Raw genomic sequence first — 47088 nt, 5'->3', positions numbered from 1 at the left:
GAAGCTGCGCTTCGCCATCCGCGAAGGCGGCCGCACCGTCGGCGCCGGCGTCGTCGCCAAGATCATCGCGTAATCAGGATGAAACGGAGGCGGGCATAAAAACCCGCTTCCGAACATCGAAGGGAAAGGCCGCCCGCGAGGCGGCCTTTTCTGTTTCGGCCGGATGGCCCGCCAGGCATCGGGGCAAGTCCCAGTCCTCGTTTCGGCCCGCGCCCATGTCCGCGCCCATGTCCATGCCCTGGCCCGGGTCCCGGGCGGACGCCGCAAGTCCGCGGGCGGGGGCTTGGCATCCCCCGGGCGCCGGGCCATCTTCGGCCCGATTCCCGAAATGCCGACATGCGAAAGGAAATGCCCATGGCCAAAGCCATCCACTCGATGATCCGCGTTCTGGACGAGGCGCGCTCGCTCGCCTTCTACGATACCGCCTTCGGGCTGAAACCGGCCGACCGGCTGGATTTCGAGGGTTTCACCCTGATCTATCTATCGAATGCCGAGAGCGGGTTCGAGCTGGAACTGACTGTCAACAAGGGCCGGACCGAACCCTATGACCTGGGCGACGGCTACGGCCATCTCGCGGTCTCGGTCGAGGATCTGGAGGCCGAGCATGCCCGGCTGAGCGAGGCGGGCCTCGGGCCGCGCAAGATCGTGGATTTCCAGAACGACGGCGCGCGGGTGGCGCGGTTTTTCTTCATCGCCGATCCCGACGGCTACCAGATCGAGGTTCTGGCGCGCGGCGGGCGTTATCTCTGAAGCCGGGCCGGGGCGCTTGCGGATTTCGCAGATCCCCTGCCGCGAGACCCTTGACCTTGCCCGCGCCCTGCCGTAACCCGGCGCCACCACAGGGGTATAGCTCAGCTGGTAGAGCGACGGTCTCCAAAACCGTAGGTCGCGGGTTCGAGCCCTGCTGCCCCTGCCAATCCCTCCGACAGCACCAGATGGCGGAACCGGCGGCAACCGGCCGGGACGCGTCATGCGCGGCTTGATCTTTCGCCCGGCCGCGCGTATCTGCATCGGGTTGCAACGAGACATCCAGACCGGAAGACCACAGCCATGGCCGCGAACCCGCTTCAGTTCCTTCAGCAAGTGCGCGGCGAGGTCGCAAAGATCCACTGGCCCGCGCGCCGCGAAGTGCTGCTGACCACGCTGATGGTCTTCATCCTTGCGGCGCTGACGGCGGCCTTCTTCGCGCTGGTCGATTTCGGCATCCGCCAGGCGCTTGAACTGATCATCGGCGCCTGAGGCCGGATTTCTCTTGAACATCGGGGGGCGAGAAGCTATCTGCCCCGGCGAAGCAAGAACGACCGGCGCGCATCGATTCGCTATGCGCGCTGTTTTTTGTTCCTTGAATACAGCGGGGGCGACATGTTCCCGGCGAAGAAGAAGGTGAAGCTGGTCCATGGCAAAGCGCTGGTATTCGGTGAGCGTCCTCTCGAATTTCGAGAAGAAGGTCGCCGAACAGATCAGGACGGCCGTGGAAGACGCGGGCCTGCAAGATGAGATCGACGAGGTTCTCGTGCCCACCGAAGAGGTGATCGAGATCCGTCGCGGCAAGAAGGTGACCTCCGAGCGGCGCTTCATGCCCGGCTATGTGCTGGTGCATATGGAAATGTCCAATCGCGGCTACCACCTGATCTCGTCGATCAATCGCGTGACGGGCTTCCTGGGGCCCCAGGGCAAGCCGATGCCGATGCGCGATGCCGAGGTGAACGCGATGCTGAACCGCAGCGTCGAGGGGGGCGAGGCGCAGCCGCGCAACCTGATCCGCTTCGACATCGGCGAGAAGGTCAAGGTCAACGACGGCCCCTTCGAGGGCTTCGACGGCATGGTCGAGGAAGTGGACGAGGCGCACAGCCGCCTCAAGGTCTCGGTCTCGATCTTCGGGCGGGCGACGCCCGTGGAACTGGAATTCACCCAGGTCTCGAAAGGGGGCTGAGGCGAAGCCGCGCGGGAGGTGCGCGCCCCGGGACAGCCCCGGTGGTGACAAGCCGGACCGCTAAACCGCCCTTCCGCCGGAAGGGCCGAGTGATGAAGGAGTGGGCCAGATGGCCAAGAAGATCATGGGCAGCCTCAAGCTGATGGTGAAGGCCCAGCAGGCGAACCCCTCGCCGCCCGTCGGCCCGGCATTGGGTCAGCGCGGCCTGAACATCATGGCGTTCACCAAGGAATTCAACGCGAAATCCGCCGATTTCGTGCCGGGCACCCCGATTCCGACCGTGATCACCTATTACCAGGACAAGTCGTTCAGCCTTGAGCTGAAGACCCCGCCCGCCTCGTTCCTGATCAAGGAAGCGGCCGGGCTGAAGCCCGTCGGCAAGCGCAACCGCACCAAGGGTTCGGCCAAGCCCGGGCGTGAGCCCGCGGGCTCCATCTCGGTCGCGCAGGTCCGCAAGATCGCCGAGACGAAGATGAAGGATCTGAACGCCAATTCGGTCGAGGCGGCGATGCAGATCATCCTTGGCTCGGCCAAGTCCTGCGGCATCGAAGTGAAGGGCTGAGATCATGGCAAAGCTCGCAAAGCGTGTGAAGAAGGCGCAAGAGGCGTTCTCCGGCAAGGAGAACCTTGTCGTCGAAGAGGCCGTGAAGCTGATCAAGGACGCGGCCTCGGCCAAATTCGACGAAACGCTGGAAATCGCGATGAATCTGGGCGTCGACCCGCGTCACGCCGACCAGATGGTCCGTGGCGTGGTGCAACTGCCCAACGGCACTGGCAAGGTGGTCCGCGTGGCGGTCTTCGCGCGCGGCGCCAAGGCCGATGAGGCCAAGGCCGCCGGTGCGGATATCGTCGGCGCCGAGGACCTGCTGGAAACCATCCAGTCGGGCAAGATCGAATTCGACCGCTGCATCGCCACCCCGGATCTGATGCCGCTGGTCGGCCGCCTGGGCAAGATCCTCGGGCCGCGCAACCTGATGCCGAACCCCAAGGTCGGCACCGTGACCATGGATGTCGCCACCGCCGTCAAGAACGCCAAGGGCGGCGAGGTCCAGTTCAAGGTCGAAAAGGCCGGCGTGATCCATGCCGGGATCGGCAAGGTCTCGTTCGCCGACGAAAAGCTGGCGGAAAACGTCCGCGCCTTCGTCGAGGCGGTGACCCGCGCCAAACCGGCCGGCGCCAAGGGCACCTATGTCAAGAAGGTCTCGCTTTCTTCGACCATGGGGCCGGGCGTGTCGCTGGATCTGGCCTCGACGGCTTCGGCCTGAGGCATCGCGGGCGGGGTGCCGCCCGATGTGGAATTCCCGATCCGCAAGGAAAGGGATGACGGGGCGGTTCGCCGCCCTGTCCTGTCCGAGACGGTGGGGGGCGCGCAAACGCCTTAATATCCTGCCCGAGATGGGAACGACGACCTTTCGCCCCACGGCGATCCTGGCCTGTCTGTCCCGTTACGGACCGAGACGCCCCTTTCCCGGAAGGGGGCGCTGACTAGAGCCGGGGGAGACCCCAAACTTGGAGTGAAACTGTGGATAGAGCCCAGAAAGAGAAATTGGTCGAGGAACTCGGCCAGATCTTCGAAAGCTCTGGCGTCGTCGTGGTTGCCCACTACGAAGGCATGACGGTTGCACAGATGCAGGACCTGCGCGGTAAGATGCGCGAAGTGAACGGGTCCGTTCGCGTTGCCAAGAACACGCTCGCCAAGATCGCCCTTGAAGGCAAGCCCTCTGCGAAGATGGCCGACCTTCTGACGGGCATGACCGTGCTTGCCTATTCGGAAGACCCCGTGGCTGCGGCCAAGGTCTCCGAGGCCTATGCCAAGACGAACGAGAATTTCGTCATCCTCGGCGGGGCCATGGGCGGTGAGGTTCTGGATACTGCCGGTGTCAAAGCCGTGGCCTCCATGCCGTCGCGCGAAGAGCTTATCGCTCAGATCGTGTCGTGCATCGGTGCGCCCGCCTCGAACATCGCTGGTGCCATTGGCGCGCCTGCTCAAAACATCGCGGGCATCCTGTCGACCATCGAGGACAAGGCCGCGGCATAAGCCCGCGACCCGTCCGCATGTCATTCGTAGGGTTGATCCAATCGTCGTTGGAACCCATCTCAACTGAACGGAACTGAAAAAATGGCTGATCTCAAAGCTCTCGCCGAACAAATCGTTGGCCTGACCCTGCTGCAAGCGCAGGAACTGAAGACCATCCTGAAGGATGAATACGGCATCGAGCCCGCCGCTGGCGGCGCTGTGATGGTGGCCGGCCCCGCCGCTGGCGGCGCTGCCGAAGCGGCCGAGGAAAAGACCGAATTCGACGTGGTCCTGACCGAAGCCGGCGCCAACAAGATCAACGTGATCAAGGAAGTGCGCGGCATCACCGGCCTGGGCCTGGTCGAAGCCAAGAACCTGGTGGAAGCCGGCGGCAAGATCAAGGAAGCCGTCTCCAAGGCCGATGCCGAGGAAATCAAGAAGAAGCTCGAAGCGGCTGGCGCCAAGGTCGAGCTGAAGTAATCGCATATGCGGGCCCGCCCGCATCGGTGATTTCGGGCTGGGGGTGGTTTTCCGCCCCCGGCCCATCTCGCGTCTTGAAAGCGGCTTTTCGGTGAAAGCCCCTCTCCAGGTGCGATGAAAGGTTCGGGAGCCGCCTGACGGGACAGGTGGCGGGTATGGAACCTCTCTCCCCTCTCGCCAGTTGGCGCGCGACCGTGGCCCGACGGTTCGCGTGCCGGCGAAAAGATGAAAGGTGACCACGAGCATGGCGCAAGCTTACGTTGGCCAGAAGCGCATTCGCCGTTACTACGGCAAGATCCGCGAAGTCCTTGAAATGCCGAACCTCATCGAGGTTCAGAAAAGCTCATACGACCTGTTCCTGCGCTCTGGCGACAGCGACCGGCCGCAAGACGACGAGGGCATCCAGGGCACGTTCCAGTCCGTCTTCCCGATCAAGGATTTCAACGAGACCGCCGTTCTTGAATTCGTCCGCTACGAGCTGGAAAAGCCGAAGTATGACGTCGACGAATGCATGCAGCGCGACCTGACCTATGCCGCGCCGCTGAAGGTCACCCTGCGCCTGATCGTGTTCGATGTCGACGAATCGACCGGGGCGCGGTCGGTCAAGGACATCAAGGAACAGGATGTCTACATGGGCGACATGCCCCTGATGACGCCCAACGGCACCTTCATCGTCAATGGGACCGAGCGGGTGATCGTCAGCCAGATGCACCGCTCGCCCGGCGTGTTCTTCGACCACGACAAGGGCAAGACCCATTCCTCGGGCAAACTGTTGTTCGCCTGCCGGATCATCCCCTATCGCGGTTCGTGGCTGGATTTCGAATTCGACGCCAAGGATATCGTCTTCGCCCGTATCGACCGTCGCCGCAAGCTGCCGGTGACGACGCTGCTCTATGCGCTCGGCATGGATCAGGACGCGATCATGTCGTCCTATTACGAGACGGTGAACTTCAGCTACCAGAAGAACAAGGGCTGGGTCACCCGCTTCTTCGCCGACCGCGCGCGCGGCACCCGTCCGGCCTATGACCTGGTCGACGCCGCTTCGGGCGAGGTTCTTCTGAAGGCGGGCGAGAAGGCCACGCCGCGCATGGTCAAGAAGTGGATCGACGAAGGCGTGGTCACCGAGCTTCTGGTGCCCTTCGACAATATCGTCGGTCGTTTCGTCGCCCGCGACATCGTCGATGAGGAAACCGGCGCGATCTGGGCCGAGGCCGGCGAGGAGCTGACCTGGGAGCTGGACCGCGACGGCGAGGTCAAGGGCGGTTCGCTCAAGACCCTGCTCGACCAGGGCATCACCGATATCCCGGTTCTCGACATCGACAACGTCAATGTCGGCCCCTACATGCGCAACACCATGGCGGCGGACAAGAACTGGAACCGCGACACCGCGCTGATGGACATCTATCGGGTGATGCGCCCGGGTGAGCCGCCGACCATCGAGGCGGCCAGCGCGCTCTTCGACACGCTGTTCTTCGACAAGGAACGTTACGATCTTTCGGCCGTGGGCCGGGTCAAGATGAACATGCGTCTCGACCTGGACCGTCCCGACACCCAGCGGACGCTGGATCGCGGCGACATCATCAGCTGCATCAAGGCGCTGGTGGAACTGCGCGACGGCAAGGGCGAGATCGACGACATCGACCACCTCGGCAACCGCCGGGTGCGCTCGGTCGGCGAGCTGATGGAGAACCAGTATCGCGTCGGCCTGCTGCGCATGGAACGCGCGATCAAGGAGCGGATGTCCTCGGTCGAGATCGACACGATCATGCCGCAGGACCTGATCAACGCCAAACCGGCGGCGGCGGCGGTGCGGGAATTCTTCGGCTCCTCGCAGCTTTCGCAGTTCATGGACCAAACGAACCCGCTGTCGGAAGTCACCCACAAGCGCCGCCTTTCGGCGCTTGGGCCGGGCGGTCTGACGCGCGAACGCGCGGGCTTCGAGGTGCGCGACGTCCACCCGACCCATTACGGCCGGATGTGCCCGATCGAGACGCCGGAAGGCCAGAACATCGGCCTGATCAACTCCCTCGCGACCTTCGCGCGGGTGAACAAATACGGCTTCATCGAGACCCCCTATCGCAAGGTCATCGACGGCAAGGTCTCCGACGACGTGGTCTATATGTCCGCGACCGAGGAAATGCGCCACACCGTCGCCCAGGCCAATGCGACTCAGAACGCCGAGGGCGAATTCACCGACGAGCTGATTTCGTCGCGCAAGGCGGGCGAGTTCATGCTGAACCCGCCCGATGCCATCGACCTGATCGACGTCTCGCCCAAGCAATTGGTGTCGGTCGCGGCCTCGCTGATCCCGTTCCTGGAAAACGACGACGCCAACCGCGCGCTGATGGGATCGAACATGCAGCGTCAGGCGGTGCCGCTTCTGCAATCGGACGCGCCCTTCGTTGGAACCGGGATCGAGGCCGTGGTGGCCCGCGACTCGGGTGCCGCGATCATGGCGCGGCGCGCGGGCATCATCGACCAGGTCGATGCCCAGCGGATCGTTATCCGCGCCACCGAGATGCTGGAACCGGGTGAGCCGGGCGTCGACATCTACCGCCTGCGCAAGTTCAAGCGGTCGAACCAGTCGTCCTGCATCAACCAGCGTCCGCTGGTGAAGGTGGGCGACACCGTCGTGCGTGGCGAGGTGGTGGCCGACGGCCCCTGCACCGACATGGGCGAACTGGCGCTTGGCCGGAACGTGATCGTGGCCTTCATGCCGTGGAACGGCTACAACTACGAGGACTCGATCCTGATCTCGGAGCGCATCCTGAAGGATGACGTCTTCACCTCAATCCATATCGAGGAATACGAGGTCGCCGCCCGCGACACCAAGCTGGGCCCGGAAGAGATCACCCGCGACATCCCGAACGTCGGCGAGGAGGCGCTTCGCAACCTCGACGAGGCCGGGATCGTCTATATCGGCGCCGAGGTGAACCCGGGCGACATCCTTGTCGGCAAGATCACCCCAAAGGGCGAAAGCCCGATGACGCCGGAGGAAAAGCTCCTGCGCGCCATCTTCGGCGAAAAGGCGTCGGACGTGCGCGACACCTCGCTGCGCCTGCCGCCGGGGGCTTACGGCACCATCGTCGAGGTGCGGGTGTTCAACCGCCACGGTGTCGACAAGGACGAGCGCGCGCTGCAGATCGAGCGGGAAGAGGTCGAACGCCTCGCCCGCGACCGCGACGACGAGCTTGCGATCCTTGAGCGCAACATCTTCGCCCGTCTCAAGGCCCTGCTTCTGGGGCGCGAGGCAGTGAAGGGGCCCAAGGGCGTCAAATCCGGCTCGACCATCGACGATGAACTGCTGGGCACGCTGTCGCGCGGCCAGTGGTGGCAGCTTGCCGTCGCCGAAGAGGCGCAGGCCAAGGAGATCGAGGCGCTGCACGACCAGTATGAGCAGCAGCGCCGCGCGCTGGATCACCGTTTCGACGACAAGGTCGAGAAGGTGCGCCGGGGCGACGACCTGCCTCCGGGCGTGATGAAGATGGTCAAGGTCTTCGTCGCGGTGAAGCGCAAGCTGCAGCCGGGCGACAAGATGGCCGGCCGTCACGGCAACAAGGGCGTCATCTCCAAGGTCGTGCCGGTCGAGGACATGCCCTTCCTGGCCGATGGCACCCATGTCGATCTGGTGCTGAACCCGCTGGGCGTACCGTCGCGGATGAACGTCGGGCAGATCCTTGAAACCCATATGGGCTGGGCCGCGCGCGGTCTGGGCCTGAAGGTGGACGAGGCGCTGGCCGATTACCGCCGCCACGGCGACCTGACCCCGGTCAAGGAAGCCATGCGCCTGGCCTACGGCGACGAGACCTATGACGAGGCCTTCGGCGAGGCCGGTGACGAGGATCTGCTGGAAAGCGCCAATGCGGTTCGCCGCGGCGTGCCGATCGCGACCCCGGTCTTCGACGGCGCCAAGGAAGCCGATGTGAACGATTCGCTGAAACGTGCGGGTTTCGACACCTCGGGCCAGTCCGATGTGTTCGATGGCCGCACCGGCGAGAAGTTCCAGCGCAAGGTCACCGTGGGCGTGAAATACATGCTCAAGCTGCACCACCTTGTCGACGACAAGCTGCATGCGCGCTCGACCGGGCCCTACAGCCTCGTCACGCAGCAGCCTCTGGGCGGCAAGGCGCAGTTCGGCGGCCAGCGTCTTGGGGAGATGGAGGTCTGGGCGCTGGAAGCCTACGGCGCCGCCTATACCCTGCAAGAGATGCTGACGGTGAAGTCGGACGACGTGGCAGGCCGGACCAAGGTCTATGAATCCATCGTCAAGGGCGAGGACAACTTCGAGGCCGGCGTGCCCGAGAGCTTCAACGTTCTCGTGAAGGAAGTCCGCGGCCTCGGCCTGAACATGGAACTCCTGGATGCGGAAGAGGAATGAGCGGTTTCCCAGGAAACCGTTTCGGGGCGGCGCGCGGCCGCCCCATGCCTCTGACCGCAACCTCCTGATTGGGAAGATCAAATGAACCAGGAACTGACGAACAACCCGTTCAACCCTGTTGCGCCGGTCAAGACCTTCGACGAAATCAAGATCTCGCTCGCCAGCCCCGAGCGGATCCTGTCGTGGTCCTATGGCGAGATCAAGAAGCCGGAAACCATCAACTACCGCACCTTCAAGCCCGAGCGCGACGGGTTGTTCTGCGCCCGGATCTTCGGGCCGATCAAGGATTACGAATGCCTTTGCGGCAAATACAAGCGGATGAAATATCGCGGCGTCGTCTGCGAGAAATGCGGCGTTGAAGTCACGCTGCAAAAGGTGCGCCGCGAGCGGATGGGCCATATCGAACTGGCCGCACCCGTCGCGCATATCTGGTTCCTGAAGTCGCTTCCCTCCCGGATCGGCCTCATGCTCGACATGACGCTGCGCGATCTTGAGCGCATCCTCTATTTCGAGAACTACGTCGTCATCGAGCCGGGCCTCACCGACCTGACCTACGGCCAGCTCCTGACCGAGGAGGAATTCCTCGACGCGCAGGACCAGTACGGCTCCGACGCCTTCACGGCGAATATCGGCGCCGAGGCGATCCGTGAGATGCTGGCGGCGATCGACCTTGAACAGACCGCCGAGACCTTGCGCGAGGAACTCAAGGAAGCCACCGGCGAACTGAAGCCCAAGAAGATCATCAAGCGGCTGAAGATCGTCGAGAGCTTCCTCGAATCCGGCAACCGCCCGGAATGGATGATCCTGACCGTGCTGCCGGTGATCCCGCCGGAGCTGCGCCCGCTGGTGCCGCTGGACGGCGGCCGGTTCGCGACCTCGGACCTGAACGACCTCTATCGCCGGGTGATCAACCGCAACAACCGCCTGAAGCGGCTGATCGAGCTGCGCGCGCCCGACATCATCGTGCGCAACGAAAAGCGGATGTTGCAGGAAGCGGTGGACGCGCTGTTCGACAACGGCCGCCGGGGCCGCGTGATCACCGGGACCAACAAGCGCCCGTTGAAATCGCTCTCCGACATGCTCAAGGGCAAGCAGGGCCGGTTCCGCCAGAACCTTCTGGGCAAGCGGGTGGACTTCTCCGGCCGCTCGGTCATCGTGACCGGGCCGGAACTGAAGCTGCACCAGTGCGGCCTGCCGAAGAAGATGGCGCTCGAACTCTTCAAGCCGTTCATCTATTCGCGGCTTGAGGCCAAGGGCCTGTCGTCCACGGTGAAGCAGGCGAAGAAGCTGGTCGAGAAGGAACGCCCGGAGGTCTGGGACATCCTCGACGAGGTGATCCGCGAACACCCGGTGCTGCTGAACCGCGCGCCGACGCTGCACCGCCTCGGTATCCAGGCCTTCGAACCGATCCTGATCGAAGGCAAGGCGATCCAGCTTCACCCGCTGGTCTGCTCGGCCTTCAACGCCGACTTCGACGGCGACCAGATGGCCGTGCACGTCCCCCTCTCGCTGGAAGCCCAGCTTGAGGCGCGCGTCCTGATGATGTCGACGAACAACGTGCTCTCGCCCGCCAATGGCGCGCCGATCATCGTGCCGTCGCAGGACATGGTCCTTGGCCTCTACTATGTCACCATGCAGCGCGAGGGCATGGTGGGCGAGGGCAAGCTTTTCCGCGACATCGACGAGGTGGAACATGCCCTTGCCATCGGCGAGGTGCATCTGCACGCCAAGATCACCGCACGCCTGCGTCAGGTCGATGCCGAGGGCAATATCGTCTGGAAACGGTTCGAGACCACGCCCGGCCGCCTGCGGCTGGGGAACCTTCTGCCGCTGAACGCCAAGGCTCCGTTCGAGCTGGTGAACCGGCTTCTGCGCAAGAAGGACGTGCAGACCGTCATCGACACCGTCTATCGCTACTGCGGCCAGAAGGAATCGGTGATCTTCTGCGACCAGATCATGGGGCTGGGCTTCCGCGAGGCCTTCCGCGCCGGCATTTCCTTCGGCAAGGACGACATGGTCATCGCCGAGAACAAATGGGATCTGGTGAACGAGACCAAGGACCTCGTGGCGGGCTTCGAGCAGCAGTATCTCGACGGCCTGATCACCCAGGGCGAGAAATACAACAAGGTCGTGGATGCCTGGTCGAAGTGCAACGACAAGGTGACCGAATCGATGATGGCCACCATCTCGGCCACCAAATACGACGAGGGCGGCGCCGAGAAGGAGCCGAACTCGGTCTATATGATGGCGCACTCCGGGGCCCGGGGTTCGGTCACCCAGATGAAGCAGTTGGGCGGGATGCGCGGCCTCATGGCCAAGCCGAACGGCGAGATCATCGAGACGCCGATCATCTCGAACTTCAAGGAAGGTCTGACCGTTCTTGAATATTTCAACTCGACCCACGGCGCCCGCAAGGGCCTGTCGGACACCGCGCTCAAGACGGCGAACTCGGGTTACCTGACCCGCCGTCTCGTGGATGTGGCGCAGGATTGCATCATCCGCATCGCTGATTGCGGCACGGATAATGCGATCACCGCCTCGGCCGCGATCAAGGAGGGCCAGGAAACCGCGCCGCTTTCCGAGCGTGTCCTGGGCCGTGTGGCCGCCGATGACGTGCTGGAGCCGGGCACCGACAATGTGATCGTCGAGCGGGGAGAGCTGATCGACGAGCGCAAGGCCGATCTGATCGGCCAGGCGAACGTGCCTTCGGTGCGCATCCGCAGCCCGCTGACCTGCGAGGCCGAGGAAGGCGTCTGCGCCGCCTGCTACGGGCGCGACCTGGCCCGCGGCACCCGCGTCAACATCGGCGAGGCGGTCGGCATCATCGCCGCCCAGTCCATCGGCGAGCCGGGCACCCAGCTTACGATGCGGACCTTCCACATCGGCGGCGTGGCCCAGGGCGGCCAGCAGTCGTTCCTGGAAGCCAGCCAGGAGGGCCGGATCGAGTTCCGCAACGCGAACCTTCTCTCCAACGCCTCGGGCGACCAGGTGGTGATCGGGCGGAACATGTCCATCGCCATCATCGACGATGCCGGGCAAGAGCGGGCGACCCACAAGCTGACCTATGGCGCGCGGCTGCATGTCAAGGACGGCGAAGAGGTCAAGCGCGGCACCAAACTGTTCGAATGGGACCCCTTCAACCTCTTGATCGTGGCCGAAAAGGCCGGGGTCGCGCGGTTCAAGGACCTGGTCTCGGGCATTTCGGTGCGCGAGGATACCGACGATGCCACCGGCATGACGCAGAAGATCGTCTCGGACTGGCGCTCGGCCCCGCGTGGCTCGGACCTCAAGCCCGAGATCATTGTGGTCGATCCGGTCTCGGGCGATCCGGTGCGCGGCGACAGCGGCAATCCGATCACCTATCCGATGTCGGTCGATGCCGTTCTGTCCGTCGAGGACGGGCAGGAACTGCGTCCGGGCGACGTGGTGGCGCGGATCCCGCGCGAAGGCGCCAAGACCAAGGACATCACCGGGGGTCTTCCCCGCGTGGCGGAACTGTTCGAGGCCCGTCGCCCGAAGGACCATGCCATCATCGCCGAGGCCGACGGCTATGTGCGCTTCGGCAAGGACTACAAGAACAAGCGCCGCATCACCGTCGAGCCGGTGGACGAGACGCTGACGCCCGTCGAATACATGATCCCCAAGGGCAAGCACATTCCCGTCCAGGAAGGCGACTTCGTCCAGAAGGGCGAATATATCATGGACGGCAACCCCGCCCCGCACGACATCCTGCGGATCATGGGGATCGAGGCGCTGGCCAGCTACATGATCGAGCAGGTGCAGGAGGTCTATCGCCTGCAGGGCGTGAAGATCAACGACAAGCATATCGAGGTGATCGTGCGGCAGATGCTGCAAAAGCTCGAAGTGCTTGATTCGGGGGATACCACGCTTCTGAAGGGCGAGCAGGTCGAGCGTCAGGAACTGGAAGAAGAGAATGCCAAGGCCCGTGGCCGCGGCCTTCGCGAAGCCAGGGCCGAGCCGGTGCTTCTGGGCATCACCAAGGCGTCGCTGCAGACCCGCAGCTTCATCTCGGCGGCCTCCTTCCAGGAAACCACGCGCGTCCTGACCGAGGCTTCGGTCCAGGGCAAGCGCGACAAGCTGGTCGGTCTGAAGGAGAACGTCATCGTGGGCCGCCTGATCCCGGCGGGCACGGGCGGCGCGACCCGTCAGGTCAAGGCCATCGCCACCGCGCGCGACAATACCGTGATCGAGGCGCGGCGCTCGGAAGCGGATCAGGCGGCGGCGCTGGCCGCACCGCTCGATCTCGACGAGCCGCCGCTTGATGCGGCGGTGGTCGATCCGGTCGAAAGCCGCGACTGAGCCGGGCGCGTCCGCATCGCGAAGAAAAGCCTGAAAGGCCCGCCGGAGAAACCTCCGGCGGGCCTTTCGCTGCCCGTATCGGGGCGAAGAAAGACGGCTCGACTGCACAGAGCCGTGATCTGGGCCGTGCAAGCGCCAGGGCCGCTTGCGCGCAGGGGCGAATTTTTGCGAACGTCACGACGACGGAACAGGTCTCGCGAAGCGTTCATCGCAAGCCGATACGAAGATCAGACATCCCGTCGTGCCGCGCCCGGTTTCGGCCGGGCGCCGGGCGCGTCGGTCAGAACCAATGCCCCGCCCGCGCGAAAAACGCGCCAGCAAGGCCCAGAGGAACCCGATGCCGCAGCCCTTGTTCATACTTCTGCCCGCCCTTTTGGCCGCATTCGCCGCGCCGGGGCCGCTGGCCGGGCCCGCGGCGGCGCAGCAGGCCGCCATGGCGGGCAGCGCGCCGCGTCCGGTGCAGACGGGCTATATGGTCGTCGAAGCGGCCGAGGTGCCGGTGACGCTTTTGTTGACCGGGCGGGCGGTGGCGCAGAACACGACCCGGATCCGGCCCCGCGTGGGGGGCGTGGTGACAGCGATCCTCTACACGCCGGGCACGCTGGTCGCCGAAGGCGCGCCCCTCTTCGCCATCGACCCGACCAGCCATGAGATCGCTTTGGCCTCGGCCGAGGCCGATCTGGCCCAGGCCGAGGCCGAGCTGACCTCGGCCCAGACGGCCTTTGAGCGCGCGGCGCGGCTGCGCGAAGGCGCGACGGCATCGGTCGCGGCCTTTGAACAGGCCGAGGCGGTGCTCCTCAAGGCCCGGGCCGCCCGCGGCTCGGCCGAGGCGGATCTTGCGCTGGCCCGGCTCCAGCTTGAATGGACCACGGTGCGCGCGCCGATCTCGGGCGTGGTCGGCATCGCCGAGGTCTCGATCGGCGATCTCGTCTCGGCCAGCCAGTCCGATGCGCTGGCCGAGATCGTGCAGACCGATCCGGTGCAGATCGACCTGACCGAACCCTATCCGATGCGGCTGCGGATCGACGCGCGCGCGGGCGCGGGCGAGATCACGCTGGATGAAACCCCCACGCTGTCGCTGTTCCTGGGCCCGGGGATCCGCACCGGGAGCGATGCGCGGCTGGTCTCTACGGGCGCCACGGTTTCCTCCACCACCGGCACCCGCCGCCTGCGGTTCGAGATGGCCAATCCCGAGGGGCTGATCGCGCCGGGGATGTTCCTGCATGCCGAATTGACGCTGGGGCGCGAAAGCGCCGTCCTGGTGCCGCAGCGCGCGACCGAGCGTCAGCGCGACGGCAGCCTGACCGCCTGGGTCGCGGTGAATGGCAAGGCCGAGCGCCGCCGCCTGACCGAGACCGGCACCTTCGGCAACGACTGGGTGGTGCGCGCGGGCCTCGATGCGGGCGAATGGCTGCTTCTGGACGGCATATCCACCCTGCGCGACGGCCAGGACGTCTCTCCGGTGCTGGCGACGATCGACGCCGCGGGCGTTGTGCGCGACAGCGGCGCGGCGGCAACCGGACCGGCGTCGAACTGACCCGAGGATGGCGCAGTTCTTCATCTCCCGCCCCGTCTTCGCCTGGGTTCTGGCCATCGTGACCATGCTGGCGGGGGCCTTCGCGCTCTCGCGGCTCGCGATCGAGCAATATCCCGACATCGCCCCCACCCGCATCAACATCACCGCGAATTATCCCGGCGCCTCGGCCGAGGCGACCGAGAATTCGGTGACCACGGTGATCGAGGGGGTGATGACCGGGCTCGACGGGCTCTTGTTCATGGAATCCAGCTCCAGCGCCACCGGGCGGTCGCGGATCTCCTTGACCTTCGACGACCGGATCGACCCCGACAATGCCCAGATCCAGGTGCAGAACCGGCTGCAACTGGTCGAAAGCGGGTTGCCCGAGACCGTGCGCGAACGCGGGCTGGACGTGTCGCGCTCGGGCGAAAGCTCGCTTCTGGTCGGCGCGCTGGTGTCGCGCGACAACCGCTATTCCTCGCTGGAACTGGGCGACCTGACCGAGGCGCTCCTGGAGGATGCGGTCCTGCGCACCGAAGGCGTGGGCACGATCCAGAGCTTTTCCTCGGGCTATGCGATGCGGGTCTGGCTGGATCCGATCCGCATGGCGGAATACCAGATCACCACGGGCGACGTGACCTCGGCGATCTCGGACCAGAATTCCACGGTCTCGGTCGGTTCCCTGGGGGCGCAGCCGGTGGTGCCGGGCCAGCAGTTGACGGTGGCGCTTTCGGCGCAGACCCAGCTTTCCAACGTCGATCAATTCGCGAAGATCATCCTGCGGCTGGAGGAAGAGGGCGGGCAGGTCCTGCTGTCCGACGTGGCCCGGATCGAGGTGGGGCAGGTCAGCTACGGCAATTCGGCGCTGTTCGACGGTGCCAATTCGGCGGGGTTCTCGGTCAACCTGGCCTCGGGCGCCAATGCGGTGGCGACCGCCGAGGCGGTGCGCGCGGTCGTCCATTCCATCGCGCCCGCGCTGCCCGAAGGGGTCGAGGTGGCCTTTCCCTTCGACACCTCGCCCTTCATCGAGGAATCGATCGGCACCGTCTATGCGACGATGTTCGAGGCGGTCGGGCTAGTCTTCCTGGTGATCCTGATCTTCCTGCAAAGCTGGCGCGCGACCATCATTCCGGTGGTGGCGATCCCGGTGGTGTTGCTGGGCACTTTCGGGGTGCTTTCTGTGCTTGGCTATTCGATCAACACGCTGACCATGTTCGCGCTGGTCCTGGCCATCGGCCTTCTGGTCGACGATGCCATCGTCGTGGTCGAGAATGTCGAGCGGGTGATGAACGAAGAGGGGTTGGACGCCCGCGCCGCCACCCGCAAATCGATGGGCCAGATCACGCCCGCGCTGGTGGGGATCGCGCTGGTGCTGTCGGCGGTCTTCCTGCCGATGGCCTTCATGGCGGGCTCGACCGGGGTGATCTATCGCCAGTTCTCGGTCACGATCATCTCGGCGATGATGCTCTCGCTGGCGGTGGCGGTGATCCTCTCGCCGGCGATGAGCGCGGTGCTCCTGCGCGCCCATGCCCATCACGGTGGCGGCAATCTGCTGACGCGCGGCTTCAACCGTTTCATGGCGGCGGTGACACGGGGCTATGGCCGCGTGGTGGGGCTGGCGATGCGGGTGCCGGTGCTGATGCTGGTCGTGCTTGGCGCGATTTCCTGGGGCGCGGTCCTGATGTTCGACCGGCTGCCGTCGTCCTTCGTCCCGCAAGAGGATCAGGGCGTCATCACCGTGAACCTGCGGCTCGCCGAGGGGGCGACCATCGCCCAGACCGCCGCCGTGGCCGAAGAGGTCGCGGCCTGGCTGACCCAGGAACAGGGCGATACCGTGCAATCGGTGATGACCGCGCTTGGCTTCGCCTTTGGCGGCGGCGGGCAGAACAACGCCATGCTGTTCGTGCGGCTGAAACCCTTCGCCGAGCGCCCGGGGCTGAGCGCCTCGGCGCTGCAACAGGCCGGATCGGCTCGGTTCCGGGGCCATCGGGCGGGAAGCATCAATTTCGGCCAGCCCCCGGCGATCCAGGGCCTGGGCCAGAACGCAGGGATTTCCTTCTTCCTGATCGACCAGGGCGGCCTCGGCCAGGCCGCGCTGGAGGAAGGCGCGCAGGCGCTGGTCGCCCTGGCCGAGGCCGAGGGCGCGGCCTCGGGCTTTCGCGGCCATGAGCCGAGCCGCCGTCCCGCCCTGAAGCTTGAGATCGACCAGCAGAAGGCCCGCGCCATGGGCCTGACCGTGGGCGAGGTGAATTCCATGCTTTCGGTGATCTTCTCGGGCCGCCAGGTCGGCGATTTCGAACTGGGCGGGGAATTGCGCCCGGTGGTGGTGCAGGGCACCGCCGAATACCGCATGCAGCCCGAGGAAATCGACATCTGGCACGCCCGCAACAGGCTGGGCGAGATGGTGCCGTTCTCAAGCTTCATCACCCAGGTCTGGACCGAGAATTCGCCCTCGCTCGACCGTTTCGGCGGCACGCGGGCGATCTCGATCTCGGCCAGCCCGGGCGAGGGGTTTTCGACCGGCGAGGCGATGGCGCGGGTCGAGGCGCTGGTGGCGGAACTGCCGGGCGGCTTCGGCGTGGCCTGGACGGGGCTCTCCTATCAGGAAAAGCTGGCGGGCAACCAGGCGCCGATGCTGTTTGCGATGTCGGCGCTGGTGGTGTTCCTGTGCCTGGCCGCGCTTTACGAAAGCTGGTCGGTGCCGCTGGCGGTGATGCTGTCGGTGCCGGTGGGGATCCTGGGCGCGCTGCTGGCCGCCTGGGCCTTCGGCCAGTCGAACGACGTCTATTTCAAGGTGGGCCTGCTGACCACAATCGGGCTTGCGGCAAGGAATGCCATCCTGATCGTGGAGTTCGCCGAGGCGATGCGCAGGCAGGGGATCGGCCTGATCGAGGCCAGCCGCAAGGCCGCCGAAATCCGGCTGCGCCCGATCCTGATGACCTCTTTCGCCTTCGCGCTTGGGGTGCTGCCGCTGGCGCTGGCCTCGGGGGCGGGGGCGGCGACGCAGCATGCCATCGGCATCGGGGTTCTGGGGGGGATCACCGCCTCGACGGTGATCGCGCTGTTCATGGTGCCCGCGCTTTATGTGCTGGTGAAGCGGGTGACGGGGCAGGGTGGCTGATGCAGGGCGGTTGAGCGGCCGCTACCGCCCGGGGGCCGCCGCCGTCGCCGCCGTCCAGGCGGCGACGATCTGGCGCGCGCGGGCGCCGGTTTCGGCGGCGCTCAGCCCCGGGGTGTAAAGCGCGCTGCCGATGCCGAACCCGTCGGCGCTGGCGCCGATCCATTCGGCGAAGTTCGACGGCCCCGCCCCGCCCACGGCATAGACCTGCGTGCCCCCGGGCAGGACGGCGCGGATCGCGGCCAGACCGGCGGGGCCGAGCAGGCTGCCGGGGAACAGCTTCAGCCCGGTCGCCCCGGCCCTGAGCGCGGCGAAGGCCTCGGTCGGCGTCATCACCCCGGGCCAGCTTTCCAGGCCAAGCGCGCGGCTTTGCGCGATCACCGCCGGATCCATGTTGGGCGAGACGACCAGCCACCCGCCCGCCGCCTTCAGCGCATGGACCTCATCCACGGTCAGCACCGTGCCCGCGCCGATCTGCGCGGTCTCGCCGAAGGCCGCGGCCATGGCGGCGATCGATTCGAAGGGATCGGGCGAGTTCAGCGGCACCTCGATCCGGGTGATCCCGGCCTCGATCAGGGCTTGCGCCACGGGCAGCGCCTCGGGCGGGGTCAGGCCGCGCAGGATGGCGATCAGGGGGCGGTGGGTCATGGCCGGGTTCCGGTTGCAAGAAGCGAGGTGAGGCCCGCAAGCGTGCAGGCGGTGGCGTCGAGGCTGCGGGTCTGCGCGCCCTGCGCGGCCAGCGCGGTGGCATAGGCCCGCGCCAGCCCCGAGGATCCGATCAGCGCGACCGGCTGGCCCAGCCAATAGGGCCGGGCGGCGGCAAGCTCCATCCCGATCAGCAGGCCCGAAAGCCGCGCCCGGGCGGTGGCGGGGGCAAGCCCGTGCAAAAGCCCCTCTGCCCGGATCCCGAACAGCCGCGATCCGATCCGCTCGGGGCGCGAGATCGCATCGGATACCGCGGCAAGGAAGGCCTCCTCCCGATGCGGGGCATCGTCGGCGCCCAGCGAATGGCGCAGCACCGACTGGCGCGAGACCAGCTCGAACAGCTCTCCTGTCATATGGGTCTGGAAGCTGACCACCTCGCCCGCGCTGACATGGGCCCATTTCGAATGGGTGCCGGGCAGGCAGACCACGCCGTCGAACCCCGGCTCCAGCATGAGCGCGCCGGCGATCTGGGTCTCTTCGCCGCGCATCACATCGGCGGGGCGGTCCTGGGAAAGGCCGGGCGCGATGCGCAGATCGAGGCGCGGGTCGCGGGTGGGCGCGCGGGTCAGGGCGGCGGGATCCAGCGGCGCGCAGGGGATCGCGCGATAGGCGGCTTCGGTCCAGCCCTGGCGCGCGCCGACCATGCCGCAGGCAAGGGCGGGCAGCGGGCGGGTGCCCAGCCAGCCCCCGATCAGGCGCAGGAGCGCGGGCTCGAACCCGTCGGGCGAAAGCCGCGCCATGCCCTCGTCCGATCCGGCCCGGGCCAGGATCGCGCCGGAAGCCGCGATGGCCCAGACCCGCAGGTTCGAGGTGCCCCAGTCGATCGCGATCCAGTCGGGGTCGATCGGTTCGGGGCTGACCAGGCCCGGGGCGCCTTCGTCCGCGTGCGCATCGGCCGCGCGCGCATCGGCGGGGCGCCCGCCCGGGGGCGTCGTCGCGCTGGCGGATGCCGCCGCCTCGGGTTTCCGGCCGGTTTCGCTTCGCATGATGCCCCTCCTCCCGGGCCAAGGCTTGCCCTGCGCCCGGGGTTGCGTCAAGACCGCCCGGGGGTCTTGGCGGGCGCGGCGGTCGGGGGCGTTGCAGGGATTATATTCGCCGCCCGCCCTTGCGGTTCCGGGGCCGCGCTGCCAGTGTCCGCCGCCGGAGAAGGAGATCCCTGAAAATGCGCCTCGGTATCGCAAGCCTGATGTTCGGCTATGTGCTTTCGCAATTTTTCCGCGCTTTTCTGGCGGTGCTTGCCCCGGTGCTGGAGGCCGATCTGGGCGCCTCGAAACAGGATCTGGCCACGGCTTCGGGGCTGTGGTTCCTGGCCTTCGGCGCGATGCAGATCCCGGTGGGCGTGGCGCTCGACCGGATCGGGCCCAAGCGCACCACCGTCGCCTGCCTGGCCATCGGCACGCTGGGGACGGCGATCTTCGCCATGGCGACCACGCCCTTCGGGATCAAGATGGCGATGGCGCTGATCGGGGTGGGCTGCTCGCCCATCCTGATGTCGGCCTATTACATCTTCGCGCGCGAATTCTCTCCGGCGGTCTTCGCCACGCTGGCGGGCGCGACCATCGGCGTCGGCAATCTGGGCAATATCGCAAGCTCGCTGCCGCTGACCGCCGCCGCCGAGGCCTTCGGCTGGCGCGAGACGGTCTGGGGCCTGGCCGCGATCTGCGCGCTGACCGGCGTGGCGGTGCTGGCGCTGGTGCGCGATCCGGCGCCCGCGCCCGCGGGGCCGAAAGGCTCGGTGCTGACGCTGCTGAAAATGCCGGTGCTCTGGCCGATCCTGACGATCATGCTGGTCTGCTATGCCGCGCCCGGCGGGTTGCGCGGGCTGTGGCTTGGCCCCTATTTCAGCGATGTCTGGGGCTATGGCGCGAACCAGATCGGCCTTGCGGGCCTGTGGATGGGCATCGCCATGGTGATCGGCAGCTTTGCCATCGGGCCGATGGACCGCTGGTTCGGCACCCGCAAATGGGTGATCTTCGGCGCCAATCTGGGGATGCTGGTCGCGCTTTGCGCGCTTTGGATCTTTCCCGACCGCTCGGCCGGGTTCTCCATCGCGATGTTCGTCGGGCTGGGCCTGTGCGGGTCGAGCTTCCCGATCGTGATCGCCCATGCCCGGGCCTTTTTCCCGCCGCATCTGGTCGGGCGCGGCGTGACGCTGGTCAATCTGTTCGGCATCGCCTCGGTCGGCGTCGCGCAAGAGGTCACCGGGCGGCTGCATGCCGCGCGGGTCGACCAGGCCGATCCGGCCGCCCCCTATCAGGCGGTCTTCGGCTTTTTCGCCGTTACGGTGACGCTGGGGCTTGTGGTCTATCTTTTCTCGCGCGACCGCACCGACTGAGCCTTCCCCCCGGCCCCCCTTTGCGCTAAGGGGCGCCGTTCCCCGAAGGGCGGGGAGCGAAGGGATCAGGAGAACCCCGATGGGCTATAAGGTCGTCATCGCGGGTGCCACGGGCAACGTGGGCCGCGAAATGCTGAACATCCTCGCCGAGCGCGAGTTCCCGGTGGACGAGATTGCCGCGCTGGCGTCGCGAAAATCTCTGGGCACCGAGGTCAGCTTCGGCGAGAAGACCCTCAAGACCAAGGATCTCGACACTTTCGATTTCACCGGCTGGGACATCGCGCTGTTCGCCGTGGGCTCTGACGCGACGAAGACCTATGCGCCGAAGGCCGCGGCGGCGGGCTGCGTGGTGATCGACAATTCCTCGCTCTACCGCTACGATCCGCAGGTGCCGCTGATCGTGCCCGAGGTGAATGCCGATGCGATCGCAGGCTATTCGAAGAAGAACATCATCGCGAACCCCAACTGCTCGACCGCGCAGATGGTCGTCGCGCTGAAGCCGCTGCACGACCGCGCGAAGATCAGGCGCGTCGTCGTCTCGACCTACCAGTCGGTTTCCGGCGCGGGCAAGGAGGGCATGGACGAGCTTTGGGACCAGACCAAGGCGGTCTACAATCCCGTGCAGGAAGTGCCGCCGAAGAAGTTCTCGAAGCAGATCGCCTTCAACGTGATCCCCCATATCGATGTCTTCCTGGACGATGGTTCGACCAAGGAGGAATGGAAGATGGTGGCCGAGACGAAGAAGATCCTCGACCCCTCGATCAAGCTGACCGCGACCTGCGTGCGGGTGCCGGTCTTCGTCGGCCATTCCGAGGCGATCAACATCGAGTTCGAGGAACCGCTTGACTGGCAGGAGGCGCAGGACATCCTGCGCGAGGCGCCCGGCATCATGCTGGTCGACAAGCGCGAGGCCGGGGGCTACGTCACGCCCATCGAATGCGTCGGCGAATACGCGACCTATATCAGCCGCGTGCGCGAGGATCCGACCGTCGAGAACGGTCTGAACATCTGGTGCGTCTCGGACAACCTGCGCAAGGGCGCGGCGCTGAACGCGGTCCAGATCGCCGAGCTGCTGGGCAACCGGGTGCTGAAAAAGGGCTGAGAAGGCCGGAATCCTTCAAAAGGGGCGCGAAGGGGAAACCTTTCGCGCCCCGTTTCATTGCTGCGCAAGCGGGGCAGGGCTTTCTCAGCCCCTCAGCCCCTCAGCCCCTCAGCCCCTCAGCCGTCCCGCAGACATATGCCGCTTGCCCGCAAAGCCGGGCAGGCGCGCGACCTCGAACCCGGCCGCCGCCAGCGCGCGGCGCACATGGCCTGCGGCGGTATAGGTGGCGAAACTGCCGCCCGGGGCGGTATGGCGGGCGACGGATTCCATCAGATCCTCGCCCCACATCTCGGGGTTCTTGGCGGGGGAAAAGCCGTCCAGAAACCAGGCGTCGGCCTGTCCCCCCCATGCGGGAAGCGTTTGCCGCACATCGCCGATCACCAGATGCAGGTCGATCCCCGGCAGGGCGATTTCGGTCGCGCCCGTGCGGTATTGCGCCAGCAGCGGCGCCGAGATCGCGGCGGCCTCGGGGAAATGGGCAAGGGCGCGTTCCATATCCGGGGCCGCCATCGGAAAGGCCTCGAACGAGGTGAAGCGCAGCCGCGCCGCGCCCCCACTCCCGCCGGGCCAGGCCAGCGCCAGCGCCAGCAGGTTCAGCCCGGTGCCGAAGCCCGTCTCGGCGATATGGAACCCGTCCCGCAGCCGCCCGGGCAGGTCGTTTCCGGCCAGAAAGACATGGCGCGTCTCCTCCAGCCCGCCCTTGAGGCTGAAATAGGGGTCGTCGAAGGCCAGCGCGACCGGGGCGCCGTCCTTCCAGCCCAATGCGGGGGCCGTCGCCGGTTCCGGTTGTATCGCATCCGCCATCGCTCTAACCCCATTGCTCTGACCCCAGGCCCCGCCGCATCTGGATGGCCCATCTGAGTGGAAGGACACGCGATGACAAGCCCCGAGATCACCATTCGCGGCGCCGGGATCTTCGGGTTGTCGGTGGCCTGGGCCTGCGCCTCGCGCGGCGCGCGGGTGCGGGTGATCGACCCGGGCGGGGTGGGCGCGGGGGCTTCGGGCGGGCTGGTCGGCGCGCTGGCGCCCCATGCGCCGCCGGAACAGCCCGGCGGGTGGAATGCGCTCAAGGCTTTTCAACTGGAAAGCCTGACCTTCGCCCCCGCCTGGTGGGCGGCCGTCGCGCGGGCGGGGGGGCGGGACCCGGGCTATCTGGCCTCGGGCCGGGTGCAGCCGCTGGCGGATGCCGCTGCCGTGGCGCTGGCCCGCGCGCGGGAAGAGGCGGCGCGCGTCTTCTGGCAGGGCCGCGCCGACTGGACCGTCCGCCCGGCGACGGGCGCGGAATGGGAGCCTGCCTCGCCCACCGGGCTGCTGGTCCACGACACGCTGACCGCCCGGCTGTCGCCTCGCGCGGCCGGGTGGGCGCTGGAGGCGGCGATCCGCGAAAGCGGCGGCGAGATCCTGGCCGAGGCGCCCGAGGCGGGGCTTGTGGTCCATGCCACCGGCTGGCGCGGGCTGGCGGATCTGTCCCGGGCGTTCGATCGGCGGATCGGCGCGGGCCAGAAGGGGCAGGCCGCGCTTTTGCGCCCCGCCCGGCCCGCGCCGCAGGTGCCGCAGATCTATGCGGGCGGGCTGCATGTGGTCTCGCATCACGACGGTCTGGTGGCCGTGGGCTCCACCTCCGAGGGCGAGTGGCGGGACGAGGCGCCCGATGCCCGGGCCGAGGCCCTTGCAGACCGCGCCCGCGCGCTGGTCCCGGCGCTGGCGGGGGCGGAGCTGGTCGAATGCTGGGCCGGGATCCGCCCGCGCGCCGCCAGCCGCGCGCCCGTGCTGGGGCCCTGGCCGGGGCGGGCGGGGTATTTCATCGCCAATGGCGGCTTCAAGACCGGGTTCGGCATGGCGCCCCTGCTGGCCCTGCGCCTGGCCGACCTGATGCTTGAGGGCCGCGACGCCATCCCCGAGGTCTTCCGCCTCGAAGTGCTGCTGAATGGCGCAAGCGCGCCGGGTCAGCCCTGACGGCTGGCCCTTACCAGATTGTGGACGAACCCCAGCTTTTCCAGCACCGGGGCGGGCAGGGCGAAGGGATAGCTGTCCGGGTGCCCCATCGAGCGGTTCAGCGCGTTCAGCGCCACCGTCAGCGGCAGCCAGGCCGAGACCAGCCGTTCGCTTCGCCAGATGCGCCAGGGGTCGAAGTCGATCTCGGCCGACAATTCGCCCTCGTCCTCGACCGTGGGGTCGATCGACATGCCGAAGGCGGCCGCCGTCTCCAGCGTGTCGATCATGTGCAGGTAATGCGCCCAGGTCTCGGCCCAGTCCTCCCAGGGATGCATCGTCGCATAGGAGGAGACGTATTCCCGCTGCCAGCCTGCAGGCGCGCCGTTCTGGTAATGCCGCTCCAGCGCCGCCGCGTAATCGGTGCTTTCATCGCCGAAAAGCGCGCGGAAGGCCTCGATATGGCCGCCGTCGCGCACCAGGATGTCCCAGTAGTAATGGCCGATCTCGTGGCGGAAATGGCCCAGAAGGGTGCGGTAGGCCTCGCCCATTTCCGAGCGCATCCTCTCGCGCGTGGGGTCGTCGGCCTCGGTCAGGGCGATGGTGACGACGCCATTGGCATGGCCGGTCAGCACCCGCTCGACCGAGCCGGGATCGTCGGCGAGGAAGTCGAAGATCATCGGTTCGGGATGGTCGTCGCCAAGGGCGGGGCGGGGCAGGCCAAGATGCGCGAGCGTGTAGATCAGCCTGCGCTTCGCCACCTCGATCTTCTGCCATTGCGCGGCATGGGTGGGGTCGGACAGGTCGGGCACGGTGCGGTTGTGGCGGCAGGCGGGGCAGTAATCGGCCGATGCCTCGGCGTCGTCGGGGCGGGCGGGCACCATCCAGTTGCAAGCGCTGAGTTCCCAGTTGCGGCAAAAGCGCCAGTTGCCGGGCGCGACATGTCCCTGTTCGTCCGGTGCCGCCTGCCAGAGCGCGCCCGCAGGCTCGACCGCCAGCATCCGGTCGGGGCTGCCGCCGCCTAGCGGCAAATAGCCGACGGCGCGCCCGCAGCGCAGGCAGGCGGTGTTTTCGAAATGCAGGACCTGCCCACAGCACTGGCATTGAAAAAGCTTCATCGCAACTCCGAAGGACAACAGGCGGCCGGGGACACGGCGCGGGCCCGGCACGGACCGGCCCTATAATGCGCGCGGCCCCGGTCCGGTTCCCGGGGCGCGGCGCGATTTTTCCACGGCCCGCGCGGGCCGGAGCGGGGGGAAGGCCCCGGGGCCCGGGTTTCGGGCCCCGAGTTTCAGGCTCCGGGGCTTCAGGCCGGGCCTTTCAGGCCCCGGGGGTTCAGGTCCAGGTTTTCAGACAGGCGCTTTCCAGGCGTCGATGATCGCCACGGCCTCCTCGGCGGTCTCGACGATATGGAACAGGTTCAGGTCCTCGGGGCTGATCACCCCGGCCTCGGACAGCAGCGTCCAGTTCACCACGCTCTCCCACCAGTCGCGCCCGAAGAGGATGAAGGGAACCGGCTTCATCCGCCGGGTCTGGATCAGCGTCAGGCTTTCGAACATCTCGTCCAGGGTGCCGAAGCCGCCCGGAAAGACCGTGATCGCCGCCGCGCGCATCAGGAAATGCATCTTGCGGATGGCGAAGTAATGGAAGTTGAAGCACAGGTCGGGGGTGACGAAGGCGTTCGGGGCCTGTTCATGCGGCAGCACGATGTTGAGCCCGATCGACTGGCCGCCCGCCTCGGCGGCGCCGCGATTTCCGGCCTCCATCACGCCGGGGCCGCCGCCGGTCGCCACCACCCATTTGCGGCCGTAACTGATCAGGCTGCGCTCGGTCATGATCCGGGCGAATTCCTGCGCCTCGGTATAGTATTTCACCAGCCCGGCAAGGGTGGGGGTGCGGGCGGTCTCGGCCGCCTCGGGCGCGGGGATGCGGGCGCCGCCGAACAAAACCACGGTGCTTTCCACGCCGCGCTCGTCCATGACCAGTTGGGGCTTGAGCAGTTCAAGCTGCAGCCGCACCGGGCGCAGCTCTTCGCGCATCATGAAATCCTGGTCGGTGAAGGCCAGCCGATAGGCGGGCGCGCGGCTTTGCGGCGTGTCCGGGCAGCAGTCGGCGGCCTGGGCATCCTGGGCGCTGTTGCGCAGGGGGTGGTTGCGCGTCTCGTCCTTCATCGGGTCTCCTCCCGCATTGCGTGGCATTCCCCTTGGGCTTATAGCCCGGACGAGCCGATTGAAACCGCCCAAGGATGACCTGCATGTCGAATGCCGCGCTGGAAACCGCCATCGAAGCCGCCTGGGAGGCGCGCGACACGATCACACCGGCCCTGAAGGGCGAGGCCCGCGACGCGATCGAGGCCACGCTTGAGGCGCTGGACAAGGGCGTGCTGCGGGTGGCCGAAAAGCGCGGCGCCGACTGGCATGTGAACCAGTGGGCCAAGAAGGCCGTGCTTCTGGGCTTTCGCCTGAAGGACATGGAGATCCAGACCGGCGGCCCGCAGGGCGGCGGCTGGTGGGACAAGGTGGATTCGAAATTCCTCGGCTGGGGCGAGGCGGAATGGAAAGTCGCGGGCTTCCGCGCGGTGCCGAACTGCGTCGTGCGCCGCTCGGCCTATATCGCGCCGGGGGTGGTGCTGATGCCCAGCTTCGTCAACCTGGGCGCCCATGTCGACAGCGGCACCATGGTCGACACCTGGGCCACGGTGGGCTCTTGCGCGCAGATCGGCAAGAACGTGCATCTTTCGGGCGGCGTCGGCATCGGCGGCGTGCTGGAGCCGATGCAGGCCGGCCCCACCATCATCGAGGACAACTGCTTCATCGGCGCGCGTTCCGAAGTGGTCGAGGGCGTGATCGTGCGCGAGGGCGCGGTCCTTGGCATGGGCGTCTTCATCGGAAAGTCGACCAAGATCTTCGACCGTGAGACCGGCGAGGTGCTTTACGGCGAGGTTCCCGCCGGATCGGTCGTCGTCGCGGGGTCGCTGCCTTCGAAGAACGGGGTGAACCTTTATTGCGCGGTGATCGTGAAACGGGTCGATGCCCAGACCCGGGCCAAGACCTCGATCAACGAACTTCTGCGCGACTGATCGCCAAGGGGGCCGTTCCGCCATGCCCGATAAGCCGTCCGACACGCCGTCCGGGGGATCAGCCCCGAAACCGGCCGAGAAACCCGTCGCCGGGAAACCCGTCAGGGAAAAGCGGCCCCAGCAGGTCTATACCCTTGTGGTCGAGGTCGGGCGCAAGGCGGGCGACGGCCTGCCCCCCAAGGCCACGGGGGCGGCGCTGATCTGCTACGCCTCGGGCGTGGACGAGGCCGAGGCGGTGCGCGAGACCGTCGCCATCCTCAAGGAGGCCGATCTCGCGCCGCTTGAGGTGCAGGGCCTTGGCACCCTGGCCGAGCGCCGGGCGGCGGGCGAGGACATCGGCGCCGAGGAAGAGGCGCTGATGCTGCGCGCGCGCGAGGAAAACTCGGTCGTCGTCGCGCAGATGACGCCGTTCTACGACTGAAGGCTCAGGCCGCGAAGCCGACCGGGCGCATCCGGCGCAACAGCTCCATCAGCGGCCGCGCCTCGTATTCGCGCAGCGCGGTCAGGGGCGGCGCAAGGCCCGGCTTCGGATCGTGATCCGCGCTCAGCCAGGTGCAGCCCGCGCTTTCGACCAGGCAGGGCGGGCCCAGGTCGAGCGAGAGGCACGGCACCACCGCGCGCCGGTTGTCATGCAGCGCCGAGACGCCGTCGACCAGCGCGCCCGCCGCGACCAGGACCTCGTCCTCGCCGAAAAGATATTCGGTCTCGGTCCCGCCGATCGCCACCATCTGGTCGGCCGAGACCAGAATGTCGCGCCCCCGCGCGTAATAGGGCGCGCGCAGGATCACGGCGGCATGCTCCCCGCGCGAGGGCATCTCGATCCGGCGCAGGGCGCGCAGACGCCGCGCGCCGCCATTGCGGGTCAGCACCCAGTCCCCGGGCCGCAGGCGGTCCGCCGCCACCTCGCCCGAGGGTGTCGGCACCGGCGTCGCCCGCCCGATCCAGGGCAGCCGCACCGGGGGTGCGAGGCCGGGCGCGACGCCGAACCACGACACCGCCGGATCGCGGCGGACAAGGCCCGCGCCCCGGCACAGCCGGGCCAGCGCGCGGGCGGGAAGGGCGATCCGCTCGGCCCCGCCCGCGCGCGCGATCGGCGCCCCGGCCTCGCCCTCCAGGCTCATGTGCCAGCCCTGCGGGCTCCAGCCGAAGGACAGCCGCGCCAGCCGCCCGTCGGCCTCCAGCGGCGGAGCCAGCCGGTGGCGCGTCATCCGCCCGCCGATGCGCCACATGAGGGCAAGCCCGCTTTGCGGGTGATGGAACAGCGACAGCGCATGGCCTTCGGGGTCGTGCCAGTGCAGCAGGACATCCGTCGGCAGCGGCCAGAGGAATTCCATCACCAGAAGCGCCCGGGCCAGAACCTCGGGCATGACCGGGACCAGCGGCCCGTCGGCATCGGAAAGCATCAGCCAGCCGGGGACGGCTGGATCCCCGGCGGCCGGGGGCAGGGGGGCGGCTCGGGGAAGGGCGCGGCCCGGCCGATCCGCCGCTCCGGCATCCGGGCGCAGGGATTGCGCAACCGCACCGGGGCGCGCGCCCGGCCCAGGGCGCGGGGCATGAAGATCGTCACGCGAAAAACCTGCCGGAGAAACCGTCTCGCTCGTACTGCACATGTCGCCCTGCCTCGGGGTCTTTTCCGGGCGGTCTTTCGTGCCCCCGGTTATGCGGCCGATCCTAGCCCTGGGCGCCGGTCTTGTCACCCGCGATCCGGCTTGCGGATGGCGATAGCTCCCCCGGGTGACCTCCGTGCCACGCCTTGTAGGCGGCTCTTGCGGTGGGGCGGCGGCGGATCATGCGCCGGGGGCGGCGCAATGCTCCTGGCCCCTGCGTTTCCGCCTCGGCATCCGCCCGCGCGCCGAGCACAGTGCGCAATGCTCGCCCCGAGCACCCCGCGACCCGCCCCCGACCAGCCCGCCCCCGACCGGCCGCGCTTGCCCTTTTCCGCCCGCTTCCCTATCCCTGAACCCGCGCTCCTCTCCCCCCCGCCGATGCCGAAAGGGCCCGCCCGATGCCTGTCCCGCCCGATGCCGCCGCCTTCCCCGCCCCGCTCGACCCGGTCGAGCTGACCGCCCGGCTGATCCGCTGCAATTCGGTCACCCCGGCCGAAGGTGGTGCGCTGGTCCTGCTGGAGGAAACCCTCTCCGCCGCGGGCTTCGACTGCACCCGGGTCGATCGCAACGGCATCCCCAACCTCTTCGCCCGCTGGGGCGCGCGCGGCGCCAACCGCAGCTTCGGCTTCAACGGCCATACCGATGTGGTGCCGGTGGGCGATGCCTCGGCCTGGACGCGCGACCCGTTCGGGGCCGAGATCGTCGACGGCTGGCTTTACGGGCGCGGCGCCACCGACATGAAGTCGGGCGTGGCGGCCTTCGTGGCTGCGGCGGTGGATTTCGTCCGCGCGACCCCGCCCCAGGGCGCGGTGATCCTGGCCATCACCGGCGACGAAGAGGATGTGGCGCAGGACGGAACCCGCGCCATCCTCGACTGGATGGCCGCCCGGGGCGAACGGATGACCCATTGCCTGGTGGGCGAGCCGACCTGCCCCGAGCGCATGGGCGAGATGATCAAGATCGGGCGGCGCGGCAGCCTGACCGCGCGATTCACCGCCATCGGCGTCCAGGGCCACGCCGCCTATCCGCATCGCGCCCGCAACCCGATGTCGGCCCTGGTCGCGCTGCTGGCGCGGCTCGAGGCGCAGCCGCTCGACAGCGGCACCGCGCATTTCGATGCTTCCACCCTTGCGATCACCACCATCGATTGCGGCAATCCCGCGAGCAATGTCATCCCCGCGCGCGGGCAGGCCACGGTGAACATCCGGTTCAACGACGCCCATAGCGGCGCGAGCCTTTCCGACTGGCTCCGGCGCCACGCGGCCGAGGTCGAGGCCCTGACCGGGGTGCGGATCGAGACCGGGATCCAGATCTCCGGCGAAAGCTTCCTGACCCCGCCGGGCGAATTGTCGGCCCTGGTCGGCAAGGCGGTCGCCGCCGAGACGGGGGTCGAGCCCGCGCTCTCCACCTCGGGTGGCACTTCGGATGCGCGTTTCGTCAAGGATCACTGTCCAGTGGTGGAATTCGGCCTTGTCGGCAAGACCATGCACCAGGTCGACGAACGGGTGGAACTGGCGCAGATCCACCAGTTGAAATCGATCTACGGCCGCATCCTGCGCGATTACTTCGCATGATCCGCCGCGCCACGCCGGATGAGCTGGACCTCTGCCTCGCGCTGCGCCGCCGCGTCTTCATCGAGGAACAGGGCGTCAGCGAGGCCGAGGAGATCGACGGCCGCGACGCGGATGCGATCCACCTGCTGGCCGAGGAGGGCGGGCGGGTGCTCGGCACCGCGCGGCTTCTCCTCCCGCCCGGGGGCCGGATCGGCAAGATCGGCCGCGTCTGCGTCCTGCCCGAGGCACGCGGCACCGGGCTGGGCGCGGCGCTGATCCGGGCCGCACTCGACGAATGCCGCCGCCATCCGACCGTGCAGGAGGCTCGCCTCGGCGCGCAGACCCATGCCCTGGGCTTCTACCAAAGGCTGGGATTCCAGCCCTTCGGCCCCGAATATCTCGACGCAGGCATCACGCATCGCGACATGAAGCTGCCCCTCAGGCCACCCCTCGCCGAACCTGACCCCTGAGAGCGAACCCTCAGCCCCGCCCCATTCTTCTTTGCGGAAATATCCCGGGGGTGAGGCGCCAAAGGCGCCGAGGGGGCAGCGCCCCCTTCCGCCGCCGCCGCGCGCCTCAACGCGGCCGATGGACATGGGCGCTCTGCACCAGCCCGAATCCCACCAGGATCACCAGAAGCGCCGATCCGCCATAGGACAGCAGCGGCAGCGGCACGCCCACCACGGGCGCCATCCCCATCACCATCGACAGGTTCACCGCGATATAGAAGAAGAAATTCGCCGCCACCCCGATGATCAAGAGGGACGAGAACCGCTCGCGGTTCTGCAGGGCCGAGACCATGCAAAAGCCGATGATCAGCGCGTAAAGCGCCAGAAGCGAAAAGGCGCCGACGAAGCCGAATTCCTCGGCCAGGGTGGTGAAGATGAAATCGGTGTGCTTCTCGGGCAGGAAGTTCAGCCGCGATTGCGTGCCCTGCATGAAACCCTTCCCCGACCAGCCGCCCGACCCAAGCGCGATCTTGGCCTGGATGATGTTGTAGCCCGCGCCCAGGGGATCCGCGGTCGGGTCCAGAAAGGTGTCGATCCGGCGATATTGGTAATCGTGCAGCAACTGCCATTCCGTCCCGCGCGACAGCATCACCGCGGCCACGGCGCCTCCGGCCAGCCCCGCCACGGCGGCGAAATACCAAAGGCTGACCCCGGCGGCGAACATCACCGCCGCCCCCCCCATCAGGATCATCAGCGAGGTGCCCAGATTGGGCTGCATCAGCACCAGGATCGTCGGCGCCACCGTCAGCCCCACCGGCAGCAGCACCCACAGCGGATGCGAGACCTTCTTGAGGTCGAGCCAGTCGTAATAGGCCGCCAGCACCATGACGAGGGTGAATTTCATCATCTCGGACGGTTGCAGGTTGATCGGGCCAAGCGCGATCCAGCGTTGCGCGCCCATGCCGATCTCGCCCTTGAACTCGACATAGACCAGAAGCGCGAAGGCGGTCAGATAGGCCAGCCCCGCGACCGATCTCCAGAACCAGACCGGCACCATCGCCACGACGAACATCAGCACGAGGCCCGCGCCCAGAACCTGGGCCTGGCGCCGGGCCCAGGTGTCGAAATCCCCGCCCGCGATGGAATAGAGCATCAAGATGCCGACCGAGGCCACCGCGATCACCAGCACCACCAGCGGCCAGTTGATGTAAAGCACCTTGCGCAGGCCGCTGGGCGCCTGTTTCAGCCGGTTCTCGAAAAATGCCATGCCGCGCGCCCCTCCGTCTCAGGCCCGGTCGGCCCGGGGGACCTCGCCCGTGGCGGGGTCGCGCAGCGACAGCTCGTTCAGCATGCTCTCGATCCGGGCGCGCTGCGCGGCCGGATAGGCCGAAAGCGGCGGCACCCCCCCCGACAGCGCAGCCAGGATCACGTCGCGCCCGATGGGCGCCGCCGCCGAGCTGCCGCCGCCGCCATGTTCCACCACGACCGAAATCGCGTAGCGCGGCGCGTCATAGGGGGCGTAGCCGACGAAAAGTGCGTGATCGCGCCGGTTCCAGGGCAGTTGGTCGTTCGAGATCACCCCCCGCGCGCGTTCGGCGGCGGTGATGTTGCGGACCTGGCTGGTGCCGGTCTTGCCCGCGAAGACCATGGTCGGCTCGACGATGCGCGACGACCGCGCGGTGCCGCGATCGGCGTTCATCACGTCATACATGCCGGTCCGCATCGCCCGCAGATGCTCTGCGGCAATGTCCAGGGGGGCGGGCACCGGCGCGGGTTGCTCCCGCCCGTCCACCATGCGCAGAAGCCGCGGCGCCACATCCGTCCCCGCCGCGATCCGCGCCGTCATGACCGCCAGCTGCAGGGGCGAGGCCAGCACATAGCCCTGGCCGATCGAGGCGTTGATCGTGTCGCCGATGCGCCAGTCCTGGCCGTGGCGGCTTTGCTTCCAGTCGCGGGTGGGCATGTTGCCCTCGGTGATCGCGGACATCGGCAGGTCGTGGCGGATGCCAAGGCCCAGCTTGCGGCCCATCTCGGCGATGCGGTCGATGCCGACCCTCTGGGCGATGTCATAGTAATAGACGTCGCAGCTTTCCGAGATCGACCGCGTCAGCGAGGTATTGCCGTGCCCGCCCCTGCTCCAGCAATGGAAGCGGCGGCCGCCGAATTCCAGGTAGCCCGGGCAGCGCACCGAATGGCCCAGCCCGATCGAGCCCGCCTCAAGCGCGGCAAGCGCGGTCACCATCTTGAAGGTCGAGCCCGGCGGATAGGCGCCCGAGACGGTCTTGTTGGCCAGGGGCCGGTGGTCGTTCTCGGTCAAGGCGGCGTAATCGCCATGGCTGATCCCGCGCACGAACAGGTTCGGGTCGAACGAGGGCGACGAGACGCAGCACAGCAGATCGCCGTTCCTGACATCCATCACCACCACGGCGGCGCTTTCCTCGCCCAGCCTGGCTTGGGCGAAGTTCTGCAGATCGGCGTCGATGGTCAGGCGGATGTCGGCGCCGGGCTCGCCCTCGTTGCGCTCAAGCTCGCGCATGACGCGACCGACGGCGTTGACCTCGATGCGCTTGGTGCCCGCATTGCCGCGCAGAACGGATTCCTTGAACCGCTCCACCCCCACCTTGCCGATCTGGAACTTCGGCAGGCGCAGCACCGGATCGGGGGTTTCCTGCTCGGCCAGATCCTTTTCCGACACCGGGCCGACATAGCCCGCGACATGGGCGAAATCGGTGTCGCGCGGATAGATCCGCGACAGGCCGACCTCGGGCAGGACGCCGGGCAGCGCGGGGGCGTTCAGCGCGACTTTCGAGAAATCCTCCCATGACAGCCGGTCCTTGACCAGAACCGGCACGAACGAGGAATTGCGCTTCACATCGGCAATCGTGTCTTCCAGCTCTTCGGCGGTCATCGGGATCAACTGGGCCAGCCGCTTCATCACCAGTTCCACATCGCCCGCATCCTCGCGGGTGATGACGACGCGGTAATTCTGCTCGTTCCCGGCGATCAGCTTGCCGTTGCGGTCCTGGATCTGGCCGCGCATCGGCGGGATCAGGCGGATGTTGATGCGGTTTTCCTCGGCCAGCAGGCGGAATTCCTCGGCCTGGTCGACCTGGAGATAGCGCATCCTGACGCCAAGCGCGGCGACCATGGCGGTCATCGCGCCGCCCATCATCAGCCCGCGCCGGGTGATCTTGCGGTGGCTGTCCTCGCTGTCCTTCTGGGTGCGTCTCATGCGGTGCTCCGGCTCACAACCGCCTCCCCTGATCATCGATCTCGCCGGTGGCGGGCTTGCGCAGGTCGAAGACCAGCCGCGACAGGCCGACCACGGCGGGATACGCCAGGATCGACCATACCGTCTGGACCAGCGCGAAGGAAAACGGCACCTGCGGCAGAAGCGTCAGCGCGAAGGCGGTGCGATAGGCCAGAAGCATCGCCACCATCAGCCCCGAGGCCAGCAGCCATTCCACCACGAAGTTCAACTCGCGCGTCAGCGCCACGCGCGAGCGCAGGAACTCCGTCGCCATGACCACAAGCGCGGTCCACAGCCCCGGCGGGCGCAAGAGCAGCAGATCCTCGGTCAGCGTGGCCAGCACGATCAGCCAGACCGGGATGAAATCGGGCCGCCGCATCGCCCAGGCCAGCATCAGGCACAGCAACAGGTCCGGCCCGGGATATTCGCCGGGCTCCTGCCCCACGGGCAGCAGCCGGGCGAAGAGGACGAAGACCGCAAGCGCCAGGAACAGCAGCCGGTAGCCCCAGGGATCGGCGCGCCACAGATCAGCCATCGGCCCCCCCGTCGCCCTCGGCATAGCCCGAGCCCTCTTCGTCCACATCGCCTGCGCCGGGCACGGGCTTGGCCGCCGCCTCGCCCTCGGCATCGACCTCGGGCACGGGGGAAGAGGGCAAGGGCAGCGCCAGCAGCCCGCCGGGGTCCGAGATCGATTCAAGCTCATGGCTGCGCAGCACGCGCAGGAATTCCAGCCGCTGGTAATCGGCGGCCAGCGAGACCCGCATCCGCCGGTCCGATCCCATGACGACCTGGCCGACCAGAAGCCCGGCCGGAAACACCCCGCCGTCGCCCGAGGTCACCACCCGGTCGCCGGGGCGGACCTGGTCGTTGTCCTCGATGAATTCCAGCGGCGGCAGGGCCGAATTGTCGCCCGAAAGCAGCGCCTTCTGCCCCGAGGGCTGCACCGTGACCGGAATGCGCGAGGAGGAATCGGTGACCAGGATCACCCGGCTGGTGCGTTCGCCCACGCCCGAGATCCGCCCCACGACGCCGATCCCGTCCATGGTGGCCCAGCCATCGCGGATGCCGTCGCGCGCGCCCACGTTCAACAGCACCGACTGCCGGAAGGGCGAGCCCGAATCGGCCAGCACCACGCCGGTCACATGGGTCAGCTTGGGGTCGAGCCGCACCTGGTTGAGGTCCAGAAGGCGGGCGTTCTTCTGTTCAAGCTGAAGCGCGGCCTCTTTCCAGGCCTTCATCTGCTGAAGCTCGCGCTTCAGCTCCTGGTTCTGCTCGTAGATCCGGCTGTAGGACTGGAAATTCTCGACCATGCCGGAAAGCCGGGTCACCGGGACCAGCGCCCATTCCATGTTCGGCACCACCGCGTCGACCAGGGCGGCGCGGAACCGCTCTACCCTCGGGCTGTCGATGCGCCACAGCAGGAACAGACCCAGCAGGAACAGCACCAGAAGACCGACCAGCAACCGACGGATCGGGCGGGCGTAATCCTCGGTTCCGGTGCGGATCTTGGCCAATGGCACGCCTCGGGTCTTGGTGGTCCGGTCGGGGGCCCGTCAACCCCTTGCCGGGCTATCGGGGGCGGTCGCGCAGGCGATCAACTGTCGTAGTCGATCACATGGCGAAGCTGCTTTTCATATTCCAGCGCCTTGCCGGTGCCGAGCGCGACACAATTGAGTGACTCGTTCGCGACAGAGATCGAAAGCCCGGTCTGTTCGCGCAAGGACAGGTCCAGATCGCCCAGAAGCGCGCCGCCGCCGGTCAGCATCACGCCCCGGTCGACGATATCGGCGGCCAGGTCCGGGGGCGTTGCCTCCAGCGCCTGCATCACCGCGTCGCAGATCTGCTGCACCGGCTCGGCCAGCGCCTCGGCGACCTGGGCCTGGTTGATCTCGGTTTCCTTGGGCACGCCGTTCAAGAGGTCGCGGCCCCGGATCTGCATCGCGGCACCGCGCCCGTCGTCGGGCATCCTGGCGGTGCCGATCGAGGTCTTGATGCGTTCCGCCGTCGATTCGCCGATCAGCAGGTTCTGGTGGCGGCGCAGATAGGCGATGATCGCCTCGTCCATGCGGTCGCCGCCGACCCGGACCGAACGGGCATAGACGATGTCGCCCAGGGACAGCACCGCGACCTCGGTCGTGCCGCCGCCGATGTCGACCACCATCGAGCCGGTCGGCTCGGTGATCGGCATGCCCGCCCCGATGGCCGCCGCGATGGGTTCGGACAGAAGGCCCGCCCGCCGCGCCCCGGCCTGCAGCACCGAATTGCGGATCGCGCGCTTTTCCACCGGCGTCGCGCCATGGGGCACGCAGACGATGATCTTCGGCTTGGCGAAGGTGGTGCGCTTGTGGACCTTGCGGATGAAATGCTTGATCATTTCCTCGGCGGCCTCGAAATCGGCGATGACGCCGTCGCGCATCGGGCGGATCGCCTCGATCGAGCCCGGGGTGCGGCCCAGCATGAGTTTGGCATCCTCGCCCACGGCCAGGACCTGCTTCTTGCCGTCCTTGTTGTGATAGGCCACCACCGACGGCTCGTTCAGCACGATCCCCTTGCCACGGATATAGACCAGCGTATTGGCCGTGCCGAGGTCGATCGCCATGTCGGACGAGAAAAGGCCGGGGATAAGCGACATGCGGTGTGGTCCTCGTGAAATTGCCGAAGGGCCCCCACGACTCAGGGCCGCGACTCAGGGCCTGGCGGCGGGGCGTGTGTCATATACGCAGGTAAAGGGGGATCGGAAAGGGCGCGCCACGGCGGCGCGCGCACTTCCGCGTGTGTGGGGCGGATCACGGTTGCGGTGCTGCGGGGACCAATGCGGGGAAGGGCGGTCGTGGGGGGCTGGCGATCCCGACTTGTCTCTGGCCGCATACCGGCCTGAAATACAGCGCCTGAAATACACCGGCCGGGCAGGTTCCGCTGGTCTGCCGCGGAGAAGCAGGGATGAAGAAGCAGATCGAGCCGCTTTATCGCAAGGTCAATACCCGAACCCATGGCGTGCGCCACGGCATCGGCGGTGAGGCCCGCTGGCATCGCAACGGCAAGGCCGCGGTGGAGGAGGGGATGCGCGGCTCGATGCATCCAGGGTTGCGCCACGGGCTCGACTATACGCCGCTGTTCCGCTTCCTGCTCTCGCGCGTGGGCCAGGACTGGACCCGGACGCGGCGCGAGGCGGCGGCGCGGCTGGACCGCGAAGAGCCGATCTTCTGGATGGTCGCCTTGCGGCGCGAGGAGGGCCTGGCCGTCTTCCGCACCGGCGAGAGCAGCTATTTCAGCGGCCTCTATGTCGACGAACAGAACCGCCTCGCCCTTGTCGATCCGGCGATGGACGAGACGGTGATGGAGCCGTCCTGCGGCTGCTGCACCCATACGCTGAACGGGCGGCGCCTAACGCGGCGCTACCGCCCGGATTGAGGCGTGGCGGATCTATGCAAGGCACGGCTCCCCCCGATCGTCACGGGCAAGGAAACCCGCCGCGACCCTGCGGCATTCGCCGAAGCTGCGGGACAGCCTGGCCGAGCGTCGCCGGAAGCACACCCGCCCGCAGTCATTGCGTGGGGGGGCGTCCTGAAGCGGGCCACCACGACCGCACCCCGGGGGAAGCCGTCCTTCGCAAACGCCCGTAACCGAAGCCTTCGGGCAGCCAGCGCCCGGCCTCAGGTGCGGCGCAGGCGGATCACCACATCGACGCGCGAAATCTCGGTCCCCGCCGGGGCCTGCGGCAGGCGGAAGATCTCAAGCTCTTCCTTCGGCGCGTCGGTCAGGGTCGCGCTGTCTTCCCAGAAGTAATGCGGATGATCATCCAGCCGGGTGTCGAAATAGCTTTTCGAGCCATCGACCACGACCTCGTTCATCAGCCCGGCGTCGCAGAAGGCGCGCAGGGTGTTGTAGACAGTGGCGAGGCTGACCTTCTCGCCGGCGCGGTCGGCCATCTCGTAAAGGCTTTCCGCCGTCACATGCCGGTCCTTGCCGTCGCCGACCAGAAGCGCGGCCAGCGCAAGGCGCTGCCGGGTCGGCCTCAGGCCGCCATGCTCCAGCCAGTCGGCCAGTCTGTTTTCATCCACCAGCGTCACCATCCGCCGCACTCCCGCACCAAAGCTGCGCAACGGGCCCGGCCCCGGTCTTGCGCCCGGTCCTGCCTGCGACGCGCCCGCCTTCGACGCACCTTGTCGGCGCGCGCGCCGCCCGTTTCACGTCGCTAAGGGTGAATATAAGACCTGCCATTCGCCGGTTTCAATTGAAAACGGCGAATTTCATGCCGATTTCAGCCGGTCTTGCCCTTGGTTCCATGCCTCTGTTACACGAAAAGCGACAAAAGGACCAATTGGGGGGACGGGGGCCGATGCCGCGCTATCCGACGACATTCGACCGCGAGGCCTTGCACGCCTGCGCCCGGGGCGAGCTTTTCGGCCCCGGCAATGCCCAACTGCCCGAGCCGCCGATGCTGATGATGGACCGCATCACCGACATATCCGAGGACGGCGGCGAACATGGCAAGGGCCATGTGGTGGCGGAATTCGACATCACCCCGGAGCTTTGGTTCTTCGCCTGCCATTTCCCCGGCAATCCGATCATGCCGGGCTGTCTTGGCCTTGACGGGCTGTGGCAGTTGACCGGGTTCAACCTGGGCTGGCGCGGCTGGGAGGGGCGCGGCTACGCGCTTGGCGTGGGCGAGGTCAAGCTGACCGGCATGGTCCGCCCCGACCGCAAGCTGCTGCGCTATCACGTCGATTTCACCAAGGCGGTGCAAACCCGCCGCCTGACCATGGGTGTGGCCGATGGCCGGGTGGAAGCCGATGGCGAAACCATCTATCTGGTGAAAGACATGAAGGTGGCCCTTTCGGCCTCTTGATCCCTTATCGCCGTCAGCCGGTTTTCCGGCCAGCCAGTTCTTCTGGAAGGACCATAGCCAATGCGTCGCGTCGTCATCACCGGGCTCGGTATCGTTTCGCCCATCGGTAACACCGTGGCCGAGGTGGAGGCCGCGCTGCGGGCCGGAACCTCGGGCATCGTCTTCGCCCCCGAATATGCCGAGCGCGGCTTCCGCTCGCGCGTGCATGGCCAGCCCAGGATCACCTTCGAGGACCATATCGACAAGCGCGACCTGCGCTTCATGGGCGATGGCGCGGCCTATAACTTCATCGCCATGGAGCAGGCGGTGAAGGATTCCGGGCTGGAGCCTTCGGACGTCTCGAACGAGCGCACCGGGATCATCGTCGGATCCGGCGGGCCCTCGACGAAAAGCTTCTTCAAGGCCCATAACATCGTGGTCGATTCCGGCAGCCCCAAGCGGATCGGGCCCTTCGGCGTGACCAAGGGCATGTCCTCGACGACCTCGGCCTGCCTTGCCACGCCCTTCAGGATCAAGGGCGTCAACTATTCGATCACCTCGGCCTGTTCGACCAGCGCGCATTGCATCGGCAACGGGACCGAGTTGATCCAGATGGGCAAGCAGGACGTGGTCTTCGCCGGCGGCGGCGAGGAGCTGGACTGGACGCTGTCGTGCCTGTTCGACGCCATGGGCGCGATGTCGTCGAAATACAACGACACGCCCGAGCGCGCGGCCCGGGCCTATGACGCCAATCGCGACGGCTTCGTCATCGCGGGCGGCGGCGGCGTGGTCGTGCTGGAGGAATTGTCCCATGCGCTGGCGCGCGGCGCGAAGATCTACGCCGAGGTGACGGGCTACGGCGCCACCTCGGACGGCCAGGACATGGTCGCCCCCAGCGGCGAGGGGGGCGAGCGTTCGATGAAACTCGCGCTTTCCACCCTGCCCGAAGGGCGGCGGATCGACTATGTCAACAGCCACGGCACCTCGACCCCCGCGGGCGACATCACCGAGATCCAGGCCCTGCGCCGCGTCTTCGGCGAGGGGCGGCTGCCGCCGGTCTCCTCGACCAAGTCGCTGACCGGCCACAGCCTGGGCGCGACCGGGGTGCATGAGGCGATCTATTCGCTGATCATGATGAACGGCGGTTTCATCACCGCCTCGGCCAATGTCGAGACCCCCGATCCCGCGCTCTTGCCGGGCGAGATCGTGACCGAATATCGCGACGGCGTCGAGATCGACGGCGTTCTGTCGAACTCCTTCGGCTTCGGCGGCACCAATGCCACGCTGGTCATGAGCAGGTATCTGGGTTGAACCATCAAGAAACGGAAGGGGGCGCTGCCATGGCCGGATTGATGAAGGGCAGGCGCGGGCTGGTGATGGGGGTGGCGAACGCCCATTCCATCGCCTGGGGGATCGCGAAGGCGCTGGCCGACGAAGGGGCGGAACTGGCCTTTTCCTATCAGGGCGAGGGGTTCGGCAAACGCCTTGCGCCGCTCGCGGCCTCGGTCGGGTCGGATTTCATGCTCGATGTCGATGTGACGGACGAGGCCTCGGTCGAGGCCTGTTTCGCCGCGCTGAAAGAGCGGTGGGGGCGGCTGGATTTCGTCATCCATGCGGTGGCCTATTCCGACAAGACCGAACTGACCGGGCGCTTCACCAATACGACGCGGGCGAATTTCCTCAATTCGCTGAACATCTCCTGCTTCAGCTTCATCGATGTCGCGCGGCGCGCGGCCGAACTGATGCCCGAGGGCGGCAGCCTGATCACGCTGACCTTCCAGGGCTCGACCCGGATCGCGCCGAATTACAACGTGATGGGCGTGGCCAAGGCGGCGCTGGAAAGTGCGACGCGCTATCTGGCGAATGATCTGGGGCCGCAGGGCATCCGGGTGAATGCGATCAGCCCCGGCCCGATGAAGACGCTGGCGGGATCGGCGATCGGCGGCGCGCGGGCGACCTTCCGGCACACCGAGGAAAACGCGCCGCTGCGCGCCAATGCGACGCTTGAGACCATCGGCGGCACCGCGGCCTGGCTGTGTTCGGATTACGGCGCGGCCACCACGGGCGAGATCATCCATGTCGATGGCGGCTTTCACATCCTGGGCTTTCCCCAGGCCGGAAATCTCTGAGCCTTTCGACCGGCTTCCCCTCGACCGGCTTCAAGCCGCGCGGCCGTCCCGGAAAGGGGCGGCCGCAGCCATGTCCGGCCCGCGTGTAGCGCCTGGCCAGGAGCGGAACCGGAAGGCCCTTCGCCCGGAAGGCCCTTCGCAGGGGCGACGGACGGTCGGGAGGCCATCTCCGGCCCGGGATATGACCCGCAGGTGGTCGTTTCCCCAGAGGCGGCAGAGCCTGACGATTTGATATGATTTGATGATTGGAGCGGGCGGCGAGCTACAGATTTCCTCAGTTTCCCCTTTTCAATCAATGGCAGGGTGTCCCACGGCGCGAAAAAACGGGTGAAATAGATTCAATAGGTTAGCTTTGGGGTGTCCCACGCTGTATCGCGTTTTGTTCTCACCACTCCATAGTTTCCAAAGCTGCCATGGCATCACGGGCGAGCTTCCATCGCTCCACGCCCTTCGTGTAGACCTCAGAAGTCTTTGCCTGCGTGTGCCCATGGACGGTCATGATCTGGTATTGAGAACATCCCTCTTGGGCGAGAAGATGCCCGGCAGCCTTCCTGATGCCGTGCGATGACCTGTCCTTCAGCCCCGCATCGCGACACCAGCGGCGAAACATCTGCCCGAGCGAATCTGGCGTGGAGAAAGGTTGCCCACGGTAGTTGAGCAGGTAGGTTGGCCCTTCGATCTTCGCGGCTCTTGTTGCCTTGTAGAGTGGGGGGAGCATTGGGATTGTCACCTCGGCCGATCCCTTCTTGGCCGGTTGCCACCGCAAGGCTCGCACGCCCTCCATCGTGGTCTCATGCTGACGCCCGAGCCGGATCGCATCGGATATGCGGCAGGCGGTGAACATGAACAGCGTCAAGGCGAGATGCGGCGTGGTTCCGGGTTCGTGCTTCTCGCGATATTTTCGCAGATCGTTGGCAGTCCAAGGGATGGCGCCACCCTTTCCGCGATCAATCCTTGATATTCCGATGGCGGGGTTGATCGAGCACAGCCTGCGCTCGGCGCCCCAGCGATACATTGCGCGGATGCCCTCGATCACGCTGTCGGCCCATGCGGGTGTTTCGATCAGGCTGTCACGCAGATCGACCAGCTTCGCAGGCGGTATGTCCAGCGCATAGTCTGCATAGAGGTCGGTCAGCACCTTCATGACGCTGCGGCGCTTTTTGAGCGTTAGCGCGGAGACCGACCCGGCCTTGACTTCCCGTTCCGTCGCCGCGAGGTGCTTTGCCGCAAGCCAACCGATCGACCCACGGATTGCGCGATCTTCCGGCGGCGCCTCGGGGTCGAGTTTAACCCCCGCCCGCGCCGCCCGATAGATCTCCATGAATTGTGGGTGATCAGGTGTAACTGTAAGCGGGATTCGGCGTGTCTTGTCGCCCTCGACCCGGACCCTGTATCGCAAAGACCCGGACGGCAGCTTTTCGGCAAGCAGTCCGGGAAATGCGAGCTTCATCGCGGTCAGGTCCATGAAATCGGCGTTCGTTTATCCTGCGCTTCTTCTCTCGGCTCTGCAATGGGTGTCGGATCTGGCATGATGCGCACTGTTCCGGCCTCTGTCACGATCTCAACCACGGCGCGCGGGTCTTCGGCACGCGCCGCCCGGATAAACCGGCGGGCCTGAGCCTCAGTAAAGGTCTGGCGCTTCCCCATCTCACTCCCCTTTCTCATCGGCGCGGCGGGCGCGGGACTCGAACCGGGCGATCACCGCTGGAAATTCGTCGCGGTATCGCAGCATCTCGTCGCGATCATTTCCCCACTCCTCGGACAGGTTGATTCCCTCATCCCAAGACAGGTCCTGATCCGCATGCATCCGGCCGCACAGGGCTGCGCAGTCCAAATGTGACTTCCACGGCCACGTTTCACCGCCGTCCTTCAGAAACGCGCGCTGGTATTTCTCGCCTGCGGCTATTGCGCATCCGCAATGGTCGCAGATGTGCGCGCGCCGGGCTTTGGGTCTGGTTTCGGACAGGACCTCCATCACCCTCTCCCTTCCGGGATACGGGCAAGGGCGGCGTGGGCGACGGCGTGCACCCTCACTCCCCAATTCGCCATAGTTGGGCTCTCCGAAAACGAAATCCCGTGCGCAAGCTCTATGGCGTCGATCAACGCCCGCCTCACCTCTTCCAGCGCCTCGCCGTGCAGGCAGGTGTCGGCGCGGACAGGATGCGGATCGCCTATGAACGCCAGCAAATGGTGCGCCGCCGTTCTGATCGCTTCCTCGTCGGCCGCCGATGGTTCCCGTCCCGCAAGACATTCTGTCTCGATCTGGACGATCATTTCTCCGCTCGTCTCGACTCGAACCGACCAGTGATCGTGACGTTCCGGTGCGTCACTCATCCCTTACCCTCCCCGATCAGGGCGGCGCGGATGCGGGATTCGTGGTCGGATTGAGCTGCAGCTTTGGCGGCTTCGAGGCTTCCGCAGCCATGCCATTCGCCGAACCCCCGAATATAACGCCCGACCGCATCGACAATACAGCAGCGCCAGCCAGTTGCATCGGCGATGTAAAAAAGCCCATCAGTCGTGAGTGCGCTCGAATAATTGGGCTGATCCACCCATACCAGTTCCTTCTCAGTCAGCGGCTTGACCTTCACCTCCGCAGGCTTGCGGGCGCGGAGGGCGCGAGCGGCTGCGTCCAGATCAGAAGCCTCCAAGCTGGCCGCTTTATGTGTGCGCATCATCTTGGCAGCACGGGACAGTCTCTCTGCCAGAGCATCCAGTTCCGCGTCCGACACTTGCGGCTCACTTTCGGGGGGATTGTGGGAGGCGCGCAGGCGCTTGTCCGCTGCATGGAACAACCGCACGGCATCGTCCCGCTCGGCTTCCAGTTCCGCGACACGGGCCTCGGCTGCGCCATGGTTCCCGGCGCACTCGATGATCTCTCGAGACGCCCTTTCGTATGCGGCCCGCCATTGGTCGCGATCCGCCCGCAGCCGCTCGATCTCGGCTTGCTGGGCGGTGAGGGTGTCGGCAATCTTCTCGAACTTTGTGCCGGAGTATGCGCTGCGATCCCTAGACCATGCGGCCAGCCGCGCCACTTCTTCCTTGTCGATGGTCATTGTTCGGCCTCGTATTCTCGGATGGCGTTATCCCATTCCGTCACCAGAGTGGAATTTACCGCGCCATGTTCGGCGGCGTCGGCCATTCGGCATCCCGCCTCCCGCAACTTCTCCGCCGCGATCACCTTGCGGGCGAGCGTCGGGGCGAGGATGCAAAGCGCTTCGATAGCGTCTTGGCGTTGGTCGGCATTATCCCCAAATCCGCGCTCTATCACGATCAAGCGCGGGTGATTTTCGCGTTTACCGACAAAGGTCCATCCGCCATCGTCGGGCATTTCGACGCCCCAATCTTCGGCTGATATGCGGTGAAGATCGTCCATTGCCGGGCCTGCTTTTTTCAGCAGGTCAGTCAGGTATTCCACGGTGATCTTGGGCGCGGTCATGCGCCACCGCCTTCCGCGCGGGCGGCGACACCGGCTGAGGGGTCTGCCCGGAGGTAATCCAGATCGGGGTGTTTGATGTCGATCAGCGCCAGCATCAAGGCGCGGAATGCCGCAGCCTCTCCGGTGTATTTGTCAGGGGATTGCGCTCTGGCCTCGCCCGCAAACGCAATGGCCGAGACGATGGTGAAGAATTCACCATCAGCATCTGGCGGGTTCGATCCGCTCATGTGCTGGTCGTAGCGCGACAGAATGGTCTGTGCGGCGGCTTGGATCTGCAAGCGCGTGCTGGTGATCTCGCTCATATCGTCTCCTTCCCGCATGGCGGGGCTATGGGGATGGTTTCAGCGTGGAACGATGCCGCCGCCGATCTTGATCTTGAATTTGCTGTTCCTGCCGCCCGGGAGAGGGCGCGCTGACTTCGGCGCGATGCCGAGGTGCTTGCCGCGCTTGCGGGCCTCGGTGGACTTCTGCGCCACGTCATGCGCGGTTTTTCTCTTGTGGCAGGGGCGGCGCAGCGCGCGCAGGTTCGTCTCGCGGTTTTCGCCGCCGAGGATCAGCGCCATGGTGTGATCGAACTCGACCCCCTCGCCAGCAACCCCCAGCTTGACGCCACAGCCGCAGGCGCAGATACCGCCCTGTGCCATGACGATCCGGGCCTTGACGCGGGCAGGCGGGGCCGAATCGTCGGTGCGGCCATGCCATTCGGGAATGGTGCGCGTCATGACGGCACCAGCATCAGGCGGCCCTGACCCTTGCGCTCATCGGCATAGGTTTTCGCGCGGTAGCGCAGGCCGAGGCTCAGGAGGGTTCCGGCCTTGTCGGGATCGAACAGCCGGATCGCACCATCCCCGCGGTCGGCGCGGCCTTCCAGCAGGCAGCCGCCCTCTTTCAGCCGGTTGCCGAACCAGACCGCGCTGCCCCTGATCTTCGGGGGCAAGCCCGCCGCATCCCAGATTTGCTTCGCCGTCTTGCCGTGGCGCAAAAGAAGCGCGCTTTCCGCAAGGCGGGCCGCAACCAGCGGCTGCACCAGACTGGTGACGATGCCGGGCAGCGCCTTTTCCATCTCCGTGACCTTGTGCGCGACCATGCGCATGATCCCGAAGCTGCGCTCGATCTGTTCAAGGGTCTCGGCGGGTATGGCGGGTGCGAGACTCCCGGTGCGGTAGTCGAGGAAAACCCGATTCACCTGCAACTGGAAGGCGGGGCTGATCCATCCGGCATAGCTGATCGCCAAAAGTTCGTGGGCGAAGGTGCCTTGGACCCCCGTTCCACCCTTGCTGGCCGATATGCAATTCTGCACATCGCCCCGTTCGAGTTCTGCAACGAGATCCTGCGCGGCCTGAGTGCGCAGCCATTGCGCGGGAGCCTTGTTTGCCCCCAAGCCGCTGGCCCGATGTAGGGCGTTCAGATTGAAGCGTCCCTCGGCATCGGTGGTGATTTCGACACCCGCGATGACGGGGAGTTTGACACGGATGTTCATGCCGCGCCTCCTTCCATCAGTTTGTGGGTCTGGTTGCGGGCCGCTTCGGCATAGCGCCGGATTTCGCGGATCATCTGGAACCCCGGCGAGCCGGTGGTGGCGTCGAGGATCAGCGTCAGCGCGTCGTAGACCTCGGCAAGCGGATCGTCATTGCCGGGTTTCGACGGGGTATGGGTGTTCGTTCCGCGCATGGCGGGCCTCCTTGCTCCAAATTGAGCGTGGCGACCCGCGACCAAACGGGTGGTGGCCACGCGACGGCAGGTTGGTCGACCGCTGGAGCAAGGCGCATGGGCGGCAGGGCTTTCGCCCTCCCACCGCGCGTGACCATAGTATCCGGCCAATGGCCGGAATGGCAAAACCCGCACGAAATGCGCGGGTTGCACGCGCCAATCTCCATTCGGGCGACCAAACCCGACAGCAGAGCATTTCCCCTGCTGCCCTATCAGGATGCCGCTGTCTGGCGCTTGTGTCAACAGGGTTGCGGGAGGCGTCACCGAAACTCCTCCTCGTATTTCAGGGCCTCAGGATCGGTCATGCGGATGCCGAGCGGGAGCCAGTGGCGCTGCATGGCATCGAGGAATGCGGTCATCTGTTTGACCGTCATCAGGCTGGTGACGGGCACTTGCAGTCGTTCCACCGCGCGCCGCTGTGCCTCGTGGTCAAGCTGGCCGAATGTCTCGTCCCAACTGGCGCGGAAGGACTCGGTTTCAGCGCGCAGGATCGGAACACCAAAGGATACCTTGGCGTCGGCTCGGACTTCCTCCACGGTCATGTCACCAAGCTGGCGGCTGATATCCATGAACCACTGGAAGGACAGGCGTTGCTGCTGGCTCGACCGGCTGGCCCCTTGTGACCACGACACGGTGAGGGGCAGCTTGCGACCAGACAGGCGGCGAGACAGCGCATCGATGTGGCCGGGATCGCGCAGGACCATCGTCGGCATTACTCGATCCCCGCTGTGATCGAATGCCGGGGCCGGGCGAGCGCCTCGGCGATGGTCTCGCGCATGGACGGGGGCACATCGCCTGCGACCGTGATCCAGTAATCCTTGAGGCCATAGTCGCGCACGGTTTTCGAAACCGCGTCCATATCGCGGCAGGGCCAGTGTCGGCCGGTCTTTTGGCAATGAAGGATCATCAGCGCCACTCCGGCGCGAAAGGAATGTCATCCTGAAGGTCGTTCGCGCCGCGCGCGCCGCCCGCGCTGGCCCCATATGCCGATCCGCCGGACTGCTGGCCATAGCCTGCGGGCGACTGGTCATAGCCGCCGGACTGCTGGCGCTCGCCACCGTCCTGCTTGCCACCGAGAAGCGTCAGGTTGCCCGAGAAGGGGCGCAGCACGACCTCGGTCGAATAGCGGTCCTGGCCGGACTGGTCCTGCCATTTCCGGGTCTCCAGCGCGCCCTCGATATAGACGGTCGAGCCCTTGCGCAGATATT

At 66.7% G+C, this 47088-nt stretch carries 48 protein-coding genes and 1 tRNA gene; 24 read left to right on the top strand and 25 right to left on the bottom strand.

Annotated features, from left to right (window positions below):
• The 13 genes from ABNX41_RS18130 to ABNX41_RS18070 form a co-directional block, all read left to right on the top strand.
• The coding region (locus ABNX41_RS18130) for an EF-Tu C-terminal domain-related protein (RefSeq protein ID WP_438670557.1) at positions 1-73 on the top strand (73 nt) is incomplete at its 5' end.
• 281 nt (positions 74-354) lie between these two features.
• Positions 355-750 carry a VOC family protein gene (locus tag ABNX41_RS18125; protein ID WP_438671108.1) on the top strand — a complete coding sequence of 132 codons (396 nt, stop codon included), beginning with the start codon at positions 355-357 and terminating at the stop codon, positions 748-750.
• Positions 751-840: 90 nt separating this feature from the next.
• Positions 841-916: transfer RNA gene (locus ABNX41_RS18120), tRNA-Trp, on the top strand.
• Between the two features lie 134 nt (positions 917-1050).
• Positions 1051-1239 (top strand): preprotein translocase subunit SecE, encoded by a 189-nt coding sequence (gene secE / locus ABNX41_RS18115; protein WP_438671107.1) that lies wholly within the window; start codon positions 1051-1053, stop codon positions 1237-1239.
• A 157-nt stretch (positions 1240-1396) separates the two neighbouring features.
• Complete coding sequence (gene nusG, locus ABNX41_RS18110) at positions 1397-1933, top strand: transcription termination/antitermination protein NusG (protein WP_438671106.1); 537 nt, start codon at positions 1397-1399, stop codon at positions 1931-1933.
• A 109-nt stretch (positions 1934-2042) separates the two neighbouring features.
• Positions 2043-2495, top strand: coding sequence for a 50S ribosomal protein L11 (rplK, locus tag ABNX41_RS18105; protein WP_438671105.1), 453 nt, complete (start codon positions 2043-2045; stop codon positions 2493-2495).
• Between the two features lie 4 nt (positions 2496-2499).
• A complete protein-coding gene (gene rplA, locus ABNX41_RS18100; protein ID WP_438671104.1) occupies positions 2500-3198 on the top strand; it encodes a 50S ribosomal protein L1 in 699 nt (232 codons plus the stop codon).
• A gap of 257 nt (positions 3199-3455) precedes the next feature.
• Complete coding sequence (rplJ, locus tag ABNX41_RS18095; protein WP_438671103.1) at positions 3456-3971, top strand: 50S ribosomal protein L10; 516 nt, start codon at positions 3456-3458, stop codon at positions 3969-3971.
• 81 nt (positions 3972-4052) lie between these two features.
• Positions 4053-4430, top strand: a complete 378-nt coding sequence (gene rplL, locus ABNX41_RS18090) for a 50S ribosomal protein L7/L12 (protein WP_438671102.1) — start codon at positions 4053-4055, stop codon at positions 4428-4430.
• A 244-nt stretch (positions 4431-4674) separates the two neighbouring features.
• Positions 4675-8808 (top strand): DNA-directed RNA polymerase subunit beta, encoded by a 4134-nt coding sequence (gene rpoB / locus ABNX41_RS18085; RefSeq protein WP_438671111.1) that lies wholly within the window; start codon positions 4675-4677, stop codon positions 8806-8808.
• A gap of 81 nt (positions 8809-8889) precedes the next feature.
• Positions 8890-13128, top strand: a complete 4239-nt coding sequence (gene rpoC / locus ABNX41_RS18080) for a DNA-directed RNA polymerase subunit beta' (protein WP_438671101.1) — start codon at positions 8890-8892, stop codon at positions 13126-13128.
• A gap of 337 nt (positions 13129-13465) precedes the next feature.
• Complete coding sequence (locus tag ABNX41_RS18075; protein WP_438671100.1) at positions 13466-14665, top strand: efflux RND transporter periplasmic adaptor subunit; 1200 nt, start codon at positions 13466-13468, stop codon at positions 14663-14665.
• 7 nt (positions 14666-14672) lie between these two features.
• Positions 14673-17765 carry a multidrug efflux RND transporter permease subunit gene (locus ABNX41_RS18070; RefSeq protein ID WP_438671099.1) on the top strand — a complete coding sequence of 1031 codons (3093 nt, stop codon included), beginning with the start codon at positions 14673-14675 and terminating at the stop codon, positions 17763-17765.
• A 21-nt stretch (positions 17766-17786) separates the two neighbouring features.
• Here the strand turns inward: ABNX41_RS18070 and ABNX41_RS18065 are convergent, their stop codons facing one another.
• Both ABNX41_RS18065 and ABNX41_RS18060 read right to left on the bottom strand, forming a co-directional pair.
• A complete protein-coding gene (locus tag ABNX41_RS18065) occupies positions 17787-18410 on the bottom strand; it encodes a 2-dehydro-3-deoxy-6-phosphogalactonate aldolase (RefSeq protein WP_438671098.1) in 624 nt (207 codons plus the stop codon).
• A complete protein-coding gene (locus tag ABNX41_RS18060) occupies positions 18407-19312 on the bottom strand; it encodes a 2-dehydro-3-deoxygalactonokinase (protein ID WP_438671110.1) in 906 nt (301 codons plus the stop codon). The genes ABNX41_RS18065 and ABNX41_RS18060 overlap by 4 nt, the downstream gene beginning before the upstream one ends.
• Positions 19313-19629: 317 nt before the next feature.
• Between ABNX41_RS18060 and ABNX41_RS18055 the strand changes: the two genes are divergently transcribed.
• On the top strand, positions 19630-20802 hold the full coding sequence (locus ABNX41_RS18055; protein WP_438671097.1) for an MFS transporter: 1173 nt from the start codon (positions 19630-19632) through the stop codon (positions 20800-20802).
• A 79-nt stretch (positions 20803-20881) separates the two neighbouring features.
• Positions 20882-21904 carry an aspartate-semialdehyde dehydrogenase gene (locus ABNX41_RS18050; RefSeq protein ID WP_438671096.1) on the top strand — a complete coding sequence of 341 codons (1023 nt, stop codon included), beginning with the start codon at positions 20882-20884 and terminating at the stop codon, positions 21902-21904.
• Between the two features lie 108 nt (positions 21905-22012).
• On the opposite strand, the gene mnmC2 is transcribed toward ABNX41_RS18050, so the two are convergent.
• Complete coding sequence (mnmC2, locus tag ABNX41_RS18045; RefSeq protein ID WP_438671095.1) at positions 22013-22708, bottom strand: tRNA (5-methylaminomethyl-2-thiouridine)(34)-methyltransferase MnmC2; 696 nt, start codon at positions 22706-22708, stop codon at positions 22013-22015.
• Positions 22709-22780: 72 nt separating this feature from the next.
• On the opposite strand from mnmC2, the gene ABNX41_RS18040 reads away from it, so the two are divergent.
• Complete coding sequence (locus ABNX41_RS18040; protein WP_438671094.1) at positions 22781-23860, top strand: NAD(P)/FAD-dependent oxidoreductase; 1080 nt, start codon at positions 22781-22783, stop codon at positions 23858-23860.
• On the opposite strand, the gene ABNX41_RS18035 is transcribed toward ABNX41_RS18040, so the two are convergent.
• Complete coding sequence (locus ABNX41_RS18035; RefSeq protein WP_438671093.1) at positions 23851-24954, bottom strand: zinc-binding metallopeptidase family protein; 1104 nt, start codon at positions 24952-24954, stop codon at positions 23851-23853. The genes ABNX41_RS18040 and ABNX41_RS18035 overlap by 10 nt on opposite strands.
• A gap of 231 nt (positions 24955-25185) precedes the next feature.
• The gene (locus tag ABNX41_RS18030; RefSeq protein WP_438671092.1) at positions 25186-26007 is read right to left on the bottom strand and encodes an LOG family protein; all 822 of its coding nucleotides are present in this window, start codon (positions 26005-26007) and stop codon (positions 25186-25188) included.
• A gap of 83 nt (positions 26008-26090) precedes the next feature.
• On the opposite strand from ABNX41_RS18030, the gene dapD reads away from it, so the two are divergent.
• Positions 26091-26915 (top strand): 2,3,4,5-tetrahydropyridine-2,6-dicarboxylate N-succinyltransferase, encoded by an 825-nt coding sequence (gene dapD / locus ABNX41_RS18025; protein WP_438671091.1) that lies wholly within the window; start codon positions 26091-26093, stop codon positions 26913-26915.
• Positions 26916-26937: 22 nt separating this feature from the next.
• Positions 26938-27336 (top strand): DUF8846 family protein, encoded by a 399-nt coding sequence (locus ABNX41_RS18020; RefSeq protein ID WP_438671090.1) that lies wholly within the window; start codon positions 26938-26940, stop codon positions 27334-27336.
• Positions 27337-27340: 4 nt separating this feature from the next.
• Here ABNX41_RS18020 and ABNX41_RS18015 read toward each other — a convergent pair whose 3' ends face one another.
• Complete coding sequence (locus tag ABNX41_RS18015; RefSeq protein WP_438671089.1) at positions 27341-28318, bottom strand: Hint domain-containing protein; 978 nt, start codon at positions 28316-28318, stop codon at positions 27341-27343.
• 602 nt (positions 28319-28920) lie between these two features.
• Between ABNX41_RS18015 and dapE the strand changes: the two genes are divergently transcribed.
• Together dapE and ABNX41_RS18005 are read left to right on the top strand one after the other, a co-directional pair.
• Complete coding sequence (gene dapE, locus ABNX41_RS18010; RefSeq protein WP_438671088.1) at positions 28921-30096, top strand: succinyl-diaminopimelate desuccinylase; 1176 nt, start codon at positions 28921-28923, stop codon at positions 30094-30096.
• Positions 30093-30545 carry a GNAT family N-acetyltransferase gene (locus ABNX41_RS18005; RefSeq protein ID WP_438671087.1) on the top strand — a complete coding sequence of 151 codons (453 nt, stop codon included), beginning with the start codon at positions 30093-30095 and terminating at the stop codon, positions 30543-30545. The genes dapE and ABNX41_RS18005 overlap by 4 nt, the downstream gene beginning before the upstream one ends.
• A gap of 106 nt (positions 30546-30651) precedes the next feature.
• Here ABNX41_RS18005 and rodA read toward each other — a convergent pair whose 3' ends face one another.
• The 5 genes from rodA to ABNX41_RS17980 all read right to left on the bottom strand — a co-directional run bounded on the left by rodA (position 30652) and on the right by ABNX41_RS17980 (position 36406).
• Positions 30652-31791: a rod shape-determining protein RodA gene (gene rodA / locus ABNX41_RS18000; RefSeq protein WP_438671086.1), complete on the bottom strand. Its 1140-nt coding sequence runs from the start codon at positions 31789-31791 to the stop codon at positions 30652-30654.
• Positions 31792-31809: 18 nt separating this feature from the next.
• Positions 31810-33756, bottom strand: coding sequence for a penicillin-binding protein 2 (mrdA, locus tag ABNX41_RS17995; protein WP_438671085.1), 1947 nt, complete (start codon positions 33754-33756; stop codon positions 31810-31812).
• 13 nt (positions 33757-33769) lie between these two features.
• Positions 33770-34309, bottom strand: coding sequence for a rod shape-determining protein MreD (locus ABNX41_RS17990; protein WP_438671084.1), 540 nt, complete (start codon positions 34307-34309; stop codon positions 33770-33772).
• On the bottom strand, positions 34302-35288 hold the full coding sequence (gene mreC / locus ABNX41_RS17985; protein WP_438671109.1) for a rod shape-determining protein MreC: 987 nt from the start codon (positions 35286-35288) through the stop codon (positions 34302-34304). The genes ABNX41_RS17990 and mreC overlap by 8 nt, the downstream gene beginning before the upstream one ends.
• An 80-nt stretch (positions 35289-35368) precedes the next feature.
• Positions 35369-36406, bottom strand: coding sequence for a rod shape-determining protein (locus tag ABNX41_RS17980; protein ID WP_438671083.1), 1038 nt, complete (start codon positions 36404-36406; stop codon positions 35369-35371).
• A 308-nt stretch (positions 36407-36714) separates the two neighbouring features.
• Here ABNX41_RS17980 and ABNX41_RS17975 point away from each other — a divergent pair, with 308 nt between their 5' ends.
• A complete protein-coding gene (locus ABNX41_RS17975) occupies positions 36715-37185 on the top strand; it encodes a hypothetical protein (RefSeq protein WP_438671082.1) in 471 nt (156 codons plus the stop codon).
• A gap of 242 nt (positions 37186-37427) precedes the next feature.
• On the opposite strand, the gene irrA is transcribed toward ABNX41_RS17975, so the two are convergent.
• Positions 37428-37847 (bottom strand): iron response transcriptional regulator IrrA, encoded by a 420-nt coding sequence (gene irrA, locus ABNX41_RS17970; protein WP_438671081.1) that lies wholly within the window; start codon positions 37845-37847, stop codon positions 37428-37430.
• Positions 37848-38113: 266 nt separating this feature from the next.
• Between irrA and fabA the strand changes: the two genes are divergently transcribed.
• The 3 genes from fabA to ABNX41_RS17955 are packed head-to-tail and all read left to right on the top strand — an operon-like array spanning position 38114 to position 40731.
• Positions 38114-38623: a bifunctional 3-hydroxydecanoyl-ACP dehydratase/trans-2-decenoyl-ACP isomerase gene (gene fabA, locus ABNX41_RS17965; protein WP_438671080.1), complete on the top strand. Its 510-nt coding sequence runs from the start codon at positions 38114-38116 to the stop codon at positions 38621-38623.
• A 60-nt stretch (positions 38624-38683) separates the two neighbouring features.
• Positions 38684-39913: a beta-ketoacyl-ACP synthase I gene (fabB, locus tag ABNX41_RS17960; protein ID WP_438671079.1), complete on the top strand. Its 1230-nt coding sequence runs from the start codon at positions 38684-38686 to the stop codon at positions 39911-39913.
• Between the two features lie 29 nt (positions 39914-39942).
• Positions 39943-40731 carry an enoyl-ACP reductase FabI gene (locus ABNX41_RS17955; RefSeq protein WP_438671078.1) on the top strand — a complete coding sequence of 263 codons (789 nt, stop codon included), beginning with the start codon at positions 39943-39945 and terminating at the stop codon, positions 40729-40731.
• Positions 40732-41116: 385 nt separating this feature from the next.
• Here ABNX41_RS17955 and ABNX41_RS17950 read toward each other — a convergent pair whose 3' ends face one another.
• The 13 genes from ABNX41_RS17950 to ssb form a co-directional block, all read right to left on the bottom strand.
• On the bottom strand, positions 41117-42196 hold the full coding sequence (locus ABNX41_RS17950; protein WP_438671077.1) for a tyrosine-type recombinase/integrase: 1080 nt from the start codon (positions 42194-42196) through the stop codon (positions 41117-41119).
• Positions 42187-42378: a hypothetical protein gene (locus ABNX41_RS17945; protein WP_438671076.1), complete on the bottom strand. Its 192-nt coding sequence runs from the start codon at positions 42376-42378 to the stop codon at positions 42187-42189. Before ABNX41_RS17945 ends, ABNX41_RS17950 begins: the two co-directional genes overlap by 10 nt.
• 1 nt (position 42379) lies before the next feature.
• A complete protein-coding gene (locus ABNX41_RS17940; protein WP_438671075.1) occupies positions 42380-42706 on the bottom strand; it encodes a hypothetical protein in 327 nt (108 codons plus the stop codon).
• A complete protein-coding gene (locus tag ABNX41_RS17935) occupies positions 42706-43065 on the bottom strand; it encodes a hypothetical protein (RefSeq protein ID WP_438671074.1) in 360 nt (119 codons plus the stop codon). Before ABNX41_RS17935 ends, ABNX41_RS17940 begins: the two co-directional genes overlap by 1 nt.
• Positions 43062-43787: a hypothetical protein gene (locus ABNX41_RS17930; RefSeq protein WP_438671073.1), complete on the bottom strand. Its 726-nt coding sequence runs from the start codon at positions 43785-43787 to the stop codon at positions 43062-43064. The genes ABNX41_RS17935 and ABNX41_RS17930 overlap by 4 nt, the downstream gene beginning before the upstream one ends.
• On the bottom strand, positions 43784-44170 hold the full coding sequence (locus ABNX41_RS17925) for a hypothetical protein (RefSeq protein ID WP_438671072.1): 387 nt from the start codon (positions 44168-44170) through the stop codon (positions 43784-43786). Before ABNX41_RS17925 ends, ABNX41_RS17930 begins: the two co-directional genes overlap by 4 nt.
• Entirely contained in the window at positions 44167-44472 is a 306-nt protein-coding gene (locus ABNX41_RS17920) for a hypothetical protein (protein WP_438671071.1), read from the bottom strand. The genes ABNX41_RS17925 and ABNX41_RS17920 overlap by 4 nt, the downstream gene beginning before the upstream one ends.
• Before the next feature lie 39 nt (positions 44473-44511).
• Complete coding sequence (locus ABNX41_RS17915) at positions 44512-44892, bottom strand: HNH endonuclease (RefSeq protein WP_438671070.1); 381 nt, start codon at positions 44890-44892, stop codon at positions 44512-44514.
• Positions 44889-45650, bottom strand: a complete 762-nt coding sequence (locus tag ABNX41_RS17910) for a KilA-N domain-containing protein (protein ID WP_438671069.1) — start codon at positions 45648-45650, stop codon at positions 44889-44891. Before ABNX41_RS17910 ends, ABNX41_RS17915 begins: the two co-directional genes overlap by 4 nt.
• Positions 45647-45841 carry a hypothetical protein gene (locus ABNX41_RS17905; RefSeq protein WP_438671068.1) on the bottom strand — a complete coding sequence of 65 codons (195 nt, stop codon included), beginning with the start codon at positions 45839-45841 and terminating at the stop codon, positions 45647-45649. The genes ABNX41_RS17910 and ABNX41_RS17905 overlap by 4 nt, the downstream gene beginning before the upstream one ends.
• A 299-nt stretch (positions 45842-46140) precedes the next feature.
• On the bottom strand, positions 46141-46593 hold the full coding sequence (locus ABNX41_RS17900) for a hypothetical protein (protein WP_438671067.1): 453 nt from the start codon (positions 46591-46593) through the stop codon (positions 46141-46143).
• A complete protein-coding gene (locus ABNX41_RS17895; protein ID WP_438671066.1) occupies positions 46593-46787 on the bottom strand; it encodes a hypothetical protein in 195 nt (64 codons plus the stop codon). The genes ABNX41_RS17900 and ABNX41_RS17895 overlap by 1 nt, the downstream gene beginning before the upstream one ends.
• Positions 46787-47088: single-stranded DNA-binding protein (ssb, locus tag ABNX41_RS17890; protein WP_438671065.1), on the bottom strand; the 302-nt coding region annotated here is incomplete at its 5' end. The genes ssb and ABNX41_RS17895, both read right to left, overlap by 1 nt.

Source organism: Pseudogemmobacter sonorensis, assembly GCF_042762395.1.
In the GTDB taxonomy this organism is placed as follows: domain Bacteria; phylum Pseudomonadota; class Alphaproteobacteria; order Rhodobacterales; family Rhodobacteraceae; genus Pseudogemmobacter; species Pseudogemmobacter sonorensis.
The sequence above is the reverse complement of the archived record's forward strand: the minus strand, read 5'-3'. Positions and strand labels throughout refer to the sequence as shown.

Coding starts and splice junctions, on each gene's coding strand:
- ABNX41_RS18125 (WP_438671108.1), top strand. CDS start 355: ATGGCCAAAGCCATCCACTCGATGATCCGCGTTCTGGACGAGGCGCGC.
- secE (WP_438671107.1), top strand. CDS start 1,051: ATGGCCGCGAACCCGCTTCAGTTCCTTCAGCAAGTGCGCGGCGAGGTC.
- nusG (WP_438671106.1), top strand. CDS start 1,397: ATGGCAAAGCGCTGGTATTCGGTGAGCGTCCTCTCGAATTTCGAGAAG.
- rplK (WP_438671105.1), top strand. CDS start 2,043: ATGGCCAAGAAGATCATGGGCAGCCTCAAGCTGATGGTGAAGGCCCAG.
- rplA (WP_438671104.1), top strand. CDS start 2,500: ATGGCAAAGCTCGCAAAGCGTGTGAAGAAGGCGCAAGAGGCGTTCTCC.
- rplL (WP_438671102.1), top strand. CDS start 4,053: ATGGCTGATCTCAAAGCTCTCGCCGAACAAATCGTTGGCCTGACCCTG.
- rpoB (WP_438671111.1), top strand. CDS start 4,675: ATGGCGCAAGCTTACGTTGGCCAGAAGCGCATTCGCCGTTACTACGGC.
- rpoC (WP_438671101.1), top strand. CDS start 8,890: ATGAACCAGGAACTGACGAACAACCCGTTCAACCCTGTTGCGCCGGTC.
- ABNX41_RS18075 (WP_438671100.1), top strand. CDS start 13,466: ATGCCGCAGCCCTTGTTCATACTTCTGCCCGCCCTTTTGGCCGCATTC.
- ABNX41_RS18070 (WP_438671099.1), top strand. CDS start 14,673: ATGGCGCAGTTCTTCATCTCCCGCCCCGTCTTCGCCTGGGTTCTGGCC.
- ABNX41_RS18065 (WP_438671098.1), bottom strand. CDS start 18,410: ATGACCCACCGCCCCCTGATCGCCATCCTGCGCGGCCTGACCCCGCCC.
- ABNX41_RS18055 (WP_438671097.1), top strand. CDS start 19,630: ATGCGCCTCGGTATCGCAAGCCTGATGTTCGGCTATGTGCTTTCGCAA.
- ABNX41_RS18050 (WP_438671096.1), top strand. CDS start 20,882: ATGGGCTATAAGGTCGTCATCGCGGGTGCCACGGGCAACGTGGGCCGC.
- mnmC2 (WP_438671095.1), bottom strand. CDS start 22,708: ATGGCGGATGCGATACAACCGGAACCGGCGACGGCCCCCGCATTGGGC.
- ABNX41_RS18040 (WP_438671094.1), top strand. CDS start 22,781: ATGACAAGCCCCGAGATCACCATTCGCGGCGCCGGGATCTTCGGGTTG.
- ABNX41_RS18035 (WP_438671093.1), bottom strand. CDS start 24,954: ATGAAGCTTTTTCAATGCCAGTGCTGTGGGCAGGTCCTGCATTTCGAA.
- ABNX41_RS18030 (WP_438671092.1), bottom strand. CDS start 26,007: ATGAAGGACGAGACGCGCAACCACCCCCTGCGCAACAGCGCCCAGGAT.
- dapD (WP_438671091.1), top strand. CDS start 26,091: ATGTCGAATGCCGCGCTGGAAACCGCCATCGAAGCCGCCTGGGAGGCG.
- ABNX41_RS18020 (WP_438671090.1), top strand. CDS start 26,938: ATGCCCGATAAGCCGTCCGACACGCCGTCCGGGGGATCAGCCCCGAAA.
- ABNX41_RS18015 (WP_438671089.1), bottom strand. CDS start 28,318: ATGCTTTCCGATGCCGACGGGCCGCTGGTCCCGGTCATGCCCGAGGTT.
- dapE (WP_438671088.1), top strand. CDS start 28,921: ATGCCTGTCCCGCCCGATGCCGCCGCCTTCCCCGCCCCGCTCGACCCG.
- ABNX41_RS18005 (WP_438671087.1), top strand. CDS start 30,093: ATGATCCGCCGCGCCACGCCGGATGAGCTGGACCTCTGCCTCGCGCTG.
- rodA (WP_438671086.1), bottom strand. CDS start 31,791: ATGGCATTTTTCGAGAACCGGCTGAAACAGGCGCCCAGCGGCCTGCGC.
- mrdA (WP_438671085.1), bottom strand. CDS start 33,756: ATGAGACGCACCCAGAAGGACAGCGAGGACAGCCACCGCAAGATCACC.
- ABNX41_RS17990 (WP_438671084.1), bottom strand. CDS start 34,309: ATGGCTGATCTGTGGCGCGCCGATCCCTGGGGCTACCGGCTGCTGTTC.
- ABNX41_RS17980 (WP_438671083.1), bottom strand. CDS start 36,406: ATGTCGCTTATCCCCGGCCTTTTCTCGTCCGACATGGCGATCGACCTC.
- ABNX41_RS17975 (WP_438671082.1), top strand. CDS start 36,715: ATGAAGAAGCAGATCGAGCCGCTTTATCGCAAGGTCAATACCCGAACC.
- irrA (WP_438671081.1), bottom strand. CDS start 37,847: ATGGTGACGCTGGTGGATGAAAACAGACTGGCCGACTGGCTGGAGCAT.
- fabA (WP_438671080.1), top strand. CDS start 38,114: ATGCCGCGCTATCCGACGACATTCGACCGCGAGGCCTTGCACGCCTGC.
- fabB (WP_438671079.1), top strand. CDS start 38,684: ATGCGTCGCGTCGTCATCACCGGGCTCGGTATCGTTTCGCCCATCGGT.
- ABNX41_RS17955 (WP_438671078.1), top strand. CDS start 39,943: ATGGCCGGATTGATGAAGGGCAGGCGCGGGCTGGTGATGGGGGTGGCG.
- ABNX41_RS17950 (WP_438671077.1), bottom strand. CDS start 42,196: ATGGACCTGACCGCGATGAAGCTCGCATTTCCCGGACTGCTTGCCGAA.
- ABNX41_RS17945 (WP_438671076.1), bottom strand. CDS start 42,378: ATGGGGAAGCGCCAGACCTTTACTGAGGCTCAGGCCCGCCGGTTTATC.
- ABNX41_RS17940 (WP_438671075.1), bottom strand. CDS start 42,706: ATGGAGGTCCTGTCCGAAACCAGACCCAAAGCCCGGCGCGCGCACATC.
- ABNX41_RS17935 (WP_438671074.1), bottom strand. CDS start 43,065: ATGAGTGACGCACCGGAACGTCACGATCACTGGTCGGTTCGAGTCGAG.
- ABNX41_RS17930 (WP_438671073.1), bottom strand. CDS start 43,787: ATGACCATCGACAAGGAAGAAGTGGCGCGGCTGGCCGCATGGTCTAGG.
- ABNX41_RS17925 (WP_438671072.1), bottom strand. CDS start 44,170: ATGACCGCGCCCAAGATCACCGTGGAATACCTGACTGACCTGCTGAAA.
- ABNX41_RS17920 (WP_438671071.1), bottom strand. CDS start 44,472: ATGAGCGAGATCACCAGCACGCGCTTGCAGATCCAAGCCGCCGCACAG.
- ABNX41_RS17915 (WP_438671070.1), bottom strand. CDS start 44,892: ATGACGCGCACCATTCCCGAATGGCATGGCCGCACCGACGATTCGGCC.
- ABNX41_RS17910 (WP_438671069.1), bottom strand. CDS start 45,650: ATGAACATCCGTGTCAAACTCCCCGTCATCGCGGGTGTCGAAATCACC.
- ABNX41_RS17905 (WP_438671068.1), bottom strand. CDS start 45,841: ATGCGCGGAACGAACACCCATACCCCGTCGAAACCCGGCAATGACGAT.
- ABNX41_RS17900 (WP_438671067.1), bottom strand. CDS start 46,593: ATGCCGACGATGGTCCTGCGCGATCCCGGCCACATCGATGCGCTGTCT.
- ABNX41_RS17895 (WP_438671066.1), bottom strand. CDS start 46,787: ATGATCCTTCATTGCCAAAAGACCGGCCGACACTGGCCCTGCCGCGAT.